The organism is Kribbella sp. NPDC031520 (genome assembly GCF_055580825.1).
In genome coordinates, this window is sequence record NZ_JBVIKS010000004.1 from 1 (window position 1) to 56,795 (window position 56,795).

Annotated in this window: 48 protein-coding genes (1 of these 48 running past the window's edge); 26 read left to right on the plus strand and 22 right to left on the minus strand. The window is 68.4% G+C overall.

Annotated elements, in window-relative coordinates; translation table 11 throughout:
- Positions 1-1,303 precede the first annotated feature (1,303 nt).
- From ACZ5BU_RS20690 to ACZ5BU_RS20710, 5 genes are all read right to left on the minus strand, one after another.
- The gene (locus tag ACZ5BU_RS20690; RefSeq protein ID WP_465701096.1) at positions 1,304-1,954 is read right to left on the minus strand and encodes a hypothetical protein; all 651 of its coding nucleotides are present in this window, start codon (positions 1,952-1,954) and stop codon (positions 1,304-1,306) included.
- Positions 1,955-2,196: 242 nt separating this feature from the next.
- Positions 2,197-5,307, minus strand: coding sequence for a coiled-coil domain-containing protein (locus ACZ5BU_RS20695; protein ID WP_465701097.1), 3,111 nt, complete (start codon positions 5,305-5,307; stop codon positions 2,197-2,199).
- Positions 5,304-5,960, minus strand: coding sequence for a hypothetical protein (locus ACZ5BU_RS20700; protein WP_465701098.1), 657 nt, complete (start codon positions 5,958-5,960; stop codon positions 5,304-5,306). Before ACZ5BU_RS20700 ends, ACZ5BU_RS20695 begins: the two co-directional genes overlap by 4 nt.
- On the minus strand, positions 5,953-6,630 hold the full coding sequence (locus ACZ5BU_RS20705) for a hypothetical protein (protein ID WP_465701100.1): 678 nt from the start codon (positions 6,628-6,630) through the stop codon (positions 5,953-5,955). Before ACZ5BU_RS20705 ends, ACZ5BU_RS20700 begins: the two co-directional genes overlap by 8 nt.
- A complete protein-coding gene (locus ACZ5BU_RS20710) occupies positions 6,627-7,817 on the minus strand; it encodes a hypothetical protein (protein WP_465701102.1) in 1,191 nt (396 codons plus the stop codon). Before ACZ5BU_RS20710 ends, ACZ5BU_RS20705 begins: the two co-directional genes overlap by 4 nt.
- 253 nt (positions 7,818-8,070) lie before the next feature.
- Here ACZ5BU_RS20710 and ACZ5BU_RS20715 point away from each other — a divergent pair, with 253 nt between their 5' ends.
- The 3 genes from ACZ5BU_RS20715 to ACZ5BU_RS20725 are packed head-to-tail and all read left to right on the plus strand — an operon-like array spanning position 8,071 to position 10,220.
- Positions 8,071-8,865, plus strand: coding sequence for a TrmH family RNA methyltransferase (locus ACZ5BU_RS20715; protein WP_465701103.1), 795 nt, complete (start codon positions 8,071-8,073; stop codon positions 8,863-8,865).
- Between the two features lie 43 nt (positions 8,866-8,908).
- The gene (locus ACZ5BU_RS20720) at positions 8,909-9,892 is read left to right on the plus strand and encodes an SGNH/GDSL hydrolase family protein (RefSeq protein ID WP_465701105.1); all 984 of its coding nucleotides are present in this window, start codon (positions 8,909-8,911) and stop codon (positions 9,890-9,892) included.
- A 4-nt stretch (positions 9,893-9,896) separates the two neighbouring features.
- Positions 9,897-10,220: an iron chaperone gene (locus ACZ5BU_RS20725; protein WP_465701107.1), complete on the plus strand. Its 324-nt coding sequence runs from the start codon at positions 9,897-9,899 to the stop codon at positions 10,218-10,220.
- Here the strand turns inward: ACZ5BU_RS20725 and ACZ5BU_RS20730 are convergent.
- The gene (locus tag ACZ5BU_RS20730) at positions 10,217-11,452 is read right to left on the minus strand and encodes an SWIM zinc finger family protein (protein WP_465701108.1); all 1,236 of its coding nucleotides are present in this window, start codon (positions 11,450-11,452) and stop codon (positions 10,217-10,219) included. The genes ACZ5BU_RS20725 and ACZ5BU_RS20730 overlap by 4 nt on opposite strands.
- Positions 11,445-14,327 (minus strand): DEAD/DEAH box helicase, encoded by a 2,883-nt coding sequence (locus ACZ5BU_RS20735; RefSeq protein ID WP_465701110.1) that lies wholly within the window; start codon positions 14,325-14,327, stop codon positions 11,445-11,447. Before ACZ5BU_RS20735 ends, ACZ5BU_RS20730 begins: the two co-directional genes overlap by 8 nt.
- Positions 14,328-14,419: 92 nt before the next feature.
- On the opposite strand from ACZ5BU_RS20735, the gene ACZ5BU_RS20740 reads away from it, so the two are divergent.
- Complete coding sequence (locus tag ACZ5BU_RS20740) at positions 14,420-15,388, plus strand: zinc-binding dehydrogenase (protein ID WP_465701112.1); 969 nt, start codon at positions 14,420-14,422, stop codon at positions 15,386-15,388.
- Positions 15,389-15,391: 3 nt separating this feature from the next.
- Here ACZ5BU_RS20740 and ACZ5BU_RS20745 read toward each other — a convergent pair whose 3' ends face one another.
- Positions 15,392-16,717, minus strand: coding sequence for a GGDEF domain-containing protein (locus ACZ5BU_RS20745; protein ID WP_465701114.1), 1,326 nt, complete (start codon positions 16,715-16,717; stop codon positions 15,392-15,394).
- A 120-nt stretch (positions 16,718-16,837) separates the two neighbouring features.
- On the opposite strand from ACZ5BU_RS20745, the gene ACZ5BU_RS20750 reads away from it, so the two are divergent.
- Positions 16,838-16,981 carry a hypothetical protein gene (locus tag ACZ5BU_RS20750; RefSeq protein ID WP_465701116.1) on the plus strand — a complete coding sequence of 48 codons (144 nt, stop codon included), beginning with the start codon at positions 16,838-16,840 and terminating at the stop codon, positions 16,979-16,981.
- Between the two features lie 67 nt (positions 16,982-17,048).
- Here the strand turns inward: ACZ5BU_RS20750 and ACZ5BU_RS20755 are convergent, their stop codons facing one another.
- Positions 17,049-18,293: an MFS transporter gene (locus tag ACZ5BU_RS20755; RefSeq protein ID WP_465701118.1), complete on the minus strand. Its 1,245-nt coding sequence runs from the start codon at positions 18,291-18,293 to the stop codon at positions 17,049-17,051.
- Between the two features lie 365 nt (positions 18,294-18,658).
- Here ACZ5BU_RS20755 and ACZ5BU_RS20760 point away from each other — a divergent pair, with 365 nt between their 5' ends.
- Entirely contained in the window at positions 18,659-21,217 is a 2,559-nt protein-coding gene (locus ACZ5BU_RS20760; protein WP_465701119.1) for an MXAN_6230/SCO0854 family RING domain-containing protein, read from the plus strand.
- A gap of 125 nt (positions 21,218-21,342) precedes the next feature.
- On the plus strand, positions 21,343-21,888 hold the full coding sequence (locus ACZ5BU_RS20765; protein ID WP_465701121.1) for a hypothetical protein: 546 nt from the start codon (positions 21,343-21,345) through the stop codon (positions 21,886-21,888).
- Here ACZ5BU_RS20765 and ACZ5BU_RS20770 read toward each other — a convergent pair whose 3' ends face one another.
- The 3 genes from ACZ5BU_RS20770 to ACZ5BU_RS20780 are packed head-to-tail and all read right to left on the minus strand — an operon-like array spanning position 21,889 to position 25,731.
- On the minus strand, positions 21,889-23,271 hold the full coding sequence (locus tag ACZ5BU_RS20770) for a sensor histidine kinase (RefSeq protein WP_465701123.1): 1,383 nt from the start codon (positions 23,269-23,271) through the stop codon (positions 21,889-21,891). It lies immediately after the preceding gene.
- Positions 23,271-24,920 carry an FAD-dependent oxidoreductase gene (locus ACZ5BU_RS20775; RefSeq protein WP_465701125.1) on the minus strand — a complete coding sequence of 550 codons (1,650 nt, stop codon included), beginning with the start codon at positions 24,918-24,920 and terminating at the stop codon, positions 23,271-23,273. The genes ACZ5BU_RS20770 and ACZ5BU_RS20775 overlap by 1 nt, the downstream gene beginning before the upstream one ends.
- A 52-nt stretch (positions 24,921-24,972) precedes the next feature.
- Positions 24,973-25,731, minus strand: a complete 759-nt coding sequence (locus tag ACZ5BU_RS20780) for a FadR/GntR family transcriptional regulator (protein WP_465701127.1) — start codon at positions 25,729-25,731, stop codon at positions 24,973-24,975.
- Between the two features lie 190 nt (positions 25,732-25,921).
- Here ACZ5BU_RS20780 and ACZ5BU_RS20785 point away from each other — a divergent pair, with 190 nt between their 5' ends.
- From ACZ5BU_RS20785 to ACZ5BU_RS20820, 8 genes are read left to right on the plus strand one after another with little or no spacing between them, the layout of a single operon-like run.
- Positions 25,922-27,424 carry an ABC transporter substrate-binding protein gene (locus ACZ5BU_RS20785; RefSeq protein WP_465701129.1) on the plus strand — a complete coding sequence of 501 codons (1,503 nt, stop codon included), beginning with the start codon at positions 25,922-25,924 and terminating at the stop codon, positions 27,422-27,424.
- Complete coding sequence (locus ACZ5BU_RS20790; RefSeq protein WP_465701131.1) at positions 27,421-28,368, plus strand: ABC transporter permease; 948 nt, start codon at positions 27,421-27,423, stop codon at positions 28,366-28,368. Before ACZ5BU_RS20785 ends, ACZ5BU_RS20790 begins: the two co-directional genes overlap by 4 nt.
- Complete coding sequence (locus ACZ5BU_RS20795; protein ID WP_465701132.1) at positions 28,365-29,183, plus strand: ABC transporter permease; 819 nt, start codon at positions 28,365-28,367, stop codon at positions 29,181-29,183. Before ACZ5BU_RS20790 ends, ACZ5BU_RS20795 begins: the two co-directional genes overlap by 4 nt.
- Positions 29,180-30,133 (plus strand): ABC transporter ATP-binding protein, encoded by a 954-nt coding sequence (locus ACZ5BU_RS20800; protein WP_465701134.1) that lies wholly within the window; start codon positions 29,180-29,182, stop codon positions 30,131-30,133. Before ACZ5BU_RS20795 ends, ACZ5BU_RS20800 begins: the two co-directional genes overlap by 4 nt.
- Complete coding sequence (locus tag ACZ5BU_RS20805) at positions 30,126-30,995, plus strand: ATP-binding cassette domain-containing protein (RefSeq protein ID WP_465701136.1); 870 nt, start codon at positions 30,126-30,128, stop codon at positions 30,993-30,995. Before ACZ5BU_RS20800 ends, ACZ5BU_RS20805 begins: the two co-directional genes overlap by 8 nt.
- On the plus strand, positions 30,992-32,425 hold the full coding sequence (locus ACZ5BU_RS20810; RefSeq protein WP_465701138.1) for an aldehyde dehydrogenase family protein: 1,434 nt from the start codon (positions 30,992-30,994) through the stop codon (positions 32,423-32,425). Before ACZ5BU_RS20805 ends, ACZ5BU_RS20810 begins: the two co-directional genes overlap by 4 nt.
- An 11-nt stretch (positions 32,426-32,436) precedes the next feature.
- Positions 32,437-33,216 carry an SDR family NAD(P)-dependent oxidoreductase gene (locus ACZ5BU_RS20815; protein ID WP_465701140.1) on the plus strand — a complete coding sequence of 260 codons (780 nt, stop codon included), beginning with the start codon at positions 32,437-32,439 and terminating at the stop codon, positions 33,214-33,216.
- 16 nt (positions 33,217-33,232) lie between these two features.
- Positions 33,233-34,603: an amidase gene (locus ACZ5BU_RS20820; protein WP_465701142.1), complete on the plus strand. Its 1,371-nt coding sequence runs from the start codon at positions 33,233-33,235 to the stop codon at positions 34,601-34,603.
- Here ACZ5BU_RS20820 and ACZ5BU_RS20825 read toward each other — a convergent pair.
- Positions 34,555-35,760, minus strand: coding sequence for an MFS transporter (locus tag ACZ5BU_RS20825; RefSeq protein ID WP_465701144.1), 1,206 nt, complete (start codon positions 35,758-35,760; stop codon positions 34,555-34,557). The genes ACZ5BU_RS20820 and ACZ5BU_RS20825 overlap by 49 nt on opposite strands.
- Before the next feature lie 73 nt (positions 35,761-35,833).
- Here ACZ5BU_RS20825 and ACZ5BU_RS20830 point away from each other — a divergent pair, with 73 nt between their 5' ends.
- From ACZ5BU_RS20830 to ACZ5BU_RS20840, 3 genes are all read left to right on the plus strand, one after another.
- Entirely contained in the window at positions 35,834-36,406 is a 573-nt protein-coding gene (locus tag ACZ5BU_RS20830) for a CGNR zinc finger domain-containing protein (RefSeq protein ID WP_465701146.1), read from the plus strand.
- 43 nt (positions 36,407-36,449) lie between these two features.
- The gene (locus ACZ5BU_RS20835; protein ID WP_465701148.1) at positions 36,450-36,611 is read left to right on the plus strand and encodes a hypothetical protein; all 162 of its coding nucleotides are present in this window, start codon (positions 36,450-36,452) and stop codon (positions 36,609-36,611) included.
- Positions 36,612-36,687: 76 nt separating this feature from the next.
- On the plus strand, positions 36,688-37,857 hold the full coding sequence (locus ACZ5BU_RS20840; protein ID WP_465701149.1) for a hypothetical protein: 1,170 nt from the start codon (positions 36,688-36,690) through the stop codon (positions 37,855-37,857).
- On the opposite strand, the gene ACZ5BU_RS20845 is transcribed toward ACZ5BU_RS20840, so the two are convergent.
- The gene (locus ACZ5BU_RS20845; RefSeq protein WP_465701151.1) at positions 37,854-38,861 is read right to left on the minus strand and encodes a LacI family DNA-binding transcriptional regulator; all 1,008 of its coding nucleotides are present in this window, start codon (positions 38,859-38,861) and stop codon (positions 37,854-37,856) included. The two genes, ACZ5BU_RS20840 and ACZ5BU_RS20845, sit on opposite strands and share 4 nt — an antisense overlap.
- Positions 38,862-38,986: 125 nt before the next feature.
- On the opposite strand from ACZ5BU_RS20845, the gene ACZ5BU_RS20850 reads away from it, so the two are divergent.
- The 5 genes from ACZ5BU_RS20850 to ACZ5BU_RS20870 all read left to right on the plus strand — a co-directional run bounded on the left by ACZ5BU_RS20850 (position 38,987) and on the right by ACZ5BU_RS20870 (position 46,322).
- Positions 38,987-40,333 carry an ABC transporter substrate-binding protein gene (locus ACZ5BU_RS20850; RefSeq protein ID WP_465701153.1) on the plus strand — a complete coding sequence of 449 codons (1,347 nt, stop codon included), beginning with the start codon at positions 38,987-38,989 and terminating at the stop codon, positions 40,331-40,333.
- Positions 40,334-41,245: a carbohydrate ABC transporter permease gene (locus ACZ5BU_RS20855; RefSeq protein WP_465701155.1), complete on the plus strand. Its 912-nt coding sequence runs from the start codon at positions 40,334-40,336 to the stop codon at positions 41,243-41,245. It abuts the gene before it with no gap.
- A complete protein-coding gene (locus tag ACZ5BU_RS20860; RefSeq protein WP_465701156.1) occupies positions 41,242-42,111 on the plus strand; it encodes a carbohydrate ABC transporter permease in 870 nt (289 codons plus the stop codon). Before ACZ5BU_RS20855 ends, ACZ5BU_RS20860 begins: the two co-directional genes overlap by 4 nt.
- A 15-nt stretch (positions 42,112-42,126) precedes the next feature.
- On the plus strand, positions 42,127-44,046 hold the full coding sequence (locus tag ACZ5BU_RS20865) for a glycoside hydrolase family 2 protein (RefSeq protein WP_465701158.1): 1,920 nt from the start codon (positions 42,127-42,129) through the stop codon (positions 44,044-44,046).
- A 239-nt stretch (positions 44,047-44,285) separates the two neighbouring features.
- Positions 44,286-46,322 (plus strand): ricin-type beta-trefoil lectin domain protein, encoded by a 2,037-nt coding sequence (locus ACZ5BU_RS20870; RefSeq protein WP_465701160.1) that lies wholly within the window; start codon positions 44,286-44,288, stop codon positions 46,320-46,322.
- A gap of 53 nt (positions 46,323-46,375) precedes the next feature.
- On the opposite strand, the gene ACZ5BU_RS20875 is transcribed toward ACZ5BU_RS20870, so the two are convergent.
- The 3 genes from ACZ5BU_RS20875 to ACZ5BU_RS20885 form a co-directional block, all read right to left on the minus strand.
- The gene (locus ACZ5BU_RS20875) at positions 46,376-47,251 is read right to left on the minus strand and encodes a hypothetical protein (protein ID WP_465701161.1); all 876 of its coding nucleotides are present in this window, start codon (positions 47,249-47,251) and stop codon (positions 46,376-46,378) included.
- Between the two features lie 320 nt (positions 47,252-47,571).
- Positions 47,572-48,333 carry a L,D-transpeptidase family protein gene (locus tag ACZ5BU_RS20880; protein ID WP_465701163.1) on the minus strand — a complete coding sequence of 254 codons (762 nt, stop codon included), beginning with the start codon at positions 48,331-48,333 and terminating at the stop codon, positions 47,572-47,574.
- A 100-nt stretch (positions 48,334-48,433) separates the two neighbouring features.
- The gene (locus ACZ5BU_RS20885) at positions 48,434-48,976 is read right to left on the minus strand and encodes a GNAT family N-acetyltransferase (protein WP_465701165.1); all 543 of its coding nucleotides are present in this window, start codon (positions 48,974-48,976) and stop codon (positions 48,434-48,436) included.
- Between the two features lie 18 nt (positions 48,977-48,994).
- Here ACZ5BU_RS20885 and ACZ5BU_RS20890 point away from each other — a divergent pair, with 18 nt between their 5' ends.
- Positions 48,995-49,906 carry a phosphotransferase family protein gene (locus ACZ5BU_RS20890; RefSeq protein WP_465701166.1) on the plus strand — a complete coding sequence of 304 codons (912 nt, stop codon included), beginning with the start codon at positions 48,995-48,997 and terminating at the stop codon, positions 49,904-49,906.
- Positions 49,907-49,910: 4 nt separating this feature from the next.
- Here ACZ5BU_RS20890 and ACZ5BU_RS20895 read toward each other — a convergent pair whose 3' ends face one another.
- Together ACZ5BU_RS20895 and ACZ5BU_RS20900 are read right to left on the minus strand one after the other, a co-directional pair.
- Positions 49,911-50,327 (minus strand): hypothetical protein, encoded by a 417-nt coding sequence (locus ACZ5BU_RS20895; protein ID WP_465701168.1) that lies wholly within the window; start codon positions 50,325-50,327, stop codon positions 49,911-49,913.
- A 10-nt stretch (positions 50,328-50,337) separates the two neighbouring features.
- Positions 50,338-51,213: an SEC-C metal-binding domain-containing protein gene (locus ACZ5BU_RS20900; protein ID WP_465701169.1), complete on the minus strand. Its 876-nt coding sequence runs from the start codon at positions 51,211-51,213 to the stop codon at positions 50,338-50,340.
- 382 nt (positions 51,214-51,595) lie between these two features.
- Here ACZ5BU_RS20900 and ACZ5BU_RS20905 point away from each other — a divergent pair, with 382 nt between their 5' ends.
- Positions 51,596-52,483 carry a LysR family transcriptional regulator gene (locus ACZ5BU_RS20905; RefSeq protein WP_465701171.1) on the plus strand — a complete coding sequence of 296 codons (888 nt, stop codon included), beginning with the start codon at positions 51,596-51,598 and terminating at the stop codon, positions 52,481-52,483.
- Positions 52,484-52,908: 425 nt separating this feature from the next.
- Here the strand turns inward: ACZ5BU_RS20905 and ACZ5BU_RS20910 are convergent, their stop codons facing one another.
- The 3 genes from ACZ5BU_RS20910 to ACZ5BU_RS20920 all read right to left on the minus strand — a co-directional run bounded on the left by ACZ5BU_RS20910 (position 52,909) and on the right by ACZ5BU_RS20920 (position 54,728).
- Complete coding sequence (locus ACZ5BU_RS20910) at positions 52,909-53,208, minus strand: hypothetical protein (RefSeq protein ID WP_465701173.1); 300 nt, start codon at positions 53,206-53,208, stop codon at positions 52,909-52,911.
- Between the two features lie 135 nt (positions 53,209-53,343).
- Positions 53,344-54,318, minus strand: a complete 975-nt coding sequence (locus ACZ5BU_RS20915; protein ID WP_465701175.1) for an aldo/keto reductase — start codon at positions 54,316-54,318, stop codon at positions 53,344-53,346.
- Between the two features lie 59 nt (positions 54,319-54,377).
- Positions 54,378-54,728, minus strand: a complete 351-nt coding sequence (locus ACZ5BU_RS20920; protein ID WP_465701177.1) for a hypothetical protein — start codon at positions 54,726-54,728, stop codon at positions 54,378-54,380.
- Between the two features lie 694 nt (positions 54,729-55,422).
- On the opposite strand from ACZ5BU_RS20920, the gene ACZ5BU_RS20925 reads away from it, so the two are divergent.
- On the plus strand, positions 55,423-56,795 hold the 5' portion of the coding sequence (locus tag ACZ5BU_RS20925; RefSeq protein ID WP_465701178.1) for a GmrSD restriction endonuclease domain-containing protein. 472 nt of this gene lie beyond the right edge of the window; 1,373 of the gene's 1,845 nt are visible here — the first part of the coding sequence; the start codon lies at positions 55,423-55,425; its stop codon lies beyond the right edge, outside the window.

Here is a 56,795-nt window from a genome sequence, read left to right on the forward strand (position 1 = left end):
CGGGGGTGGCCCTTAACATTTCCAGGCCGAATTTCTCCCGGCCCGACGTCGACGCCGGCCAACACCTCACGCCGGCACCACAACGGCCCGGCACACCACAACGGCCCGGCACGCCACCCCGCCCCGGCACACCACGTCGACGCGGTGCCACGCACCGATCGGCGCCGGCTCTTCGCGGCGCGCCATGCGCCGGCCAGCGCCAGTATCGGGCGCCAGGTGCTGGGCGCCACGTACCCAACCAGCGCGACTACCGGGCGCCATGCGCCCGGCGCGACATGCGGACCGGCGCGACATGCGGGTCAGCCCCACGTGCGGATCAAAGCCACGTACTAGGCGCGCAGGTGTTTGCCGGCGCCACGTTTGCCCGGATGGCTCCTTTGCGTAGGCGGCATCGTGCCAGGTGGCACGTTCCCGAGGTCCATCCGAGGCGCATGTCGCGCGGGTGGCACGCTGCCCGTTGGAGGTTGCGCAGGTGCCGGTTGCGCAGGTGCCGGTTACGCGGGTGGGACGGTGCCGGGTGCAGGTTGGCGGCTGCGGGTTGCGCCGGTGGGACGGTGCCGAGTGGACGTTGTTCAGGTGCGGCGCCGAGGGTGCATGTCGCGGAGATGCGGGTACCGAAGTGCGGGCGCCGAGGTGCGCGTGCATGTTGCTCAGGTGCGCGTGGGGTGGGTCGCGGGTTGTGTGGGTGGCACGTTGCGCGGGCGCGGTGTTCGGTGGCCTTGCGTCGGGGTGTAGATCCACCAGGTGCGGGTGGGTTGCCGTTGGCTTGGTTTGCGGCGGACGTGAGGGTGTCGAGGAGGCGCGGTCGGGGCGGAGGGCGTCGTGCTCGCAGATTGGTTCGTAGATCTCTGGCGGATCGCGGACGGTGAGTTGTTCGGTGCGGTTGATGTTTGCGCGGGCCAGGTTGCCGGCTACCGCTTGGACTCTGTTCAGGAGGCTTGTTAGGTCGGTCAGGTGGTCGGGTCGCGCTCCGGACGGTGGGTCTTGGACGGGGCGGACGGCCTCGCGGCGACGTCACCTCAAGCTCTGGGGATGGCCGGGGGTCGGAAAGCCCTTTGTGGGCTCGGCGGCTTGGAGGGCGAGCTGTTCCGGACCCGACGGCGGGCACTCGGCGCGAGGCTGAGAGTGTCGTACTCGATCTGCGGTGGAGAGGTTGTGGGGGCGGCTGGAGCGGCGGAGTTCGGAGTTGCTGGCCGTGCGACGTTCTCCGGCAGTCGGGAGCTGGAGGAGTGGGCTGGCGGCTTCCACGTGCTCAGCGCGGGTGCTGCGGCGGTGGGAGCGAGGGATTGTTGTGGAGGAGTGGCTACTCTTCGGGGGCGATGCCGACGAGGGCGGCGGCGGCGCAGATGTGTACGGGGGTTAGGTCGATGGGGGAGACCGGGGCCTGGAGGAGGGTGCCGCGTTCGTACGGGGTGAGGGTGATGTCGATGCCCGGGGCGCCGGCGACCATTCCGCGGACGTACGTGAGCCAGCCCATCATCGGGATGCCGCGACGGAAGACGCCCGCCGCGGCGGCGAGTTCCGTGTCGGCGATGCTCGCCCACTGAGGCTCCCAGATCGTCACGACCGCGCGAAGGATCTGAGCGAAGCGCTCCGACTGCTGCAGGGCGTCCTCGTCGCTCCAGTGCAGTGTGAGCTGGTCGGAGATGGTCGTCATCGTGCCGCCCATGGACAGGTCGAACAGCCAGGGCAGCTCGCCGGTGCTCTGCAGGTGCAGCCGCGTGGTGCTCGTACCGTTCGCGAGGACCTTTGTGGTGGCCTCGACCATCTCCTGGAGCGGCGTGGAGCCGTCGGCTTCGAGCACGTGGTAGCCCCAGCGCTCGTCCTGGGTCCAGTTGTGGACGTCGGGGAACGCGACCGCCACGGCTGTCAGGGTGCGGCCGACGCGGAGCGCGCGGTGCTCGACGGACTCGTCACGGTGTGACCATTGGGCGCGGAGTAGCCAGGATGCCATTCACGCCCTCCGATCATGAGGCGGCCGGTTCGGCGGAGGTGCCGTTGTGTCAGTGGGTGACATGCCGGATGCAGGTGACGGTACGCCGTCATACGACTGCTTGACCAGGGTTCCGGTCCCTCGCTGTGAGCGGGTACTGCGGCTCTCCGGAAAAGTCACCGCACCATACTGCTGCACCGTCGGGTCCTAGGTCTGCACCGGGGTCCGCTTTTGGTAACAACGTGTCGAAATCTGGACAAGTGTCAAGTGAGGGTCGGCGACGCCAGCTCGAGGGTCGGGGTGGAACCGCGGTACGACGTCATCCAGTCACGCAGCAGCTCGACCCGGGCCGCGTTGTCCTCGTTGCCCTTCACCACGGGGGCCTGGTTGTACGGCATCGTGTCGGAGCTCCGGCGGAGCTTGACGTACAACCGGGAGGAGGCGAGGGCGTACCGCTCCATGTCGTCCTGGAGCGCGCCGATCACGGTGATGTTCCGGTCGCGGCCGATCTGTTCGAACAGGGCCACGGCCTCGCGGCGGTGCTGCGAGCCCAGGTTTCGCCCGAGCTCGTCGAGGATCAGCAGCAGCGGCCGGTCCGAACCCCCGGCGAGCGCGGCCGCGCACACCAGCTTCACGGCCTTCTCGTCCATCTGGGCGGTGTTGCCCTTTACGTTGAACGCGGAGAACGGGCCGCCCTCGGACCGCCGCCACTTCGGCGTGACCGTCCAGCGCCACGGCTTGTCGGGCTCGGAGGGCGGATCCGGCTCGGGGAACTCGAGTTTCGCGCCGTAGCCGCCGTACTGCTGGTCGAGGCGGTCGAACTCCTGCGAGACGAGCCGCAGCCGCGCCTTGATGCCGTCGGCGAGGGACGCGCGGTGCGCGCGGGCGGTGCTCTCCGCCTCGTCGAGGCCCTCGCGGGCACGTTCGAGGGCGGCGTTGCGCTCGGCGCGCTGGCTGGCGATCTGCTGTTGCTGCAGGCTGTCGAACGTCTCGTGCTGGGCGAGGTGGCTGCTCAGCGTCCGGTGCAGCGCCGGGACCAGGCCGACGCGGTCGCCGAGTGTGCCGTTCGTCCAGCCGTCGGGACCGTTCAGGATCTCCCACAGCTCGGCTGGGATCTCTTCCCGCGAACGCGCGCTCGGGAAGCAGCGGCGGATGACGTCGTCGAGTTGGGTGCAGGCCTGGTGGTTCCAGTCGGCGGTCGTACGGCGCTGGGCGTCGTCGGGGAGTGCGAGCAGGAACTCCTCCGCCTCCGAAGGCGTGCCGCCCCAGGTCGTCGTCCGCGTGGTGAGGTCGAGCGCGCTCTGTTCCTCCCGCAGCGCCAGCCGCCGGCCAGTCAGCTCGTCCAGGATGCGGTTGTGGTCGCGGCGGGTCGCCTCGAGGTTCTTCAGGCGTTCGTCGCGGACGAGTTGCTGTCCGGCGGCCGCCTCGGCGGACTCCTTCGCGGCCTGCAGTTGCGGCGCGAGCGAGTCGCGATCGGACTCGTGCCGGTCGACGGTCTCGCGGAGCGCCAGGATCTGCTCCTGCACCGCCTCCGCATCGGCCAGTGCGCGAGCGGCCGCCGTACGGCGCTCCGCCTGCTCGACCCGGGACCGGGCCTGTTCCAGCGCGGCAGACGCCTGAGTACGCGCCTCGACCGCGGCCTCGAGCCGGCGCCGGGCCGCCTCGATCCGCGCCGTACGGCCGGTGATCGGCTCGTCGAACTGCCCGACCGCGACCACGCCCGCCGCGTCGTCGATGTTGTCCTTGGTCGCCCGCTCACCGATCGCGGCGAAGAACGCGTCCAGTACGAACCGCTTGTCCGCCGACTTCGGCCCGCCCTTCCGGGAGGCCGCGGCGCCGGGCCGATTCGCCAGCACCAGGAGGAAGCCGGCGTATCCCGCGTCGGTCAAGGCGGAAGCTGCCACGGTCGCGTCGCCGAAGTCGATGACGACGGCCTCGCGGTACGGCGCCAGCCGCGGCTCCCACTCCGGCCGGTCGGACGCAGGCAGCTCGGTGATGTCCGTCAGCGCGCCGCACTCGATGCCGGCGTTCTCCAGGACCTGCTGCTGCGGCGCAGACACTGTCTGGCCGCTTTCGGCTTCACGCAGCTCGGCCGTCGCGTAGTCGACCGCCGAGCGGGCGGCGTGGTCGCGGCCGATGTGCTCCTCGAGCACGGCACGCGCCTCGTCCTGTTCCTCGGCGGCCGCGGCCAGGTCGCGGCCGTCCGCCGATCGACCGACGTCCAGCAGCCGCCGGTGCTCCTGACCGAGTCGCTCCAGTTGCTCCCGCACCGAACGCTGCGCGAGATCCAGTTCGCGGTCGCGGGCGTCCAGCCTGTCCCGCTCCTGACGGGTCAGCTGCACGTCCCGGAGCAGGTTCTCCTCGTTGCCGAAGGCATCGATCTCGGCAGCGATCGCTTCCTTGCGGGCCTCCTGCTCGGCGACGCGCTCGTCGAGCGTGGCGAGCTCGTGGACGATCTCGGCGTTCCGCGCGGCGCCGTCGATCAGGTGCCGGGCGGAGCGTGCCTGCCAGGACTCCTTCGCCGCGGCCAGGGCCTCGCGGGCGGCGGCACGCTGCATGATGCCGGCCTCGACGGTCGCCATCTCCTGCTCCCAGCGCTGCAGGTCGGTCGTCGCCTGCTTGGTCGCCTCGCGCTGCGTGTGCTCGGCCGAGCGGTGCGCCTGCTCCTGCTCGAGCTCGTGGTCGAGGCCGGTCAGGGTCGCGATCGCGTTGAAGATTCGGGCCGGGCCGAGCTCGTTCAGCGGCTCGGCGAGCAGGTTCGCGGTCGGGCTCGAACGTACTGACGTCGACAGGAACGAGACGCACCGGACCTGTCCGCCGTACAGCACCTGGGAGAGCTTGTTGGCGTGGAAGTCGGTACGGCCGTTCGAATGCGGGAGGGCGGCCCACAGCGCGTCGGCGCCGGCGGCGCGCTCGGCCTCGGTCGCGCCGTACGGGATGTGGAGGCCGTGTTTCCAGCGCAGGTCGATGTACGACGCCTTGCGGTTGATGCGGATCCAGACCGTGACTGCGGCGGCCTCGATCTCGTCGAGGTCGGTCAGGTCCGGATCGGAGAACACGCCGACGATGTAGCCGCGGTCGACGTTCGACCAGTTGCCCTCCTGGCCCGCGGCCTCGGCGGTGAACAGCAGCTCGGCCGCGCCTGGTGCACCGCTGGTCAGCCGCCATTGGTCGTCCGCGTGCAGGAGGCTGAGCGCCGCGATCCACGACGACTTACCGGCGCCGTTGGAGTCGGTGGGGCCCTGACCGGCGACCGTGATCAGGCCGCGGCCGATCATCGGGATCGGGTGCGTCGACAGCCGGGACAGGTCCACGACCTGCACGCCCAGCAGCACCTTCGACCCCAGGATGTCGAACGGCCCGTCCTCAGTCATGCTTCTTCTCCCACTTCGACAGGGACCCCGTGACGGGCGCGGATGGCTTCGGCGATCGGGCTGGCCGGGGCGGCGGCGAGGATGAGCTGGTCCTGCAGGCGACGGCGAGCGGCCGGTGTCAGGCGCTGCAGCTGCGGACCCGGGATGTACGACGGCCCGCCCGAGTGATCGCCCGACAGCTGGATCAACCCGGCGGCACGCAACCGCTGCAGCGCGAGCCGACGCTCCTCGCCGCTGATCTTGGTCGTCCGCAGTTCGTCGACCGTGGTCGGCCGGGCGGACTTCCAGCTGTCGCTGGTCAGGATGCCTTCGCTGCGGGGGATCGCGACCGAGTGGATCAGTACCAGCACGAGCACCGCGCGGTCGATGACCGACAACGGCTGCCAGCCCTGCGCGGCGAGGCTTGCCGCGATGTCGTCGTCGTACCCGGCGGTCCAGTGGGTGCCGTCGACGTGGACGAGCGTACGGCCGATCAGCTTGAGCATCCGCTGCACCTGGCGGCGGAGCGTGACGTCGCGCAGACCTGCGAGCTGTACTTCGGCGACCGGGTGTGCGGCGTACTGCACCGCGCTGAACGCGGCGAGCACCTCGTCGCGCGAGCGGTCGCTGAGGTCCTGCAGCAACGGGTCGAACAACGCATGCTGGTCAGTCATCCGCCACCTCCGGACCAGGCTCGGCGGCGGCGTCGGACGGGAGCGCATCGTCCGGACCAGGCTCGGCGGCCGTGTCGGACGGGAGGGCATCGTCAGGCGCCGGCTCGGCGGGTGGTGGCCCGGGGGACAGTACGGCCGGGGGCGGATCGGGGAGGTGGCGGCACAGGTCGCGGAGCGTCGAGAGGTCGGTCGCCGTCCAGGTGATGACGCGCGGGCCGACACGGACCTCGGCGGACTTCTCGTCCCACAGCAGCCAGTGGGTCGCGTGCAGGCGGCGCAGGCTGCCGATGATCAGGGTCAGGTCGCTCGGCTGTTCGGGCCGGCCGCGCATCCCGGCGTACGCGGACCTGATCTGCGCGAGCGTCCCGGGCGTACCAGGCCAGGCCGGTGCGCTGCGGTCCGTCCAGCAGCAGGCGACACAGATCGCGAGCAGGCGAGCCGTCTCGTTGGGCAGCTCGACCGGGACCGGGGGAGCGCCGAGCTCTTCGAGCACGCTGTGCCCGGCACCCGACGGCAGCGTCGGCACGAGCCAGACCGTGTCGCCCGACGTGGCCCTGGTCAGGCCCGCGACGGCAGGCGTGTCCGGATCGACGACGATCGGCCCGGCGGACTGCACCTTCGCCCACCAGAGCGCGTTGTACAGCCGCCGCTCGACGGCCTCCGTACTCACGAGACCACCCGGCGGAACACGCCCTCGGTGGCCCACGGCGTACCCGCGGAAGGGTCGATGCGCATGCCGTCCGACCAGACGAGCTCGTACTCCAGCTCGTCGTGCAGGTGTGCCGCGGTCAGCTCGGCGAGGACGCGCCGGGCGGTGATCCAGTCGCCCGCCTCGTCCACCACCTCGACGATGTCGACCGACGTACGTCCGGCCAGCACCCGCTCCGCCTCGCGGCGCAGGTCCTCGCGGTCAGTCGCCGCGGCCGATTCCGGCGCGTCCTGGTCCGCGGTCGGGCGCGGCGGCGCCATCCGGGCCGTCCCGCTCCGGCGGCCCGTTTCCACCGCCTCGACCATCGTCTGCGCCGAGAAGTCGGGCGCTGCGGCGTCGAACAGGAGACCGTCGAGTACGGCGGCCAAGGTCTCCGGCTCGCTGCCCCGCGTGAAGGTCAGCCAGGTTTCGATCGGCAGCAGTCCGAGCGCCCGCGTCGTCCCGGCGCGCTCCACCAGTCGGCCGGCTGCAAGCTGGACGGCGTCGGCGTACGCGGCCAGGGCCATGCGCAGCGACGTACAGTCCCGATGCAGTGTCGGCCACCGGTCCAGGACAAGGCGGTGCACCTTCTCGGCCTGCTCGATCAGGCGCTCGTTGCCCCACGCGAGCTGGGCGTTCTCCCGCAGCTGTGCCGTCGTGCTCGTCGACACCAGGATCGCCAGTTCGTTGCCGAGCAGCCGGAACACCTTCGTCAGCCGCTCGACGGACGCCTTGCCGTCGTCGGCCGTCGCCTGCGGGTCGCTGACGCTGTGCGCCTCGAGCGTGAGCAGCTGGTGCAGCTCTGCCTGACCGCCCTGGACGGACATCCGGCGCAGGAACATCAGCATCACGTACGGCGCGAAGGCGGCGCGGTGGCGCAGCTCGTTCGGCCGGTCGACGAGTTTGGTGATCGCGCCGTACTGCCGGAGGACGTCGAAGCGGCGGACGATCACGTCGTGCGGATACGCCCGGCAGGCGAGCGTCGCCTGCTCAACGGTCAGTCCGTCGCTGCCGGCCTCCGCGAACGCGTCCAGGATCGCCTGATCGACGTCCAGCAGTTCGGGGTCGACGATCATCGCGCCCGACTCGCGAGCCAGCACCGCGAAGACCTGACGGTAGACGCGCAGCACGGCTGCCTCGGCCTCGGCATCGAGCAATGTCGCGTCCATCCGCACTCCCTCCCGTGAGAAAAGGACTCTAACCACCCGCACCGACAGACCAAAACCCACCCGCCAGCCGCCTGTGGAAAACCGGATGACGGCGGCCGGACGGCTGCCTACGATCCGGAGTGTGATGAGAATCCTTGGCTGACGCGGTCGGGAAGGCCGCGTCAGTACCACGGCACCTGCGGGTGTCGCCCCGCCGGAGTGGACCGTCGTGTCCCCGGCGCGCTTGCTGATTCTCTCCGTACGGAGCCTGCACATGACTGTGCATCCTTCTGCTCGCCCCGTCGGCGCGCAGCACCCCCGTGTCCGTGACCTGCTCGCCCTGCGCAAGGACGGCTCGCCCGGCCGGATCATGGTCGAAGGAACGTGGGAACACGACCGCCTGCTGACCACGTCTGCCACCATCGAGGCGCTCTTCTGGTGCCCGGAAACCGGACCGGCCGACGTCACGAAAGTCGCCGAGCGGGCCGAGGAGGTGTACCGCGTCTCGGCGAAGCTGCTCGCCCGGATGGCCCGCAGGACCCGTCCCGAGGGCCCGATCTCGATCGCCCGGCTGCCCGAATGGCGGCCGCAGGCGTTCCGCTTCACGGACCGGTCCCTCGTCCTGGTCGCCGACGGTGTCGAGTACGCCGGCAACCTCGGAACGCTGATCCGTACGGCCGACGCCGCGAACGCCGACTGCCTCGTGCTGACCAGTCGCCGCGCCCGCCCGACCCATCCGGCGGTGTACTCCGCGAGCCGCGGCACCGTCCTGTCGACGCCGATCGTCGAGTTCGACGACATCCCGGCCGCGGCGGCGTGGTTGCGCAGCCACGCGTTCCGCGTCCACCTCGCCGACCCGGCGGCCACCGGGACGTACCGCGTTCCGCAGTACGACGGTCCGACCGCGTTCGTGGTCGGGTCGGAGGGCTCGGGGCTGTCGCGGGCGTGGCACGACGAGGGCTTCGACGCGGTGTCGATCCCGATGCTCGGGCAGGCGGACTCGCTGAACGTCGCGTTGTCCGCCGGGATCCTGTTGTTCGAGGCGCGGGCTCGGAAGGAGGGATGGTGACGCGTTCGGCACAATAGGTTCGCCGACAACAGAAGGAGTGCCCGTGACGTTCGAGCCTGGCCAGGTCGTCGCCCCGTCCGACCCGCGCATCGTCCTGGAAGGCCAGTGGGGCCACCAGCCCGGGGTCGCGATCACGGTCAACTCCGGTTCGCGGATCTCGTTCTGGTACGCCGGTGAGCGGTTGCAGTTGCTCTTCGACACCGACGGGCTGACGGTCGCTCCGCACCTGTGGATCACGGTCGACGGCGAACCGTCGCTGCACGTGCTCGACGGGCCGGTCATCGAGCTGTCGGAGCCCGAGGGCCAGCACCGGGTGACTGTGGTGGTGAAGGACGTGAACGAACACGTCAACCGGTGGAACCCGCCGTTCGAGTGCGCGGTCGTGTTCGCCGGCCTCGTGCTGGACGCCCGGTCGGTACTGCGGCTCAGCGGCCGGCCGAGTGGCCCGCGGCTGGAGTTCTACGGCGACTCGATCACGCAGGGCGTCCGGGCGCTGAGCGAGCACCCCGCGTCGGAGGGTGCGGACGGTACGACGTCGTACGCGTACCTGACCGCGCGGGCGTTCGGCGCCACGTCGTGCCAGGTCGGCTTCGGCAGTCAGGGGATCAGCAAGCCGGGGAACGGCGAGGTGCCGTCGGGGCTCGAGTCGTTCGGGTGGAACTTCGCGGGGTCGCCGGCCGAGCGGGTCGAGGCGCCGGACGTCGTGGTGATCAACCTCGGGGTGAACGACCCGACGCTGGACGTCGAGGAGTACACGGAGTACGTACGGCGGGTGCGGGCGGCGTACCCGGCCACGACGATCGTGTCGCTCACGCCGTTCAGCGGGAAGCACGCGGAGACGATCCAGGCCGCCGCGAAGACCCTCGACGACCCGAACGTGGTCAGCGTCGACTCGACCGGCTGGATCACCGAGGACGACTGCACCGACGACGTCCATCCCACCGTCGCCGGCCACGCCAAGATCGCCGAACACCTGATCGCGGCCCTCGAGGAGCACACGTCTTTGCGCCGTCCTGCCGCAGGATAGTCAGATGGAGACCGTGGACGAGTACATCGCGTCGTTCCCTCCCGAGGTGCGCGCTGCGTTGGAAGAAGTACGCCGTACGATCCACGCCGCCGTCCCCGGTGCGGGCGAGAAGATCAGCTATCAGATCCCGGCCATCACACTCGACGGAACCGCTCTGCTCTACTTCTCCGGCTGGAAGTCGCACATCTCGCTCTACCCGATCCCGCCCATCGACGAGGACCTCACCCAGTACCGGTCCGGCAAAGGCACGCTCAAGTTCCCGCTCGACAAGCCGATCCCGTACGACCTGATCACCCGGATAGCGCAGGCATTCGTCGCCGCCCGTTAGAGGAGGTCCTTCGGGTCGGTTGCTGGCGGGCGGGTGAGGGTCCAGTCGTTGAAGTGGTTGTCGAAGCGGTACCAGAGGTTGTCTTTGCCCAGGCGGAGTTGGAGTTTGCCGGCAGTTACGCGGTTGGCTTCGGTGGTGGAGTTCGGGAGGGCGGCTTGGGCTTCGGTCAGGGCGTCCGGGGTGGGGTCGTACGGGGGTTCGACGGTGACGGCGAGGCCGCCGGGGCCGGCCTGGTGCCAGGCGGTGGCCCAAGTGGTGAGTTGGCGGGCGGAGATGTTGGCGCGGTGGGCCAGGTCGGCGAGTTGCGGCGTACCTAGGAGGGCGGCGGCTCGGCGGGCGAGGTCCTGTTCGTAGGTCAGCGGCAGGTTGGTGTCGCCGGAGGCCAGTTCCCAGGCGCGGCGGGCGGCGTCGGTGGCGAGCGCGATCAGGTCGCGTACGTCGATCCCGGACGAGCGCGGCGGGTCCAGCACCTTCACAGCGGCCGGTACGCCGGGAGCCGCCAACGGACGCGGCGGCACCGGAATCGGCACGACAGACGGGGCGGGGGACATATGGCGGGCGAAGGCGGCGATGGCTGGGATGCCTTTCGGCGCGGGGGTTCGTGGGGGAGCGGGTACAGGTCCCGTACCACCTCGGCGGGCTCGGAGGGCCGCGAGTAGTTCGTCTCTGCGGCGGCCTCGGAGGAGCAGCAATGCGAACGGGTCGTCGTCCAGGGCGTCGGCGACCAGGTAGCAGACAGCTGCCGAATGCTTGCACGGTACGGCGAAGTCGGGGCAGCTGCAGTTCGTCAGGACCTCGCCGGCGCCGGGCAGCAGGTCCAGCCCGGTCGCGCGTACGTCGTCGACGACCTCCGGCGGCAGCTCGCCGTCGAGGAGCGCCGCGACCCGCCCGATCTGCGCCGACACGACGTCGAGTACGGCGTTCCATTCGTCCGCCGAGAACGCGCGGATCCGGACGGTCACCTGGTACGGCGTGACACGACTGCCCTGCACCACCGCCTCGACCTCACCAGGGCTGACCGTCAGCTCCAGCACGCTTCCGCGCCGCGCGTACGACCGCCCGCGGGACAATCGCCCCGGGTCCAGCCGGGCCCGATGCTCCAGCGCCTCCAGCCACGCGCGCCCCCACCAGGTCGCGCCGAACGTACGCCGACTACCCGGCCCCCGCGCCGCCGGCAGCCCCGCCTCCTCGTCCTTCGACCGCCACCACGGCCGCCGATCATCCTCAGCCATCCGCCGCACCCTCTGAGTCGTCCTCCGCGTCCGCCGGGCTGTGCGCCGCACCCGCGGAGCCGTCCGCCCGACCCGCCGGGGCGACGGTTGTGGATTTGCCAACAGCTGAAGGGTTGTACGCGCTCGCCGAGCCCGACTTCGCCGGGCGGGTCGACAGTTCGACGAGTTCGGTCAGTTCGGTGTCGGACAGCTCGCTCAGCCACGCCTCGCCCGAGCCGACGACGGCGTCCGCGAGGTCGCGCTTGGCGTTGATGACCGTCGCGATCCGATCCTCCAGCGTGTTCTCGGTGACGAGCCGATGCACCTGCACCGGCTGGTCCTGCCCGATCCGGTACGCCCGGTCCGTCGCCTGATCCTCGACCGCCGGATTCCACCAGCGGTCGTAGTGCACGACATGGGTGGCTCGCGTCAGCGTCAGCCCGACCCCACCCGCCTTCAATGACAGCAGGAACACCGGCGCTGCGCCCGCCTGGAACTGGTCGACCATCTCCGAGCGTTTCCGCACCCCGATGCCACCGTGCAGGAACAACGTACGCACCTGCCGCGCCGCCAGGTGCGCCTCGATCAGCCGGCACATCTCGACGTACTGACTGAAGATCAGCACCGACTCGCCCTCGGCCAGGATCACGTCGAGCAGCTCGTCCAGCGCGGCGAGCTTCCCGGACCGCCGTTCCAGCGGACCCGGCTCGTGCAGGAACTGCGCCGGATGGTTGCACACCTGCTTCAACTGCGTCAGCAGACTGAGCACCAGCCCGCGCCGTGCGATCCCCGACGCCTCCTCGATCTTGGCGAGCGCCTCCTTCGCGACGGCCTGATATAAGGTGGCCTGCTCGGTGGTCAGCGGTACGACAACGTCGTGCTCGGTCTTCTGCGGCAGCTCCGGCGCGATCCCGGGATCGCTCTTCCGCCGGCGCAACAGGAACGGCCGGGTCACCCGAGCCAGCCGCGCCGTCGCCTCCTCGTCGTGGAAACGTTCGACCGGTACGGCGACGTCGTGGCGGAACCGGTCCAGCGTGCCGAGCAACCCGGGCGCCGACCAGTCGAGGATCGACCACAGCTCGGAGAGCCGGTTCTCGACGGGTGTCCCGGTCAGCGCGATCCTGGTTGCCGACGGCAACGTCCTCAGTGCACGGGCGGTACGTGACAACGGGTTCTTCGCGTGCTGGGCCTCGTCCGCGACGGCCAGCCCCCACGCGACTTCCCCGAGCTGGTGGTGATCCTGGCGGACCACGCCGTAGGTCGTGAGCACGACCTCGTCCGCCGCGAGATCGCTCAGGCTACGACCGGCGCCGTGATAGCGACGGGTCGGTACGTCGGGCGCGAACCGCGAGAACTCGCGCTCCCAGTTGCCGAGCAGCGTCGACGGACAGACGACGAGCGTCGGGCCGCGCCCCTTCAGCTGCAGGTGGAGCGCGATGACCTGGATCGTCTTGCCGAGACCCATGTCGTCGGCGAGACAACCGCCGAGGCCGAGGTTGGCGAGCTGCGCCATCCACGCGACACCGCGGCGCTGGTAGTCGCGCAGCGTCGCGCGCAAGCCGGCAGGTTCGACGTACGGAGCCGGCTCGTCGGCGGTACGCAGCCGGGTCAGCATCTGCGCGAGCGAGCCGTCGGCGTCGAACGGTACGAGCTCGCCGTCGACGTCGATCGTCCCGGTCAGCGCGGCCCCGAGCGCCTCGGCGCCGGTCAGCGTGCGGGTGGATCCGTTGCTGCGCAGATGCCGGACGAGATCGTGGTCGACGCGGATCCAGCGGCCGCGCATCCGGATCATCGGACGCTTGGCCTCCGCGAGCGCGGCGACCTCGGCCTCGGTGAGGTCCTGGTCGTCGAGCGTCGGACGCCAGCGGAACGCGACGAGATCGTTCAGGCTGAAGTCCGGCCCGGTGACGGCGCCGGGCGTCGGCGTCCCGACCGTGGCGCGGAGCGCGAGCCGGCCGGCGAACAGTTCGGTCGGCCAGAGCACCTCGATGCCGGCGCCCTCGAGTTCCGGGCTGCCCTCGGCGAGTTCCTCGAGCGCGGCGTCGTCGATCGGCACCTCTTCCGGCGCGGCGTCCTGCAGCGCGGAACCCAGCGGCGGCCAGACGCGGGCACCTCGCCGGAGCGCGAGGAGCAGGTCGGTCTCGGCACGCTCCCCGAGGGCGGTCAGTACGGCGGCGGGCGCGTTCCACATGTCCGCGACATCGACGAGCAGACTCGGATCCAGCCCGCTCCGCAGCTGCAGCACCGCCCGGAAGTCGTCGTCGGACTCCGGAGGCTCGACCCGGAGCACCAGACGCGTGCCTGCCTGCTCGGCCAAGGCGGTTTCGTCCAACCACTCTGACGGGCCGGGGACCGGAGCAGGTTCAAGCGCGGCGAATGGTGCCGCGCTGGGACGGGTCGCCACCGCGGCGGCCGGTGTCCGGACCAGGGTGTCCGCGAGCGCATCCCAGAACGCGCGGATCAGGTGCTCAGGCTCGATCAGGCGCACCGGACGCGTGTTCTCCAGCGGGAGCGCATGCCCGTACGCAGGCATGGCGGCGCCGAGGTTCCGCAGCCAGGCGTGGTCGATCGGATCGAGCGGAGCCACCCGCCACGCGCCGTACCCTTCCGCGCTCCGGTCCGGCACCAGCCGCCCGCGGCCGATCAGCACCAACCCGGCCAGCCCGGCCGCCCGCCACGCCGCCCAACTGCCGGGCTCGGGCTCGTCCGGCTCGGTCAGCCGTACGAGGACTTCTTCCATCGTGAGAAGCCGCGCGGGGACGGTCGTACGGCGTACCGACGTGCCGCGGGGGAGGACCAGGCCGACCGTGCCGTCAGGTTCCTCGGCGAGGTCGCCGTACAACGCCAACCGGCCCGCACGAGGCGGGTCGGCGGGGACGAAGACGGCGTCGAACATGCCCCGCAGAGTACGCCGCGCCGCCGACAGAAATTTGACCTGAACCAACGTTGAGGTTGCACGCTCGAACTTCCCGATCAGAAGGAACAGACATGCGTGCAGCAGTAGTGACCGCGTTCGGCGGTCCGGAAGTGATCGAGACCCGTGACGTACCGGACCCGGTGCCGGCCGCGGGCCAGGTGCTGGTCGAGGTGCACACGGCCGACGTGATCTTCGTCGAGACAGCGATCCGCCGCGGCGGCCACGGGAAGTTCTTCGACGTCGAACCGCCGTACATCCCGGGCAGCAACGTCGGCGGCCGGGTCCGCGCCGTCGGCCCCGGCGTCTCCACCGACTGGATCGGCAAGACCGTCGTCGGCCGCCCTCCGAACTTCGGCGGTCATGCCGAACTGGCCGTGCTCGCCCCCGGCGTCGAGGTCCCGCCGGAACTCGACCTGCAGACCGCGGTCGCGGTGTACGGCGACGGCTTCACCGCCCTGATGCTCGAAGAACTCGCCCCCTCGATGACCGGTCAGAACGTACTGATCACCGCCTCCGCGGGTGGCATGGGCCTACTGCTGATCCAGCTCGCCCACCAGGCCGGCGCGCACGTGATCGCCGCTGCCCGTGGCGAGGAGAAGCTTGCCCTGAGCAAGGCTCAGGGGGCCGACGTACTGATCGACTACAGCAAACCGTCCTGGGAAAAACTGGTGCTTGAGGCAACGAACAACCAGGGCGCGGACATCGTCTTCGAAGGGGCCGGCGGCGAACTCGGCGGCACCGCGTTCACCGTCACCAAGGACGGCGGCTGGTTCTCCGCGCACGGCGCCCCGTCCGGCAACTTCGCCCCCGTCGACCCGGCCGAAGCCGGCCGCCGCAACATCACGGTCAAGGGCATCATGGACCTGCGCGCCGACTCGACCACTACCAACGTCAGCGCCGCCGACGTCCTGACCCGAACGGCCGCCGGCGACCTCAGACCCGTTGTGGACCAGCTCTACGACCTCGACCACGTGGCCGATGCCCACCGAGCCCTGGAGAACCGAACCCTCCGCGGCAAGGCGCTGATCCGGATCGCCTAGGACCTAGTCGGAGATTGGTTCGTCTGCACGGTCGGTGAAGCCGGGTGGGGTGGGGCGGGCGGCGACGATGCGGTTGCGTCCGTCGCGTTTCGCGCTGAGCAGGGCGTCGTCGGCGGCGAGGATCAACTGGTCCATGGTGTCGGCGACGTCGGGGTAGACCGCGGCGCCGATCGAGGCCGGTACGCCCGCGATCACGGCGTTCTTGGCGTGGCTCGTCTCCACCGCAACGCTCAGCCCGCTCAGCCGGTCCCGGATCCGTCCGGCCACCTCGAGCAGTTCGCTCTCGGAGGCACCAGGTAGCAGTACGGCGAGCTCGTCGCCGCCGACCCGCGCGACCAGGTCGCCCTGGCGAACCTCCGCGCGGATCGTCTCGCCGACCGCACGCAGCGCCTGATCACCGGCCGGGTGACCGTACGTGTCGTTGATTTCTTTGAACTTGTCGAGATCCAGCATCAGTAGTCCGACGCTGCTTCGCAGGGTCTGCGCGCGGGCCAGCTCCGCGGGCACGGCATTGGCCCAGTACGCCGGGGTCGCCAGGCCGGTCTTGACGTCGGTCCCGGCCGCGCGCTGGAACTGGGGCAGCAGCAGGTCCCGGTGCAGGGTGAGAACCGTGACCATCAGGATCGGCACGACCCATGGGTACGACGCCTGGAGTGCCGCGACCGCGACGCCGAGGCCGAGGCCCGCGACCACCACGAGCTGGTCCGCCAGATCGCCCAGCGCACTCCGCGCGGTGGTGTCCGGCGAGGACAGCAGGATCGCGCCGATCACCAGCGCGAAGTTCACCAGCCACCACGTCGTCGTGGCGCCCAGCACCACCACGAGCTCCCACGGACCGGTCGGCACGCGCGGCTCGGTCAGCAGGCCGCCGGCCCGCAGAGCGGCCGCGGCGGCGGCGCTGGCCAGGATGAACGTACCGGCCGAGAACACCTTGCGGTGCGCGATCGTCCGTCCGTAGACCCGGATCCAGGAGTAGCTGTACGAGATCGCGATCAGCGCGACCACCAGGCTGAGCGGGAGGAGCAGCAGGCCGGCGAAGACCCAGAGGCTTTTCAGGTTCGTGTACGGCGAGGTGTTCGCGGCCATCTCGCGTCGGCGCTCGATTCCGCGGGCAGACTCCAGATGCAGGATCGACGCGGCGGTCAGTACCCCGAAGGCGAGCCACTCGGTGTGACTGACCCCGCCCGAGATCGTCGAACCGACCGACAGGGCGGTGATCAAGAGCGCGACAGCATCGACCCCGAGCACGTACAACAGCGCGGGGCGAGGCAGCGACCAGAGCTTCCACCGGCGGGGTGGCACCCAATTGCTCCGACCGATCAGAATCATTGTGGCCTCACCAGGATAGACCTGAACGGTTATCTCTGAATAGTAACTGCCCGGACACGCGAGGTCAGCACCGGCCCGCGTTTTGTTCCATCCATCGGGATGGCGAAGGAAGGAAGCACCATGGCGAAGATCAACACCGGCAACGAGTGGTTCACCGGCACCGGGAACGAGTGGTTCCACGGCGGCAACGAGTGGTTCACCGGTGGTAACGAGTGGTTCCGCGGGACCGGCAACGAATGGCTGGTCAGCGGCAACGAGTGGTAATACCGGAATTTCTTTACCAGCATTTTACGGAGCCGATCGGGAGGTATTTGCGCGGATCTCCGGCGGCTCATCCGGCGCTTGTTTCGGCCGCGCCGGTCCCGGCCCGGCGGGCACGTGCCCAGGCACTGCCCGCCAGGAGGGCGACGCAGGTACCGGCGGCCCCCATCGTGCCCAGCGCGACGGTCGGGGACCAACGGTCGGCAAGGAGTCCGGCGAGCAGGATCCCGATGCCCTGACTGCCTTTCAGCGCGGTACTGGCGACCCCGAAAGCCTGGCCGCGGCGGCCGTCCGGGACCGCCTGGACGAACGCCGCACTTGTCGGCAGGTGGTACGCCGACGCCAGTCCGGACAACGCCCACAGCGCCACGGTGATCGGGAGGTTCGGCCCGCTGAAGCTGAAGACCAGTGGTACGCACGCCAGGATCGCCAGCGGCCCGAGCAGGCGTAGCCGCTGTTCGGGTTCCCACTTGGTGATGAGCCACATGCCGAGGACGGCGCCGGCCGGGCTGGCGGCGAGCAGGAGGCCCGCGGCGCTGGTGCCGTGGCCGATCTCGTGTGCGTACGGAACGGCGAGACCCTCGACGGTCACGTAGAAGCCGGCGACCGTCGCGAGCAGTACGAGCGTCCGGAGTTTCGGCGTCCGGGCGACCAGGGACACGCCGTCGGCGAGATCGCGGAAGTAGTTCGAGGGTGGCGAATCCGTGCCAGCGCCCGGCGCAGGCCTGCGTTCCACGCCGAAGGCGACCAGAGCGGCTGACAGCAGGAACGTGACCGCGTCCAGCAGGAGGCCGCCCGACGTACCGACGGCGACCACGACCGCGCCACCGAAACCGAAGCCCAAGACCTGGCTGAACTGGACGACCATGTCGTTCGCGGCCTTGCCGAGCACGTAGTGATCACCCGGGAGTACGGCGGGCAGGGTTGCTGCCCGTGCCGCGTTGAACGGCGAACCGAATGCCTGGAGTGCCAGCAGCAGCACGATCACGACGATCAGCGGAAGCGCGTGAATCGCCATGCAGGCAACGAGAATGGCTCGGGCGACGTCCGTGACGATCATCACAGTGCGGCGCGGGTGACGGTCGGCGATGCCGGCCAGCAACGGGCCGAAGAGGAGGTCGGGGATGTAGGTGAGCGCGTAGGTCAACGCGGTCAGTCCGGCCGAGGTGGTGCGGTCGAAGACCAGGACCGACAGCGCTACGCGGGCGATCTGGTCGCCTGCCACCGAGAGCAACCCGGCCAGGAACAACGCCCTGAACTCGGCATGCCCGAACACCTCACGCCAGCGCGCACGCTGGACCACCCCACTGCCCATACCTCGAACGTTAACCACAATCCGTGGTCCGACACCTCCTGAACGTGATCAAATCCATGATTCAAGGGTTTGCCTGCGGCGCATCAGTGCCAAATCTCGGCCAGATCGGGACCCGGTGGCGCGAGATTTGGATGAACGTTCTACTCTGGTGTTCTCCGGTGGCGGGGTCTGGGCGGGGCGGCCCCGACCCTGCCACCGGAGCTCTTCTTTGTCAGCCAGGTCCCCGGAAACTGTCGGCGGCGACCGGTAGCGTTCTCAGTGCCAGGGGCGGCTCCTGGACGTGCTTCCTTCTCCTTCACCATGCAAGTAGCGCGTCCGCTCTCCGCCCCTGGCGCCTTCATCCTGAACGCTCACGGGAGACGCCCATGCCGGATCCAACAGCGGCCGTGCTGCTGCGTCGCCGGCGGCTGGTCGACGCCGCGGCGCTGACTCCTCCGGTCCGGCGCTCCGCGTGGCAATGGCTGCGTCGTCCGTTGACGATCCAGGCGGGTCTGTCCGCCTTGCAGGCCGACCTGATCCAACGGGGCCTCCTGCTCTCGGTCGGCCTTTACCGGCACTGCGCTTCGCTGTCGGCTCCTGCCCTGGCCGGATTCGGCCAAGCGCTGCTGGACCTGCTGGACGCGGAGTCCGGTTTCGACGTCAAGCACACGCCGCTGTTCCGTGGCTTCCCGGAGAGCGTGCCTCGCGATACTGAGACCTTCTACGTGAACAGGGTCTTCGCACGGCTGCTGCAGGAGCCTGAGCAGCCCTGTGTGCTCTGTGGTGACACGGCCTCCGTCCACGCGGTGTCGCCGTGTGCGCACCTGGTTTGTCGTACCTGTTGGGACGGCTCCGACTTCAGCGCGTGTCCGCTGTGCCTGCAGCGCATCGACCCCGACGACCCGTTCCTGAAGCCGTCCTTACAAGAGGACCAGCCTGCCCACGTTCGCTCGGAGCGGCTGCGTCTGCTCGCGTTGGCCACCGCCGACTCAGTACGTCAGACGATCGAGTCGCTGCTGTTCCGCCGCGCCCCGTTGTCCGCGAAGGATCGTGCGGATCTGAAGATCCTGCTCACCAGCGCGAGCTCCGCCTGGCTGCCCGACGACATCCCGGTACGCGAGACCAAGGCGCTCGTCCTCGCATACTTCCTGGCCGACGACCCGGACCTGATCGACCGCGCCGAGACCGCGACCGACGTACTGCGGCTGATCTACGCGCTGATGGACGCCGACCCGGGGCTGCGTATGCCGCCCGCGCGCCGGAAGTCGTTGCCCCGGGCAACTCGACGGTTGCTGCTGCGGCGGCTGGACCGGATGCCCGTGGAGTTGTTGGTCGAGGACCTGTTCCGGCACGAGCGGGCCTGGAAGCGGATCGCGGAGAACCTGCACCCGTTCGAGTTCGCGTCGAGATTCCCGGTCGCCGCGCTGGCATTCGCGATCCTGCGCCGTACGGAGCTCGACCTCGGCACCGCGGCCGGGCGTGCGGTGGCGGGGGAGGTGTCGCGGCATCCGTTGGTGCGGCTCGACCACGGGCGACCGGTGCTCACCACGTACGGGTCGCGCGTCGAAAGCTCTTTCGCACAAGGCCGTCCGGACCAGGCGCTCGACCTGCTGCGCCAGCGTCCAGGCGAGCTGGTACGGCGCCTGGTGCAACTGGCCCGGGCGCTCGAGCCGGACCACCACGCGGCGCTCGTCGACGCGTTGACGACTGCCGTCTCGGATGTGTCGCCGGCCGTCATCACCGCGGCGCTAGGGCAAGTCCGCACGCCGCCGGGCGATCTGCGCCTGTTCTTCCCGCGCGGCGGGACGGCCCGGATCTGGACGTCGGTCGACGACCGCGAACCGTTACCTGCCGCGCTCGCCGCCGAACTGTCCGCCGTGCTCACCGGTGAAATGTTGCGTAGGGCAACGGGATTGCCGCGGTGGCGGCGGGCCTTCCTGGACGAGGAACTGGTCCGGCTGGCCGCGCCCGGTTCGGAGCGGAATGCGTCCGCGAGCCTGTTGCGGATGACCCGGGGGAGCGCGGCATCGATCCCGCAGGACGACCTGCTGCGGTTGTTCCTGCACTGGGTGCAGCCGGGTGAGCGGCGGATCGATCTGGATTTGTCGGTAGCGGTGTTCGACGAGGAATGGGCCTTCGTCGGATTGTGCGACTACACCCGGCTGCGGTTCGACGAGGACGCGCTGGTGCACTCCGGCGACCTCACGTCCGCGCCGGCGCCCGGCGGTTCGACGGAGTTCGTGGACATCGACCTGCGGGCGGTGCGCCGGGTCGGCGGGCGGTACCTGTTGCCGGTGGTGTTCAGCTACAACGACGTACCGTTCGACGAGCTCGAGCGTGGATTCGTCGGGGTGCTGCGGCAACCGTCGGGGCTGTTCGACCCGGCCGCCGTGGAGGACCGGTTCGACCTGGCCGGTCCGGCGAAGATCTTGCTGCCGTTCGGCGTCGACCTACACACCAAGGAACTCCGCTGGTACGACGTGAACCTCGGCGCCGCGGGGTACGGCCACAGCATCCGGCGGTACGCCGGTCAGCTCGGGCTGATGTCCGCGACGCTGGAGGAGGTCCACGGATCGGGCGACCGCGCGAGCCTGTGGGAGATCTGCTGCTGGCATGCCGCGGCCCGCACCGACGAGATCGCGGTCCGCTGCGCGGACGGATCCGTGGTCGGCTACCGGCGCGGCGCGGGCGAGGAGCTCGCGGCGCACGCGCGCCGGGTGACCGCGCGACTGGAACCGGACCGGAGTTGGGACTCCGACGCGGCGGCCGGTGCGGATTTCGTTGCCGTGCTCTCCGGAGACGTCGCGACCCGGCCGGGTGCCGAAGTGTACGCCTTGCATCCACGTCTGCTGGACGGTGCGAGTGTCGCGTTGATCGATGCGCCGCACCTGCTTGCGGTGCTTGCCCCCGACACCCGGGCGCGGGCGGGCCTGCGCGTGTCCTGACCCTTCGTTCGGGCGTGTCTGGCAGGAGCCTGAAAGGTTTTTGACAATTCCGTGACGGACGCGCGCCCGGTGCTTTGGTGCGCTCCCGGCCAGGAGTACAACGGAATTGGCGAAGGGAGCCACGAATGACGTACGACGTGGTGGTGCTCATCGAGCGCGAGATGAGCGAGGGCGACGCGCGCCGCGTTGCCGCCCTGCACTCGAAGCGCGAGGAAGCCGTCGACTACCACCTGCTGGTCTCCAGTCATCCGGAGAGCGGGCTGGGCGGTCCGATGGCGTTGCTCGGCTCGACGTTCGAGGACGTGGCCGGTCTGACTGCTTCGGCGTCGGTGACCGGTTCCGCGACGGCACCGTCGGCGCGGGTCGGTCCACCGTTGGCAAGTCGAACGCCGACGGCAACACTCGCCGATCCCGCGGTCGATCTGGCTTCCGTGATCGAGCACAGCTCACGTCGGCTCCGGGTTGCCAGCGGCTACCAGGTCCACGTCTCCATCACGCACGGTGAGGTGTTGCTGGCGCTGATGCAGATGGTGAAGTCCACCGGCAGTCAGGAGGTCGTGGTGGTCGCCTGGCCGGAGACCGCGGCCGCGTTCGTCTGCTCCGACTGGACCGCGAAGGCCCGCAAACTGCTCAAGGTCTCGCGGGTCCGCGTCCTCGAGCACGACACCTGATCAGCCGGCCGGTTGCCGCGGCAGCCGGACCTGGAGCGTGGTTTCGCCCGGGCGGGACGTGATGCCGATCGTCCCGCCGTGGTGTTCGGCGACGATCCGTAGCGCGATGTCGAGACCGAGTCCGGTGCCCTTGCCGACGTCCTTGGTCGTGTAGAACGGCTCGAACGCGCGGCCCGCGACCTCCGGCGGCATTCCGGCGCCGGAGTCGGTGAATTCGACGACGATCCGGTCGCCGTCGGTGCGGGTGCTGATCCGGAGCGTGCCAGCGCCGTCCATGGCGTCGACCGCGTTGTCGATCAGGTTCGTCCAGACCTGATTCAGTTCGCCTGCGTACGCGTCGATGCGCGGTACGTCACCGTACGCGCGGACCACCTCGACGCCGTCGCGGAGCTTGTGCCCGAGCATCACGAGCGTGCTCTCGATGCCCTCGGTGACGTCGATCGTCTGGATCGAACCGCGGTCCAGCTGCGAGTACGAGCGGACCGCGGCCACCAGTTCGGAGATCCGGCGGGTCGACTCCTTGACCTCGCCGATCAGCGTCGCCGCGGCGATCGTGCTGGCCACCCACTCCAGTCCGGAGCCGAGCGCGGTTCCGAGGACGACGGCGACCCGCTCGCACCACTTCACGTCGGCACCGGCCGCCGCGAGCGGCGGTGCGATGAACCAGGACCGTTCGACTTCGTGGTCGTCGAGCCAGTCCGCGATCGTGTTCTCGTGGTCGGCGAGGTCGACGGGATCCGGTGCCGCCGTACTCCGGCCGAGCTCGAGCCGCAGTTCGTCGAGCACACTGAACTGGGCGGCCGACACGTCGCCCTCCGCGAGCCCGCGCAACGCCGACAGCAGCGTGACGCACGCGCCGTCGAGCGCACTGACCGAACGGGTCGCGGCCGCGGCGGGGTTGTTGATCTCGTGCGCGAGCCCGGCCGCCAGCGTGCCGAGCGTGATCAGCGATTCGCGCTGCCGGGTGGTCGACTCGATCGCCCGCGCGGTCCCGTACACGCCCTTGATCAGGTGGCCCGCGAGCGGGAACCAGTCGTCGATCCGGTCCCGCAGTACGTCGGCCGGTACCCGCAGTACCCGTCCGGCGGCGAGGCCGCGGCCGCTGGCGAGGTACAACCCGTGCTCGTCCCACGCCCGGAACCCGCCGGCCCAGCGGCCCGGGACGTCCATCTTGCCCATCACGGTGTCCTCGCGGCCGATCTTGCGGTGCAGCGTGATCGCCCCGTCGACGAGGACCCACCAGAAGTCGGCCGGTTCGCCTTCGTGGAACAGGTCGGCGCCGGGCTCGATCGGCACCTCGCTGCTGCCCGCGATCAGCTCCTCCAGTTGCGCGTCGGTCACCCCGGCGAACAACGGAATCTCGCGCAGGTCGGCGGCGTCCATCAGACGGTCGCAAGGTAGCGGTGGACGAGATAGATCGACATGGCGCCCTCACCGACCGCGGAGGCGACGCGTTTCATCGAGTCCAGCCGTACGTCGCCGGCCGCGAACACACCCGGCACGCTGGTCTCCAGCGCGTACGGCGGCCGGGGCAGCGGCCAGCGTTGCTGGGCGACCAGGTCCGGCCCGGTCACCACGAAACCCAGCGTGTCCCGTACGACGGAGTCGCCGAGCCACTCGGTCCGCGGGATCGCGCCGGCGAAGACGAACAGCCAACTGGCGAGCACCTCCTCGACCTGGCCAGACGTGCGGTCGGCCAGCGTCAGGGCCTCGAGATGCCCGTCGCCGCGGCAGCCGACCACCTCGGTGCGGCACCGCACCTCGATATTGGCGGCTGAGCTGATCTTGTCGACGAGGTACCGCGACATCGAGTTCTCCAGCCGTTCGCCGCGGACGAGCAGGACGACGCGTTTCGCGTACCGGGCCAGGTTGAGGGCCGCCTGGCCGGCCGAGTTGGCGGCGCCGACGATGTACACCTCGTCGTCCTGCACCTGACTGGCCTCGCTGGCGGTGGCGCCGTAGTACACGCCGCGGCCGGTGAGGCCGGCAAGTCCTTCGACGTCGAGGCTGCGGTACGAGACGCCGGTCGCGACGATCAGTGCCCGCGCCTCGATCTCACCGGATCCCTCCAGCAGTACGGCGTGTACGGGGCCGCGCGACTCGAGCCCGACGACCGAGCGCGCGAGCACCATCTCGGCGCCGAACCGGGACGCCTGGGCGACGGCGCGCTGCGCGAGGTCCGAACCGGTCAGACCACGCGGGAAGCCGAGGTAGTTCTCGATCGCGGCGCTCAGCCCGGCCTGACCTCCGGGGGCCTCGCGTTCGACGATCACGGTGCTGAGGCCTTCGGACGCGGCGTAGACGCCGGCGGCCAGGCCGGCCGGACCGCCGCCGACGATGCACACGTCGTACAACGGCTGCTCGGCCCGCGTACGCAGCCCGAGGGCGGAGGCGAGGTCGAGGGCGGTGGGGGAGCGGAGCGTGTCGCCGTCCGGGACCAGTACCAGCGGGAGATCGTTGTCGGAGGCCTCGGCGAGTTCCTGGAGGCGCAGCCCTTCGGCGTCGCGCTCGACGTCGTACCAGCGGTACGGAACGTGGTTGCGGGCCAGGAACGTCTTGATCTCGTGGGCGCGGTCGGACCAGCGGTTGCCGACGATCCGGACGTCGGAGCTGTGTTCGGGGTTGGCGTGCTGCCAGTCCTCGAGCAGGTCGTCGACGACCGGGAACAGCTGGTCTTCGGGCGGGTCCCACGGTTTGAGCAGGTAGTAGTCGAGGCCGATCTCGTTGATCGCGCGGATCGCGACGTCGGTGTCGGCGTACGCGGTCAGCAGCAGGTACTTCGCACCACCGGCGTGTTCGCGGGCGCGTTCGAGCAGCTCGATCCCGGTCATCCCGGGCATCCGCTGGTCGGTCGCGATCAGCGCGATCGGCTGGTTGCGCAGGGCGAGTTTGGTCAGCGCGGCGAGCGCCTGGGCACCCGAGGTGGCGCGGACCACCAGGTAGTCGTCGCCGTAGCGGCGGCGCAGGTCGCGCGAGATCGCCGCCGAGACCATCGGGTCGTCGTCGACCGTGACAATCGCAGGTTTGCTCACGCGGTGCCCCCCACCCCAGTGAACCGATCCCGTCAGAATGCCACGGGATTCCTCAGTCCTCTACGAGTGCGCGCAGGGTTTCCTGTTCGGAGTCGGGCACGTACCCGGCGTAGTAGTCGAACATGTTCTGCCGGGCGATCCGGGCCGCGGCGTGGCCGTTGCCTGCCCGGATCGCGTCGACCACCTCGGCGTGATGGTGCAGGGACTCGAGCATCAGTGCCCGGCTGTTCGGGGCGTGCGCGATCTTGTCCGAGATCAGGCTGAGGACGACGCCGCGGACAACCTCGTTGCAGGTCTGGATCAGCGAGTTCCGGCTGATCCGCGCGATCAGCTCGTGGAAGGCCAGGTCGGCCTCGCTGAACGCGTCGAAGTCGATCTCGATCGCGTCCCGCATCGCGACCAGCGTCGCCTCGAGCTCGTCCAGCTCCTCGGGGGTGCGCAGCCGGGACGCGACCTGGATCGCGGCGCCGTCCATGATCATCCGGAACCCGATCAGCTCGCCCAGGCCGAGCTCGTCGACGCGGGCCAGCCGGGCGACCTGCTTGCGCAGGGCGGACGACGAGTACGGCAGGATCTCCGGGCCGTTCGGGTCACCGGGCCGGGACCGGACCACGCCGTTGCTCTCCAGCACTCGCAGCGCCTCGCGCACGGTCGACCGGCTGACCGCGAACTGGGCGACCAGTTCCCGCTCGCTCGGCAGCCGCTGCCCGGGCGCCAGGTCGCCGCGCGCCAGCGCGTCCTCGACCTGCTCGACGATCCGCTGGTAGGCGCGCACGGGTTGCACCGGCTGGAACTGCGGGCTCTTTGCCATCTCATGCACCCCAATCGCCTTGACAGAGCGGTGTGCTGCGACAAACCTAGTGGACCACTGATACCTAGTCCACTGGTCTGACCAGTCACAGCCGGACGGCGAAGTCTGCCGTACCGGCGTGGCCGGAGGCGGGCTCGGACGTGTAGGCGGTCAGAATGCGGCGACAGCTCGAGGCACTGGAGGAGTTCTCGTGAAGGTTTCCATCCGTGCGGTCGCAGTCGCCGCTGCAGCAGTCCTGGCGCTCACCGCGTGCTCGGCCGGATCCAGTACGTCGTCCGGCAGCTCGCCGGGTGGTGAACAGAAGCTGGCGATCGGACTGGTCGCGGAGCCGGCCAGCCTGGACTTCACCACCACCGACGGGGCCGCGATCCCGCAGGCGTTGCTCGGCAACGTCTACGAGACGCTGGTCAAACAGGACGACTCCGGCAAGATCGTGCCGTCCCTGGCGAAGTCGTGGAAGGTGTCGCCGGACCACAAGACGTACACGTTCGACCTGGTCGACAACGCGAAGTTCACCAACGGCAAGCAGTTCACCGCGAGCGACGCGGTGTTCAGCGTCAACCGCGTCAAGACTGCCTGGACGATCTCGCTGAAGGGCGCGATGGACGTGGTCGCCGACGCCAAGGCGCTGTCGCCGACGCAGTTGCAGGTCACGCTGGCCAGGCCCAGTGACGACTGGCTGTTCCGGATGACCACGCGGATCGGCGCGATGTTCTCCGAGAGCGGCGTCAGCGCGCTCGCCACCGACCCGGTCGGCACCGGCCCGTTCAAGTTCTCGAAGTGGAACCGCGGCGACTCGATCGTCCTGGTCCGCAACGACAACTACTGGGGTTCGAAGCCGTTCTTCCAGCAGATCACGCTGAAGTACTTCAAGGACGCGACCGCGCTGAACAACGCCTTGCTCACCGGCACGATCAACGTGGTCGGTACGGTGCAGGCACCCGAGGCGCTGAGCCAGTTCACCAGCAACTCGAAGTACCAGGTGATCGAGGGGACGACCAACGGCGAGGTGCTGCTGTCGTTCAACAACTCGCGGCCCGTGTTCAAGGACCTCCGGACCCGGCAGGCGATCCGGATGGCGATCGACCACAAGGCGCTGCTCGACACCTGCTGGGCCGGCCGCGGCAAGCTGATCGGCAGCATGGTCCCGCCGACCGACCCGTGGTACGAGGACCTGACCGGCGTCGCGCCGTACGACCTGGCCAAGGCGAAGTCGTTGCTGCAGGCATCCGGTGCGGCGGGCAAGACGCTCCGGCTCCGGCTCCCGACGTTGCCGTACGCAACCTCTTGCGGCCAGGTGGTGAAGAGCGACCTGGAGCAGGCCGGGCTGAAGGTGCAGATCGACCAGCTCGAGTTCCCGGCGGCCTGGCTGACGACGGTGTTCAAGAACGCCGACTACGACATGTCGATCATCGCGCACGTCGAGCCGCGCGACCTGGGTGCGGTCTTCAACCCGAAGTACTACACCCGGTACGACGACCCGACGCTGCAGGCCGACCTGGCCGCGGCCGACGCGGGCGACGAGGCCACGCAGATCGCGGACATGAAGAAGGCGGCGCGGCGGATCTCCGAGCAGGCCGCGGGCGACTGGCTGTTCCTGCTGCCGAACCTGATGGTCGCGGACAAGGACATCAAGGGGCTGCCGACCAACGCGATCACCGAGGCCTTCGACCTGTCCCAGCTGAGCCGATGATCCTCCGCCTGATCGAGCGCACCGCCGTGTTCTTGGTCAGCCTCGCGGTGAGCACGGTGCTCGTCTTCGCGTTCATGGTGATCCTGCCCGGCGACCCGGCCCGGGTGGCCCTGGGCGTGAACGCCTCCGACCAGGCGGTGGCCGAGCTGCGGCGGCAGTTCGGCCTCGACCGCCCGCTGCCGACGCAGTACTTCGACTGGGTCGGCGGACTGCTGCGCGGCGACCTCGGCACGTCGTACGTGTCGAAGGTCGCGATCGGGCCGCAGGTGTTCGACCGGCTCCAGGTCACGCTGTGGCTGGTCGTCGCCGGCATGATCGTCGCGCTGCTCGTCGCAGCCCCGGCCGGGACGGTGATGGCGGCGCGCCACCGTCAGGTCTCCGGGCTGGCGTTGTCGGCGTTCTCGCAGCTCGGCGTCGCGGTCCCGGCGTTCCTCGCGGGCATCCTGCTGATCGTGGTGTTCGCGGTCAAACTCGGCTGGCTCCCCGCGAACGGCTGGACCCCACCCGCCCAGGACCCGGCGATGTTCGTCAAACAGCTGATCCTCCCCGCGCTGTCCCTCGGTCTGGTCCAAGGCGCTGTCCTCACCCGCTACGTCCGCAGCGCCGTACTGGATGTGTTGCGCGAGGACTACCTCCGCACCGCCCGCGCGAAAGGCCTTCGCCCCTTCCAAGCCCTGTGGAAACACGGTCTACGCAACGCCGCTGTGCCGGTGGTCACGGTGCTGGGGTTGCAGTTGGCCACGCTGCTGATCGGTGCGGTCGTCGTCGAACGCGTCTTCGTGATCCCCGGCCTGGGCAGCCTGCTCCTGGACGGCGTGTCCAACCGCGACCTGCTCCTGGTCCAAGACGTCGTGATGGTCCTGGTGCTGGCAGTTCTGCTCGTCAACTTCCTGGTCGACGTCCTGTACGTCGCCCTCGACCCGCGGCTGCGGACGGCAGCATGAGGCGCCGCAACCCGAGCCTGATCGTCGGCGCCGTGATCGTCGGCGTGATCGTGCTGATGGCGCTGATCTCGTTCGTCTGGACGCCGTACGACGCCACCCTCGTCACCCCGGCATCGCGGCTGCTGAAGCCGTCCTGGTCGCACTGGTTCGGCACCGACAAGTTCGGCCGGGACGTGCTCAGCCAGATCATGGTCGGTTCCCGTACGACGTTGTTCGTCGGCGTCGTCGCGGTCGGCGTCGCCGCCGTCATCGGCGTACCGCTCGGGATCCTGGCCGCGATGACGCGGCGGTGGGCCTCGGAGCTCGTGATGCGCGGCAACGATCTGCTGCTCGCGTTCCCGGCGTTGCTGCTGGCAATCATGTTCGGCGCGGTGTTCGGCGCCAGCACGCTGACCGCGATGGTTGCCATCGGCATCGCTTCGGTGCCGAGCTTCGCGCGGGTGATCCGCAGCGGGGCGCTGCAGGTGATGCGGACCGAGTACATCCTCGCGGCCCGTGCGGCGGGGCGCCGGCCGTGGCCGATCGCCGTACGGCATGTGTTGCCGAACGTGACAAGTCTGATCACCGTGCAGGCGTCGGTGTCGTTCGCGATCGCGGTACTGGCAGAGGCCGCGCTGTCGTTCCTCGGGTACGGCACTCCGCCGCCGACGCCGTCGTGGGGGCGGATGCTGCAGGAGAGCCAGGAGTTCCTGTTCAGTGCTCCGCGGCTGGCGATCTTCCCCGGCGTGGCGATCGCGATCGCCGTGCTCGGGTTCAACCTGTTGGGCGACGGTCTGCGCGACCGCTTCGATCCGAAGCTGGAGGACCGGCGGTGAACGACGTACTGACCGTGCGCGGGTTGTCGGTCTCGGTGCGGGACACGACCCTGGTGTCGGACGTGGACCTGACGGTCGGCGCGGGGGAGCGGGTCGGGCTGATCGGGGAGTCGGGGTCGGGCAAGTCGCTGACCGCGCTGAGCATTCTCGGACTCCTGCCGGAGGACGTCCGGGCGGGCGGATCGGTACGCCTCCACGGTGTCGACCACGAACTGGTCGGTGCGGACGAACGACGGATGTCGCGCGTCCGCGGTCGCGACATCGCGATGGTCTTCCAGGAGCCGATGACCGCGCTGAACCCGACGATGCGGATCGGCGACCAGCTGACCGAGGCGATGCTGATCCACAAGACGTTGGCCAAACCAGCGGCTCGTACGGCGGCCGCCCAACTGCTGGAACGGATGCAGTTGCCCGCGGAAACGCTCCGCGCGTACCCGCACCAGCTGTCCGGTGGCCAACGGCAACGAGTCGTACTTTCCCTTGCCCTCGCCAACGATCCCGCGTTGCTGATCTGCGACGAACCGACGACCGCGCTCGACGTCACGGTCCAGGCGCTCGTCCTCGACCTGATCGTGCGCGGCGTGGTCGATCGTTCGTCCGCGCTGCTCTTCATCACCCACGACCTCGCGGTGGTCGCCACCGTTTGTGAGCGCGTGCTGGTGATGTACGGCGGACGCGTCGTGGAGGCGGGTCCTGTCGCCGAGGTGTTCACGCGGCCGCGGCACCGGTACACGCAAGGTCTCCTCGCCGCCTCGGACCTGGATACGGCCGCACGTCGACTGACCACGATCCCGGGCAACGTCCCGTCCGCGGGCACGTTCCCGTCCGGCTGCGTGTTCCGTACCCGCTGCGCGTACGCGACCGCGCTGTGCGAGGAGACACCGGCGTGGACCGGGGCGGAGACGCGCGGGTTCGCCTGTCACCACCCGGTGGAGGTCGCTGATGCCTGAGCACGTCCCGACGACGCACGAGCTGGAGACCCCGACTGCGATCCAGGTGGTGGACCTCTTCCGCGACTACCCGCGCCCGCGGACGTCACTGGTCAGACCAGCTCCCGTGGTGCACGCGCTCCGCGGCGTCAGCCTCGAGGTCAAGCAGGGCGAGCGGTTCGGCATCGTCGGCGAATCGGGCTGCGGAAAGTCCACCCTGCTCCGCATCATCGCCGCCCTCGACCGGGCCACCTCGGGACACGTGATCGTCGAAGGCACCGACATCACCCACCTCCCGGAACGCCGCCTGCGACCCCTCCGGGAGAACCTGCAGCTCGTCTTCCAGGACCCGATGAGCTCACTTGACCCACGGATGCGGGTCCGCGACATCATCGCCGAACCCCTCGTAGTACAAGGACATCCGGCCTCCGGCCAGCGCGTCCGTGAACTTCTCGAAGCCGTCGGCCTCGCCGCGGACGCCGGTGACCGCTACCCGCACCAGTTCTCCGGCGGACAGCGGCAGCGCATCTCGATCGCCCGCGCGCTCGCCCCACGCCCGCGGATCCTGATCGCCGACGAACCGGTCAGCGCGCTCGACGTCTCGGTCCGCGCCCAGGTCCTGAACCTGATCTCCGACCTGGTCGACGAACTCGACCTGACACTGGTGTTCGTCTCCCACGACCTGTCCGTCGTCAAGCACGTCTGCGACCGCGTCGCCGTGATGAACGCCGGCGAGATCGTCGAGACCGGCTACACCGGCGACGTGTACGCCGCCCCGCAGCATCCGTACACGCAGCGCCTGGTGTCGGCGATCCCGACCCTGCAGCGCGCGCTGTCCGGCGCGACCACGTCCGACCTGCTCGCGAAGGGAGATCCCGCATGAAGTTCCCAGCCGGCCTGCCGATCGGCGAGTCGTGGATCGAGCCGGCGGCCACGGCACCGGTGATCTTCCCGTACGACGGTACGCCGGTCGCCGATGCACCGGTCGGGGATGCCGCGATCGCGCGGACGGCCCTCGACAGCGCGCTCGCCGTACGGGAAACGGTCGGGCGGCTTCCGTCGTACGTACGCCGGAAAGTCTTGCAGGACGTGCATTCGGCCGTCCTGGCCGAGCGGGACGCGTTCGTGGATCTGCTGGTGCTGGAGACCGGGAAGCCGCTGGTCGACTGCCGGGTGGAGATCGACCGGACCTTGCTCACGCTGCAGACGTCGGCGGAGGAGGTCGCGCGGCTGCACGGCGAGACAGTGCCGCTCGATCTGTTGCCCAGTGGTGAAGGTTTGCAGGGTTTCTGGGTCCGGAAGCCGATCGGCGTCGTGGTCGGGATCACCGGGTTCAACTACCCGTTGTTGCTGGCGGCCCATAAAATCGCGCCGGCGTTCGCGGCCGGTTGTCCGATCATCGTGAAGCCAGCGCCTCAGACGCCGCTTGCGACCCTGTGGCTCGCGCACGTGATGCGGTCGGCGTTGGCCGACGCGGGTGCACCTTCGAGCGCGTTGCAGGTGGTGACGGGCGGGCCGGAGGTGGGTGCCGCGTTGACCACGGACCCGCGGATCGGTGCGGTGTCGTTCACCGGATCGGCTGCCGTCGGGCATCGGATCGCGCGGGACGCGGCACCGACGAAGGTACTGCTCGAGCTCGGGTCGAACTCGGCGCTGGTCGTTGCCGAGGACGCCGATCTGGATGCGGCCGCGGACGCGATCGTACGCGGCGGGTACTACGCGTCCGGTCAGGCCTGCATCTCGGTACAACGCGTGATCGCTGTCTCGTCGGTTCGAGATGTCCTGCTGGAGAAGCTGGTTGCGCGGCTTCCTGGCGTGGTGGTCGGTGATCCGCGGGATCCGGAGACGCGGGTGTCCGCGTTGATCAACCCGGCCTCGACGGACCGGGTCCGCAATTGGGTCGGGGACGCGGTACGTGCAGGCGGATCGATCGCGTACGAGGCTCCTGGTGATGTGCTCGGTCCGATCGTGCTGACCGACGTACCGGACGGCCTGCCGGCGTGGGACGAGGAGATCTTCGGGCCGGTGATCGCCGTACGGTCGGTGCCCGACGTGGACAGTGCGCTGCAGGCCGTGAACGAGACGCGGTACGGGCTGCACGCGAGCGTGTTCACGTCGTCGCTCGACACCGCGTTCGCCGCGATCGACCGGCTCGACGTCGGGGGAGTGGTGATCAACGACGTACCCGGGTTCCGGTCCGACGTGATGCCGTACGGCGGCGTGAAGGACTCCGGTACCGGCCGCGAAGGCCCACGCTTCGCCATCGAGGAACTCACGACGACCCGGATGGCCATCATCCGCCCGCGCCCGTGAAAGGTGAACCGATGGACTACGCGAAGCTCTTCCGCCTCGACGGGAAGCACGTGCTGGTGATCGGCGCGGGCAGCGGCATCGGTCGCGAGAGCGCCCTCGCCCTCGCCGCCCACGGCGCCCGAGTAACCTGCGCCGACCGCGACCTGACTACCGCCCAGCAAACAGCCGCCGTCGCCTCTGTCTCTGATGGTGGGATGACGGCGTACGAGCTGGATGTGCTCGACGACGTGGCGATCGAACGTGCTGTGGCGGACCTGGATCCTGTGGATGTGCTCGTGTTCACCGCGGCGACGAACGTACGGAAGCGGATCCTGGACTACACGGGCGAGGAGTTCGACCGGGTGGTGGCGCTGAACCTGCGGGCCTCGTTCCAGCTGATCCGCGCGTTCGGGAAGGGCATGGCGGAGCGGGGGAGCGGCAGCATCATCGGCTTCAGCTCGATCCGCGGTACGACGGTCGAGCCGGGGCAATCGGTGTACGCGGCAACAAAAGCCGGACTCGTCCAGCTGCTCCGGACCGCCGCCGCCGAACTCGGGCCGTCCGGCGTCCGCGCGAACGCGATCGCGCCGGGCGTCGTCGAGACCCCGCTGACCGCACAGATCAAAGCCGATCCGGCCTGGTACGAGGCGTACGCGCAGAAGGGCGCGCTCGGTCGCTGGGCCCAGCCTTCCGAACTCGCCGGGGCGGTCGTGTACCTGGCGTCGGACGCGGCGAGCTTCGTGACCGGCAGTGTCCTCGCGGTCGACGGCGGCTGGACCGCGGTCGACGGCCGCTTCGAACCACCGAACTGACCGGATGGAGCCGTAGATGAGTCTCGCCGATCTGACCGCAACCGAACTGCTGACGAAGTACCGCGACGGCTCGGTGTCACCCGTCGAGGTCATCTCCGACGTCCTCGACCGGGTGGCCGCGCTCGAACCTCACCTGTGCGCGCTGTACGCGTTGGACCCCGACGGCGCACGGGCGGCGGCGCACGAGTCGGAGCAACGGTGGCGGGACGGTACGGCGGGTGCGCTGGACGGCGTACCGGTAACGATCAAGGAGAACATCGCGACACGCGGAACGCCCGTACCGCAAGGAACCGCGGCCACCACGCTCGTACCCGCCGCCGAGGACGCACCCGCAGCGGCACGGTTGCGGGCGGCCGGAGCGGTGATCTTCAGCAAGACGACGATGCCGGAGTACGGGATGTTGTCGTCCGGGGTGTCGACGTTCCACCGCTTGACCCGCAATCCGTGGGACCTGTCGAAGACGGCCGGCGGATCGAGCGCGGGCGCTTCCGCCGCGGCCGCCGCCGGGTACGGGCCGATCCACGTCGGCACGGACATCGGCGGGTCGATCCGCCTGCCCGCCGGGTGGTGCGGCCTGGTCGGCCTCAAACCCACGCACGGCCGGATCGCCGTCGGCAACCCGTACGCCGGTCGCGCGATCGGCCCCCTCACCCGTACGGCGGGCGACGCTGCGCTGGCGTTGACGGTCATGCAGGGTTACGACCCGCGCGACTACACGTCTTTGCCTTTGGCCTCGGACGTGTTCGACGTACAGCTGAAAGGCCTCCGGGTCGCGCTGCTGCTCGACGCCGGTGTAGGTCTCCCGATCGACCCCGACGTCACCGCAGCCGTCTCGTCCGCGGCCGCACTCCTCGAGCAGGCGGGCGCGATCGTCGACCCGATCCCGCCGATCATCACCCGCGAAATGCTCGACGGCCTCGACCGCTTCTGGCGCATCCGCTCCGCCACCGACATCGCCGCCCTCCCCGAAGAACGCCGTGCCAAGGTCCTGCCCCAGATCCGCCAATGGGTCTCCACCGCGACCGACCTCACCGCATCCGACGTCTTCCACGGCTACACCCAAATGGGCGCGATGGCGGCCGCCGTCACCCAGGTCTTCACGCAGTACGACGTCATCCTGTCGCCAGTAGCCCCCATCACAGCCTTCCCCGCCGAACTCGCCTACCCCACCGACAACCCGTCAAAGCCCTTCGAACACATAGCCTTCACCGTCCCCTACAACATGTCCCACCACCCCGCAACGACCGTAAACGTCGGATTGTCAACAACAGGACTACCCATCGGCGCCCAACTCGCCGTACCCCACCACCAGGACCTGACCGCACTGGCGCTGGCGGCCTATCTCGACAGTCGGCGCGCGGAGAACCTCGACTGGCCGACGGGGTGACGCTCGCGTCCAGGCTTGATGCGCGTCAGTGCGGCGAGGGCTAGTACGGCGATGAGAGTGGGGATGCTTAGCCATCCGAATCGGAGGTATGCGCGGACTCCGACCCAGGAGCCGATTGTGCCGCCGAGGAACGCCACGGTCATGTACGCAGTGTTCAGCCGGCTGCGCATCTCGGGGCGCAGGGCGAAGATCCGCGTCTGGTTCGCGACCTGGCCGGTCTGAACGGCGACGTCGAGCAGAAGCATGCCTAGGGCAACGGCAACCAGGCCGACGACTCCACGTGCCGTGGCGGCGGTCAGCACCGCGGCGGCAACAAGTGCTCCGAGGAAGCTGACGACATTGACCACATCAGGCCCGCGGCGGTCAGCCTGCCGACCGGCCCAGGCCGTGGCGAATGCGCTCGCGGCGCCGACCAACGCGATCAACCCGACGACGCTCGCGCTCAGTTCGTACGTCGGCCCCGTGATCAACAACGCAAGGCTCGTCCAGGCGGCAGTGAACCCGCCGAACATCAACCCCTGGTACAGGCACGACCTCCGCAGCTCCGGCTCCCTCAGGAACAGCCGTACCGGCCAGCCGAGCAACGCCAGGTAGCTGTCCCGCGAAGACGGTGTCGTTGCCGGCAGCATCCTGGCAAGGATCACGGCCAGCGTCGCAGCCAGTACCGAGCTCACCAGGTACGGCGCTCGCCACCCAAGCCAGTCCCCAAGCAGCCCACCGAACGCCCGAGCCAGCAGGATTCCCGCGAGCAGTCCCGACAACAGCAACCCGGTCACCGCGCCACGACGCTCCGGCGCGACAAGCGTCGCCGCGAACGGGAGTAGCACCTGCGGTACGACGGTGGCCATCCCGACGACGACCGCAGCGCCAAGGAGCACCGGCAGACCCGGCGCCGAACCGGCGACGACCAGAGCGACAGTCGTGACAGCAAACAGCCCGGCCACGAAACGCCGATGGACGAGCCGGTCGCCGAGCGGCACAAGCAAGGCGATGCCGACGGCGTACCCGAACTGTGTTGCCGTTGGCACCAATGCGGCCGTCGCCGCGCCGACGTTCAGGCCGCGCGCGATCAGCGGCGTGATGGCCTGCGGGAAATACACGTTCGCGACGCCGGCACCGCATGCGGTCGCGAGGAGTACGAGCAGGGACCTTCGCATGACATCTCCCTGGAACCGGTTTGACTGGTTCCCGACGGTACCAGTCAAACCGGTTCTCGGATAGAGTGGGCTCATGGAGCAACGATTCCGCCAGGGTGCCGGACGGCTGTGCCTCGACTTCGTCCGTACCTTGCGGCTGCGTGGTACGCCGGAGGTTGCGGAGGAGTTGCCTGACGGAGTGGCGCTGGCCGCCTGGGTGAGGCAACTCGGATCGGTGGCGCCGAAGGCCGGCGACGTACCGACGCAGGCGCAGGTTGGTCAGGCGCAGGCGTTGCGCGAGAGCATCTACGAACTGCTCGCCGCGGCTCGAGCGACGGATGGTGTTGCGAGCGCTTCCCGGGCTGCCCGCAACCGGGTCAACCGCGCGGCGGCCGAGCCGGTGCCGCAGCCTCGGCTGGACTCGGTGGGTGAACTGCAGTGGCAGGCTGACGATCCGGTGACCGCCGTCCTCGCCCTGGCCGCCCGGGATGTCCTGGATCTGGTCACGTCCCCGGCCGCGCTCGACCGGATCCGCGACTGCGCGAACCCCGACTGCGGCGCGATCTTCCTCGACAACTCCCGCCCCGGAACCCGCCGCTGGTGCTCGATGGACACCTGCGGCAACCTGTCGAAAAAGGCCACCTTCCGCACCCGCCATCCGAAGTAGCCGCGTCATCCCGATCAGTTGGCTTGGGATCGATGTCGACCCGGTGCCCAACGTCTGGCTGCGCGACCTGCGCACCGGAGTACTGCGGCTGGTGTCGCCCGACGATCTCGGTCACCCGTCGTCTGCGGTCGGCCCGGTGTTCCGCGCCTGGATCATCCGCGCCCAGGACCTCTCCGGTGGCTATATCGGCTGGATCCAGCCATGACGACCGAATCGCCTTCCGCGGTGGACCCGGGTGCTGCAACAATCTGCGGCTGTGTCCGCTGGTGTGAGGAGTCCGGGTGCTCGAGCTGGTTGAGCGTGTTGCGGTTGATGCGGGGTTGACGGTTCGGGAGCGGGACACGCGGATCACGGCACTGCTGACGGAACGTGGGCCGGGCGCGGCGGTCGAGTGTTTGGTTGCGACGGACGATCGGGCGATCGCGGAATACGTCGCCTCGTACCTCCAGCGGATCCCAGGTGCGGAGGCGGAGAAGACGCGCGCAGCGGAACGGTTGCTGGAGGTGCCTGACCTTGCGCCTGCTGCCGCGCGGTTGGTGCCCTGGTTGCCGGGAGAGCTGGTGGATCGGATCGTTCGCGATCATCACGCTGAGCTTGGCGAGAGTACGCCGTACTCCTCGGTGCTCTTCGCCATCGCGACGTACTTTCCCGACCGGCTTCGACCGTTCGAGGAGACGACCGATGACGCACTGATCAGGCAGGCCACGTTGTCCGGTGCCGGTGACGACGTTGCGGATGCGCTGCTGGATCAGTGGAAGAACGAGCGGGACATCGCCGATTTGTGGAAGCTCGCCCTGATTCGCACCGATCACGCCGCGGACCTCATCGCGTCCGTTCGGGACGACGTGGTGGACCCCGAGCACTGGGAGTGGCTGATGCCGCTGGCCGGGCGGATGCCGGACAGCGACCGTCCGGCCGGATCCCGACCGGCGTTCATGGGGTTCGTGGCGGGCAAGGGCGCGAGCAACCACCTGATCGGCGGGACGTATCCGGGCGAGGCGCCCCTGTGTGTCGACTGCGGTACGCCGGCCACGCGCGTCCTCACGTTGTCCGCCGAAGACCTGCCGTACGACCTGAGCCACGATCCGTCCTTCTTCTGGTTCGCGTGTGAATGCGACGAGGTCGACGTCATCGTGACGCGCTTCACCGATGCGGGTACGACGGTCTACTTCAACCCGCAAGGCCCAGCGACCTCCACCGACGAACGCTCCATGGTGCTGACGCTGCACCCGAACCAGACCGGCGTCACGATGCCCGCCGTACCCACGACGGATCACCACCAGATCGGCGGCCTCCCGCGCTGGCCGATGCCGGAGACCCACCCGATCTGCCCGGAGTGCGGCCGCTTCATGCCCTTCCTGGCCGCGACCACCGTTGGTCTGTCCAACATCCTCGTCTTCGGCTTCTGGTGCGACCCCTGCGCCGTCTCCACGACCCGCCTCCAGGCCTAGCCGGTGGTGCTTTCGCGGATCTCGAGGGTGTAGTCGGCGGGGAGTTCGGTGGGGTCGGAGCGGTCGCCGTCGAGTCGGTTGAGGAGCAGACGTACGGCGTTCCTGGCGATCTGGGTCTTGTCCGGGCTGATCGTGGTGAGGCTCGGGGTGCTGTAGCGGCCGTCCTCGATGTCGTCGAAGCCGACCAGCGCGATGTCGTCGGGGACCCGGAGGCCGTGGCTGAGGATGGTACGGAGCGCGCCGAGCGCGAGCAGGTCGTTGTAGCAGAAGACCGCGTCGGGCGGCTGGGGGAGGGCGAGCAGGTCGGACATCGCGGACGCGCCGTCGGCGCGGTGGAAGAACTCGGTGGGGCGGACCAACTCCGGGACGACCTCGCGTCCGGCCGCCTGCAGCGCCGCGCGGTACCCCTGTGTCCGCAGCCGGCCGGTCTGCCGGGTCTCGTCGAACTGGTCGCCGATCGCGGCGATCCGCTGCCGGCCGAGCTCGATCAGATGACGGGTCGCTAGCTCGGCGGCGCCGACGTTGTCGATCATGATGTGATCGAGCCCGCCCTCGAGGACGCGTTCACCGAGCAGGACGACCGGTGCGGACGACGGCCGGTTGCGCAGGTCGGCGCCGCCGAGGGCGAGCGGGTTGAAGATCAGCCCGTCGAACATCGCCGCCCGGTTGCCCCGCATCACCAGCTCCCGCTCGCGGACCGGGTCGCCGTCGGTCTGGTCGACGACGACCGTGTACCCGGCGGCCGCCGCCTGCTCGATCACGGCCCGGGTGAGCTCGGCGAAGTACGGTACGTCGAGCTCGGGCAGGACCAGGGCGATCAGGCCGGAGCGGCCGTTCCTCAGGGTCCGGGCGACCGCGTTCGGCTGGTACCCGAGCTCGTCGAGTACGCGCTGGACCCGGGCCCTGGTCTCCGGCGCGACCTGCGGGAAGTCGTTGACGACGTTCGACACCGTCCGGACCGAGACGCCGGCCCGCTCGGCGACCTCGCGGAGTGTGGCGGCCACCCTGCACCTCGTTCCCATGGACGGCGACTGATGTGAAGTCTTGACACTTGCAACGTTGCAAGCTTAGCGTCTCCAACACCACTTGCAACGTTGCAAGCATCGCGGAAGTCATGAGGGAACACAACATGACCAATCTCCTTTCACGCCGCAGCCTGTTCCGTGGCGCCGGCGCCGCGCTGGTCGCCGGAGGTCTCGGCGCGTGCGCGCCGGGCAGTACCACCGGGAGCAAGTCGCTGCCGAGCAGCAGCGTGACCAAACCACCGTCCGGCGAGATCACCATCTGGGATCGCACCGGCGACCTCTACAAGGTGTTCGACAAGGCGATCGCGTCGTTCACGGCGAAGTACCCGCAGGTGAAGGTCAACCATGTGGCGGTCGACGTCAACGCCAAGCTCCCGGCGACCTTGATCAGCGGTGCCGGCGTGCCGGACGGCGCGTTCTACGACGACGCATTGCTCACCGGCGTCGCACCGCACCTGTACGACCTCAGCGGGCTGATCGAGCAGTACAGGCCGGACATCGCGCCGTACAAGCTCGGTGTGGTGACCGTCGACGGGAAGATCGTCGCGGTGCCGTGGGACCTGGACCCCGGCCTGCTGTTCTACCGCGAGGACATCGTCACCCAGGCGGGTGTCGATCCTGCCGGATTGTTGACATTCGACAATCTGCTCGACGCCGCCCGTACCGTCCGGGAGAAGTTCCCGCAGGCGAAGCCGATCCACCTCGAGAATGACCAGTTCCTCGGGCAGCTGTGGATCGACATGTTCGCGAACCAGCAGGGCGGTGCGATGGTCGATGCCGACGGCAAGCTCACCATCGACTCCGACCCGTACCGGAACGCGCTGACCTGGCTGGACAAGGTGCGGTCCGGGCAGTTGGGCACGCTCGCGAAGTACACCCAGCCGACGGATCTGCAGACGCAGGACAACGGCACCCAGGTGTTCGTACCGTGGGCGCAGTGGTTCGTGTTCGCACCGCAGCAGTTGCTGAAGGCAAGCAAGGGTAAATGGCGCGCGATGGCGCTTCCCGCGTGGCAGGCCGGCGGTGCACGGGCGGGGGTGATGGGCGGCTCGTCGTTCGTCATCCCGGCCAAGGCGAAGAACCCCGAGCTGGCCTGGCGGTTGTACGAGCATCTGGTCTTCAGCAAATCCGGCTACACCACGGTCTACGGGCCGAACTCGGTGTATCCGGGCGGGCTGAATACCTCGATCCCGTCGTACCTGCCGGCGCTCGATCCTGCCGCCCCGCTGTTCAAGCCGCTCGAGGCGCTCGGTGGTCAGGACCTGTGGAAGGTTGCCGTCGAGGCGGGTAAGCAGGTACCAGGCGGGTACACGATTCCCACCTGGTGGGGGAAAGCCGTCGACTACTTCGGCGTGAACGTACAGAAGTTGCTCGCCGGCCAGATGAGTCCCGACGAGGTGCTCAAGACCTCGGCGACGCAGATCCAGAAGAACCTGATGGGTCCCAGCTGAATGGCGACTCTCACCGAAGCGACGACGGCCCGGCGGGCCGCTCAGCGGGTACGGCGGCGTCGGGTCCCGGTCGCGCCGTACCTGTTCGTCGCGCCGTTCGTCCTCGTCTTCGCCGCGTTCAGCGCTTATCCGATCTTCTTCGCCCTGCAGTTGAGCTTCACCAACTGGCACGGCGCCGGAGCGCTGAAGATCATCGGGCTCGCCAACTACCGGTATCTGCTGACCAGCCCGGACTTCTGGCAGTCGATGGCGACGTCGGGTGTGCTCTGGCTTCTCGTCGTACCGGCGCAGGTGCTGCTCGCACTGACGATCGCGGTCGCGTTGCGCAAGGCAAGGTTCCGTGGCGTCTTCAGCGCCGCGCTGATCGCGCCGTTCGTGACGCCGCTGGTAGCGATGGCGCAGGTGTGGATCATCCTGTTCGACAAGGACTTCGGTGCGGTGAACCACGGATTGTCGGCAATCGGATTGCCTGCAATCGGCTGGTTGACAACCTCCGCCGGCGCCAAGGTCACGGTCGCCCTGCTCGTGCTGTGGCGAACAACCGGGTACGCCGTGATCTTGCTGATGGCCGGATTGTCGACAATCCCCTCGGAGGTCTACGAGGCCGCGACGATCGACGGCGCCGGCGCCTGGCACCAGTTCTGGTCGATCACCGTGCCGCTGGTGACGCGCACGCTGAGCTTCGTCGTCGTGATCGGCACGCTGACCGTCTTCCAGTTGTTCGCGGAGCCGTACGTCGTGACCGGCGGTGGACCGTTCAACGCGACCAGGACCGCGGGGCTTTATCTCTACAAGCACATCACGAACTCCGACCTCGGACTCGGGGCCGCGAACTCGATGCTGCTCGTGGTCATGGTGCTCGCGCTGTCACTCGCGTCAATCCGGCTACTGCGCTCGAGGGAGGACTCATGAAACAACCTGCGCGGTCGGGCGGGGCGCGGCTCGGGGAGGTGGGGCGGTACGGGCTGCTGACGTTGGCAGGCGTCGTCAGTCTTGCGCCGCTGCTCTGGATGGCGGTCTCGTCGCTGAAGCCCGGCGCGGACATCATCTCGAGCCCGTTCAGCTTCGATCCGGGTCAGCTGACGCTGGCGAACTTCCGTTCGATGCTGGACACGATCCCGATCGGCACCGGCTTCCGGAACACCGCGATCGTCGTCCTGGTCAAGGGCGCCCTGACGATGCTGTTCTGCCCGATGGCGGGATTCGCGTTCGCGAAGTACGTGTTCCCGGGCAAGCGGCTGCTCTTCGCCACCGTACTGACCACGCTCATGCTGCCGACGCTCGTACTGCTGATCCCGCTGCTGCTGGAGATGAGCCAGCTCGGCTGGGTGAGCACGTTCCAGGCGCTGATCCTGCCCGGTGCGATCGACGCGTTCGGGGTGTTCTGGATGCGGCAGGTGATCCTGGCGATCCCGGACGAACTGCTCGACGCGGCCCGCGTCGACGGCGCCGGTGAGCTGCGGATCTTCACCAGCATCGTGCTGCCGGTGATCCGCCCGGGCCTGGCGGCGCTCGGCGTACTGACCTTCATCAACATCTACAACGACTTCGTCTGGCCGGTGGTCGCGGTGAACGACGAGCAGCACCAGACCCTGCAGGTGATGCTCTCGGCGCTGGCCCAGAACATCCGCTCGGGCCAGCTCGGCGCGGACTGGACCAGCGTCTGGGGCCAGTTGCTCGCGGCAAGCACCGTGGCGGCGATCCCGGTCCTGATCGTGTTCGTCGTCCTGCAACGTCATCTGATCAAAGGCGTCATGGCCGGCAGTTTGAAGGGCTGACCTATGGAGAAGACTGTGAACACACCACGTCCTGAGTACCCTCGGCCGCACTTCGACCGTTCGTCTCGCTGGCTGAACCTCAACGGCGAGTGGGAATTCGCCCGCGAGCCCGACCGATTCACCGAGACCGTCGTCGTACCGTTCCCGTGGGAGCATCCCGACTCCGGAGTGGTCGCGCACTGGCTGCCGACGGCCTGGTACCGACGGCAGATCGCGCGCCCGGACGACTGGGCGTCGGAGCGGACCATTCTGCACTTCGGTGCCGTTCACCATCAGGCGACGGTCTGGGTGAACGGTGTACTCGCCGTCGAGCACACCGGTGGGTACCTGCCGTTCGAGGCCGACATCACCGACCTGCTGGACCGGACCGGCGCCGGCGAGCTGGTCGTACGGGTCGATGCGCCGACCGACAAGCGGTTCATCCCGCACGGCAAGCAACGCAGCATGCCGGCCGACGACTACGACGGCTGCGCCTTCACCCCGTCGAGCGGGATCTGGCAGACCGTCTGGCTCGAGCCGCGGCCGGCCGAGTACATCTCGAAGCTCGAACTCCGTCCGACTGCCGACAGTATCGAGATCACGATGGCCGGCCCGTCGCCGGTGCGCATCGAGATCCCGGGCGTGCTGATCCGCGAGTACGAGGAATGGCCGGGGACCGTGACACTGCCGATCGACGAGCCGCGATTGTGGACTGTTGACAATCCTCATCTGTACGACGTGATCGTGACCGCCGGCGCTGACACGGTTCGCGGGTACACCGGCCTGCGGACGATCGAGTGGCAGGGCAGCACACTCGTGCTGAACGGCGTACCGACGTACGTCCGGGGCGTTCTCGACCAGGGGTTCTGGCCGACGGGTGGGCACGCGGCACCGAGCGACGAGGCCTTGCGCCGGGACCTGGAGCTCGCGCGGGCGGCCGGGTTCAATCTGGTACGCAAGCACATCAAGCTCGAGGACCCGCGCTGGCTGTACTGGGCCGACCGGCTCGGCATGCTCGTGTGGGCGGAGCCGCCGTCGACCGGGCGGTTCCGGGCCGATGCCGTCGCGGCGTTCGAGGAGGTCGCGGCCGGGATGGTCGCGCGGGACGGCAACCATCCGAGCATCGTGATCTGGGGTGGGTACAACGAGGAGTGGGGCCTGGACTGGGACGTCCCGGGTGATCCGGCCAAGCAGGACGCGGTACGGCGGACGTACCGGATCATCAAGGACGCGGATCCGACTCGTCCGATTGTCGACAACTCGGGGTGGGCGCACGTCGAGACCGATCTGGTCGACTGGCACTACTACGACGAGAACGTCGGATCGTGGGCCGCGATCGTCGACCGGCTGGTCAACACGTCGGACGGCCGGTTCCCGGTTCGCCTCGGGCCGGAGTTCGTCGCGGAGAAGGCGATTGCGGCACCTGGGTTCGACGGTACGGACAAGGTGCAGCTGAACGGCGAGTACGGCGGCGGGTCGACGAGTGTGGAGCGCGGGTGGCACCTGCGTTGGCAGACCCAGGAGCTTCGCCGGCACCCGCGGAACGCCGGCTACATCTACACCGAGCTGTACGACATCGAGCACGAAACCGTCGGCATCTACACCTACGACCGCCGGACCAAGGACCTCGGCGGTGTGATCCCGTCCGACGTCCACGCCGAGACCGTCCTGATCGTCGACATAACCCCGGAAAGACCCGGCCGGGACCTCGTACTCGCTGATGACTCGGCGTCGATCCCGGTCCGCGTCTCGCACCACGGCGCCGAACCACTGCTCGGCACCTTGCACTGGTCTTCAGGATCGGCACCCGTGGACGCCAAGCCGTTCACCGTGACCGACCCGATCGAGATCACCGGGCTGCAACCCGGTCGCCTGAACCTCTGGATCACCGACCCGGCCGGCACCGTCGTCGCTCGCACGTTTGTCGACATCACGATTGCCGACGATCCATCCTGACCTACCCCTCCGATACCGACCTGCACCTGCCGGTGTCGATCCGCATCTCTGGTACTGATCCGGGGCTGCGGTGCCGAGCCGGAGCTCTGGTAGCGACCGGGAGCTCTGGTACTGATCCAGAGCTCCAGTACCGACCCAGAGCTCCGGTACCGACCCAGGGCTCCAAGTACCGACCCGGGCCTGCGTTCCTGCGCTGCCCAGCACTTCTCGAACTCCCGCCTTTCGTCCGAGGAGGTTCCATGTCCATCCGCAGATTGTTGACAATCTTCAGTCTGATCGTCGCCGCGCTGATCGTTGCCCCGGGCTCCGTTCCGGCGACCGCCGCACCGCCGGGCAACCTGCTCTACAGCCCGAACCTGTCCACCTATCCCAACGCCGACGCCAGCTACCCGCGCGCGATCCGTCTCGACCACGACGGCAACGCCGGCCACACGGTCCTCGCCACCTTTGCCCGGCGCAACGAATCCGGACCGAGCAGCTTCCCGGTGTTCCGCAGTACCGACGGCGGCGCGACCTTCGGCGCGAACCCGATCAGCACGATCACCTCGCACACGAGCGGCTGGGGCCTCGGCGCGCCGGTGATCTACGAGGTTCCGCGGACCGCGAACGGCCTGAACGCGGGCGACCTGCTCGCCGCCGGCACCGCCTGGGTGGAGGGCAACTTCACCGCGCAGAAGATCGAGGTGTTCAAGAGCACCGACCACGGTGCCAGCTGGCAGTACCTGTCCAACTGCACTCAGACCAGCGGTCTCCCGAACACCATCGGCGCCGGCATCTGGGAGCCGTGGTTCCTGCTCGCGCCGAACAACACCCTGGCCTGTTTCATCTCCGACGAGCGCCCGGCCGGCTCGCCCACCAACAACCAGATCATCGGCCACTACACCTCGACCGACGGTGGCGCGACCTGGAGTGCGAACATCACCCCGGACGTCGCGTTCCCGGCCGATAACCTCGCACGCCCCGGAATGTCGATCGTCACCGCCCTGCCCAACGGTCAGTTCGTCATGTCGTACGAGCTGTGCCGCGACGCGACCGACGCCGACCACGCCTGCGAGGTCTACCTCAAGACCAGTCCGGACGGCCTCAACTGGTCACCGACCGACAGCCCCGGCACACTCGCCCAGACCAGCGACGGCCGGCACCTGCTGCATACTCCGTACGTTGCCTGGATCCCTGGCGGCGGACCGAACGGCACGTTGCTGCTGTCCGGGCAACGCGTGGTCACCGGTCCGACCGGAAACAAGGCGGTGATGGCCGAATCCGGATCGGTGCTGTTGGCAAACACCTCGCTCGGCTCCGGAAGCTGGACGGAGCTGGAGGCACCCGTCAACGTCAACCCGACGGGCGGTTACGCGTCCGGTGTTCCGAGCTGCCCGGGGTACAGTTCGCCGATCGTTCCGTCGATCGACGGCACGTCGTTCCTCTATCTCGCGGCGACGTGGCTCGGTACCGGGAACCAGTGCCAGGTGCGCTTCGGCACCGGCGTCGTCGGCGGCCCGACCGGCGCGATCACCGGCCCCGCGGCCGCCGGCAAGTGCCTTGACGTCGACCACAACACGGCGGTCAACGGCAACGCGGCTCAGTTGTACACCTGCAGCGGCGTACCTGGTCAACAGTGGACGATCATGGCTGACGGAACGGTCCGAGCGTTCGGCAAGTGCCTCGACATCGTCGGAAACGGTACGGCGAACCTCACCAAGGTCCAGCTCTGGGACTGCGGTCCCGCTGGCGGTCAGCAATGGCGTCCACAAGCCAATGGCTCGCTCCTCAACCCGCAGTCCGGCCGCTGCCTCGACAGCCCCGGCGGCGCGACCGCCGACGGGACCAAGCTGCAGATCTACGACTGCAACGGCCTCGATCCGCAGAAGTGGAATCTGCCGGGCGCACCGACCGGACCGATCACGGGACCGGCCGCGGCGGGCAAATGCGTGGACGTCGACACCAACAGGCCGACGAGTGGGAACGCCGTACAGCTGTGGACCTGCAACGGCGTACCCGGGCAGCAGTGGTCGATGTCGACCGATGGCAAGATCCGTGCCTTCGGCAAGTGCCTGGACATCGTCGGCAACGGTACGGCGAACTTCACCAAGGTCCAGCTCTGGGACTGCGGCTCCGCCGGCGGGCAGATCTGGCAGCCCCAGCCGAACGGTTCCCTGCTGAACCCACAGTCCGGCCGCTGCCTCGACAGTCCCAGCGGCGCGACCGCAGACGGAACCAAGTTGCAGATCTACGACTGCAACGGCCTCGATCCCCAGAAGTGGAAGATCCCCGTCTAGGGCAGCTCGAACGTCGAGCCGGTCTCGCCCAGGAGACCGGCTCGACGTTCCGCTTACTCGCCGAAGAGCGGTGGGACGTTGTCGGTTGTGTAGAGGGAATAGACCGGGTCGTTGAACGTGGCGGGCAGTTTGCCGAGGCCGTTGATGACAGTGGTGGCGCCGGTTGCGTGGCTGACGGCGTACAGGTAAGCCGTTCTGGTGTCCTTGTCGATGGCTGTGAGCAGAGTGCTCTGCGTCCCGCATCGCTCCGCGACCAGAGTCTCGAAACCCTGCCAGGTTGACGTGCGGACCTTCTTGACGATCGGCTTCATCGGAGCGGTTGCCGGGATGCGGATCGTGTACAGCGCGCCGCCGTGCGTTGTCGCGAGGAAGGTGTCGTACGTCTTCGTCTCGCTGATCAGCGTCATCGCCTTGACCGACGCGAAGCCGGGCGCTGAGGCGACGGTCCGCCAGCCGTTGGTCCAGCGGAACAGTACGCCGTCGTTGCGCAGGCCGTACTGCGCCGAACGGGCCGTGGGCGCGGTGCCGTAGTACGACTGCTCGACGTACGTGAACCTGTCCCAGCCGCCACCGACCTTGTCGAGGCTCAGCGTCTCCTGATGGGTCTCCTCGCTGTACAGCCAGGTCGACAGGTACAGCGTCGAGCCGAGTACGACGTACGCCGTCCTGGCCGATCCGCTCGGCGTCGGTCCCCAGAGCCAACTGGAGCTCAACCGCGCGGCACCGGCGGTGAACTGGTGCATGACATCGGCGTACTTCGCCGCTGGCGGCGTCGAGGCGGTGATGTTCGTCGCCGCGAAGTCACCGGCACTCGTGATCGATCCGGTCGCCATCGTGCACGGTCCGGCCGCGTGGGCGGGCGCCGAGGTCGCCGTCAGGGACAAGCCCGCGACCAGCAGTGCGGCCGCGCTCAGGGATTTGGTCTTCACGCCAACCTTGATACAACCGCCACCCGGAAAGTTGCCGGCGATGATAGGCATATGACATGAACCAACCCGCTTCGACCCTGCCTCCCTGCGAGAACTGCGGCGGCCGGCAAGTAGGCAACCTGGATGTCGTGAGCCAATATGCGGTAGGCATCCACCCCACCGACCGAGCCGTCTGGACCCACCCACTCTCACGCTTGGCCGCCGTCGTCTGCCTCAACTGTGGCCTCACCAAACTCTTCGCAACCGACCTGCACGCCATCAGGACCGAATCCGAAAAGAAGCCCGAAGACTTCACCTGGTAGCCGCTACGAGCGTCGTACCTAGTACTCGCCGTAGATCTGGACCTTCGTCCCGATCGGGGTGTCTTCGAAGATCTGGTGGATTTCGGGACGCATGACGCGGACGCAGCGGTGGCTGTCCGGGTACGGCTTCACGAGGGAGTTCACGCGGGACCCGTGCAGCGCGATCCCGGGCCGGTCCCTCAGGAAGTAGAGCGAGTCGTACATGTACGCGTCCTCGTACAGGCTGCTCTCATGCGCGCCGGCCCACTTGCGCCAGACTTTCCCGATCCGGTTCGGCGTCTCGTGGCCGGGGCCGCCGGTCGAGATCCAGACGATCCGCTTGTAGGTCTTGCCAACGATTTGGTAGAGGATCTGGCAGGTCTTGTTCACGTAGATCCCGGGCTCGCGGGTCGGCGCGGGGCGACTCGTTGCGTTGAGAACCGAGTACGCGTCGTTCAGCGTCAGGCCCACCCGGCTGACCGGCATCCCGTGGGTCTCGCGCCACGCGCACAACGCCTGCTTGGCGCGCGCCGTGATGTCGCCGTCGATGTCGCCGACCGGGTACCCGAGCTTGTCGAGCTGCCGTTCGACCCGGAACGCGTAGTACTCCGGCTTCTGCTTCACCTTGGGCTTCGGCTTCACCGTGGGCGTCGGCTTCGGGGTTGCCGTCGTGGCCGGAGGTGTGCTGCTCTTCGCCTGCGTGGGGGAGGGCGTCGTCTCACTCGCGGCCACGTCCGAGCAGCCGGCCAGGACGAACGACAGTACGACCGCGGCGGCAACGAGACCACGTCGACGAGACACGGATTCCCCTCTCCTCAGCTTTTTCAGCGTCGCAGAACCACGCCCGGTAAGCGCGCAGCGACCCGCCGAGACTAATCCGCAATGGTTCCTCCGCCGGGTCTTAACTGCTCTCCGTCACCGAACCGTTGCCGAGTTCGGGTTCCGGATCGGCGCGCAGCCGGCTGTACAGGTATCCGTCGCGGAGCTGCCCGGCCCGGAACTCGCACCCGCGGATCACGCCTTCGAGCCGGAAACCCGCCTTTTCCAAGGCTTTCTGCTCCGCGATGTTCTCCGGATGTGTCGCGGCCTGGATCCGCTGCACCGGCGTGTGCTCGAACAGGTACGTCGTCAGCATCGCCTGCGCCCGCCACCCGATCCCGCGCCCGCGGTACTCCGGCAGCAGCGCGATCCCGATCTCCCAGTACGGCGTCCGCCCGTCGAACGTCCCGGACCGCCAGCTGACGAACCCCGCCGTCTCGGAGCTGGTACTCACGATCAGCCGCCCGTCGTCCTTCCCGAGGAACCCGTCCTCGGCGTACCGCCGTACGGGCGCCTGCGGGTCGCGGTACCCGTTCCAGTCCAGCCCGATCAGCCATGGCTCGACCGCGAACCGCTGGAGCAGCGGCAGGTCGTCCTCCATCACGGGCCTCAACGCGACATCCATGCCTGCCAGACTAGGCACATGCGGTGGCTAGACGAGTATTCGCCGGCAGCGATCGCCGAGGCAGTACGTCGGGTCGCACCCGAGCTGAGCGATCTTCCGATCGTCGCCCGCGAACTGGTCAACAAGGACGAGCCGATGTGGTGGTCCTCCAGCGCGCTCCTCGGCAACCGGTACTTCGTCAAGTTCGCCTGGTCCCGCCCCGCGGCGCTCCGGCTCGCGCACGAGATCGACGTACTCGAGGCGCTGAGCCGCGAACCGGCGGTACCGTTCCTGCCGACACTGGTTGCGAGCAGCACCGATCCGGTCTTGCTGGTGACCGAGCTCGTTCCGGGCAGGACGCTGTTCGAGGTAGTCGACTCGATCGACCGGGACCGGGCCGGTCGTCAGCTCGCGCAGTTCCTCGGGTCGCTGCACCGGTCGCTCGACCGAGTGGGCGACGTACCGCCGGCGCCTCTCCAGCCCGCGACGACCGACACGTTGCGCGAGCGGTTCGGTGTCTGGGCCCGGCCGGCGCAGCGCGCCACGGTGCTCCGCTGGTGCGACTGGACCGACGAGGTGCTGTCAACGCCGCGCCCGCCGGTACTCGTCCACGCTGACCTGCACGGCGGGAACCAGATCTGGTACGGCGACGAGCTCCGCGCGGTCGTCGACCTCGAAACGGCAGGCCTCGCCGACCCGGAGTACGATCTCCGCGCGCTCCCCGGAACGGGCCCCTGCGTCGAGCTCGTCACGGCGACCATGCACCACTACGGTGAGTACACCGGCCACACGCTGGATCCCGAACGCGTAATGGCGTGGCACCTACGCACCGCCCTGGGCGACGCTCTCTGGCGCAGCGAAGCCGGCGTCCCACTACCCGACCACCGAACCCCACCCGAATGGATCGAAGACCTCTCCGCCCGCTTCACCGCCCTGAAGATCGCGAGCTGACGATCTAAAGGCCGAGGTCCCGGAGGAATTCGGGCTTGTAGGCTTGCAGTACGACATACCGCGGGTCCGGAACCTCCATGTCCGCGTTCTTGGCAGCGTCCCCAGCCGCGTCGTGCGGGCCGACCGGAACACTCGGGTCGGTCCAGTCCTGCTCGGCAGCATTCCAACGCGTAATGGTCGACGTCGCCTCGAGCCGCTCGGCGGCAACCAGCTCCTTGGCCGTACGCTCCGCCTCCTGGGCGTCCTCGAGCGTGTGCGTGTACATCAGCATCCGATCCCCGTCGCGGGTAACCGTCACCTGACTCCCAAGCCGCTTCTGCGCATCGTCATCCAGATCCAACGCCCGCAACCGATCCCAGAACGTGAGCCGATGCCCCTCGTCCCTCAGTACGACCTCAACCCGAAACTCCTCATCCGCCATGCGCGACACCCTACCCAGTGGAATCCCCAGGTGCCGGTACGGGCTCGACTGCCGGCAGCGCTCCGCCGCAGCACTTCTTGTACTTGACGCCGGATCCGCACCAGCACGGCTCGTTACGCGAAGGCGGCCAGCCAACTCGTCTGCCGTCAGGGACCGACAGGCCGTCGAATCGTTCGTCTTCAAGACAGTTCAGCACGCCTCCGTACGTCCAGGTAGCGATCGTTGCCCGCTGGTCCTCCACACGGAGCACCCGCTCAGCCCTTCGGTAGTACGCATCGGGGTCGTTGCCGATGAAGCGATTGCGCCACGGCACGTTCGTATCGAACTCGCTGCGTTCCCACACCTGCAACTGCCCGTCGATGACTACTGGATCTCGCAGCAGCTCACGCAGCTCGGACTCTCGGTCCCAAGCCTCGTCGCCGCCCATCGCTCCCAGCAGATCGATGTAGTCGAGAGGCATCCCCAGCGCCCACTTCACCCGCCGCCGGCCGGTCGCCAACTGCTGCAGCCTCCGGGAGCGGGAGGCCTCTTCAGCAGTCATGCGGTCGGTAGCCACGTCGTACCAGTAAAGCGCCTCTTCCTCCTGTCCCACCTCTTCGAGAAGCTCGGCAGCACGGAGCCACTCCAAGCTGTAGAAGCGTTTGTTGGCCATGACCGCGGCCAGTTCGGCTCTCGCCTCATCGTCGTGGCCCTCGCCGAACAGACACGCGGCGACTTCGACACGTGCCAGATCGTCAGCGTTTCCGGCTTCGTTGAAGCTCCGCTGCCACGGCGCGACAACCTGCTGGTGACGGCGCGGCACGCCGAGTTCGTTGGCAGTGAGGTGCAGCGCCATGTTGGTCTCTGCCCGGGGATCGCGGACCTTGTCCGCCAAGGGATCTTTCATGCCGGGGAAAGTATTCGTTCGACGACGCAGCGAACACACCTCTTTGAACCTGTGGATATCGACCCAAGCCTCATCGAACCCGGTCCCGGACACCCACCACTCACTAACCCAAACCTCTTTGCGCTCCTATCGGCTGGCTGAGCGTGGCGACCGGGTGAACCGCGGAGTCTGATCCGACTTACTGAGTGGTGCAGGTCCGCGGCCCAACCGAAGGCGGACGGCCACGCCATCACAATCGCCCGGCCGGCGCCGTTCGCCGCCTGAACCGCGTGCCGCAGGGCGCATTGAGATGGCCGGGCGGTCCGCTCCGACGGGCTACCTGTCTGCGCCAACATGCAGGGCCGCAGAATCGGTGTGGTTCGATCGACTACAGTTCTTAGTCATGGAGCTGAGGCACTTGGAGCACTTCGTCGCGGTCGCTGAGCAGAAGCACTTCACGCGGGCGGCCGAGGCGATGTCGATCTCACAGTCGGGCTTGTCCGCCTCGATCCGGGCGCTGGAGCGGGAGCTGCGGGCATCTCTGTTCGTACGGAACACCCGGAGCGTGGAGCTCACCGAGGCGGGGCGCGCCCTGCTCTGCGAGGGTCGCCGTACGCTCGCCGCCGCCGAAGCCGCCAAGGACGCGGTCGCCGCCGTACAGGGCCTGCTTCGCGGTCACCTCACCGTCGGGCTGGAGCAATGCCTCGGCGTGGTCGACGTCCCGGCGCTGCTCGCCAAGTTCCGTTCGGCGTATCCAGGAGTCGAGATCGAGGTCCGCCAGGCGGGCTCCACTCCGATGCTCGACGAACTCGCCTCGGGCCGCCTCGACGTCGCGTTCGTCGCGACCGCCGGCGACCCGGTCGACGGACTCGACCTGCGCCCGCTGTCCCGCGAGTCGATGGTCCTCGTCTGCTCACCCGACCACCGCCTGGCGAAGGCGTCCGCCGTCACGCTCGACGACCTGGCGGGGGAGTCGTTCGTCGACTTCGACCCGACCTGGGGCGCCCGCTCGATCTCCGACAGCGCCTTCGCCACGGCCGGCGTCGCACACCCGGTCACGATCGAGGTGAACGACGTACACACCCTCCTCGCACTCGTCGCCCACGACCTAGGCGTCGCCCTGGTCCCCGAACGCATCGCCGCCAAACGAGGCGACCACATCACCGTCCCGCTAGCCCCCGGCACAGCCTCCGACTGGCAGGTCTCAGTAGCCGTCCCCACAGGCCCCGCCGCCTCCCTAGCCGCCGACGCCCTAATAGGCATGCTCCCAACAACAGCCGTGCACGCGTAGCTAGCCGAATCAGGCGGGCCCCTCGCGTCGCCTTGGGCCCTGTCACCGAAGCTCGTGCTCGGCTCGCCGCGTTCCGACACCAGCCAAGCCTCAACGCCCGCACCGCGAAGGCTTGCCTCGATCTCACCGAGGATCGAGCGGTACCGCGGATAGTCCGGTACCGCGACCACAACGCGGGCATCTGTGTCCGCGCCACGCATCCGCATCGCCTTGAGCAGCGCGGACGCAAGCCAATGTGAAGCCTGCAAGGTCGGTGGCGTCGGCTTAGGCTGGCCGGCTTTGGCTCCTCGGGCGTACGTCGTCCCCGGATACCCCTTCACCTCGACCAGTAGCCGAGTCCCGTTTCGTTCAGCGATGACATCTGTCCCTCGCTCCTGGGTCTCGGTGTCGGCAACACGCAGGATGCGCCAACCGTCCCGAGCGAGTCAGCCAACGAGGGCGCCTTGGACAGCGGACTCATGCGGCCATCCGCGTTCAGGACCGCTCGTTTGCCCGATCGAGGGCTGCGGTGCGTGTTGAACCGGCGCTGCTGGATCGGCGCTGCTGAGCCGGTTGACGATTACCTCCCCGAAGGTGTCGCGCACGATCAGTCCCTCCGTCGCCATCTGCCGGCAGCGCGAGTTGATCTGCTGGTGCAGCTTGCCAAGCCGCGCGGCGAGCTGTGCGTCCGTCATCCCGTCTTCATTGCTGTGAAGTAGCTCGAGAACGTCATCGCGGATCGTCATTGGTCGCCACCTCGGGCTTCAGAGCACCTGACCGACAGCACTCACGACGATACGGGGGATAGCTGCCGAGGACAGCAGCTCACATAAAGCCGCCGCCGCACCCGGAGGGTACGGCGGCGGGAGTCTTGATGGGTCTTACCAGGCGTAGTCCTCGGGGGAGGTCTTGTAGCCGGGGAAGATCTCGTCCAGGCGCGCCAGTGCCTTCTCGTCGAGCTTGATGTCTACGGCACGAACGGCGGACTCCAGCTGCTCCATGGTCCGCGGACCGACGATCGGACCGGTCACGGCCGGCTGGTGCAGGAGCCACGCGAGCGCGAGCTCACCCGGCTCGTGCCCGAGCTCGTCCGCAAACGCCTCGTACTGCTCGATCTGCGGCCGCAAACGCTCCAGCGTCTCCTTCGAGCGCCCCTCCAGCCGCCGTACGCCCTCGTTCTCCTTACGGATCACGCCGCCGAGCAGACCACCTTGCAGCGGCGACCAGGGGATCACGCCGAGACCGTAGTACTGCGCAGCCGGCAGCACCTCGCGCTCCACGTCCCGTACCAGCAGGTTGTAGATGGACTGCTCGCTGACCAGCCCGATGTAGTTCCGCCGCGCCGCCGCCTCCTGCGCCTGCGCGATGTGCCAGCCGGCGAAGTTGCTGGACCCGGCGTACAGGATCTTCCCCTGCTGGATCGCAACGTCGATCGCCTGCCAGATCTCCTCCCACGGCGTGGCGCGATCCACGTGGTGGAACTGGTACAGATCGACGTAGTCCGTCTGCAACCGCTTCAACGAAGCATCAAGCGCCCGCCGAATGTTCAGCGCGGACAGCTTCCCCTCGTTCGGCCAGCCATCGCCCATGTCCCCGTAAACCTTGGTAGCCAGCACGGTCTTGTGCCGGTTCCCCGGGTCCTTCGCGAACCACTCGCCAATGATCTCCTCGGTCCGCCCCGGGTAGATCGCCCGCCCGTACCCGTTCGCAGTATCGAAGAAGTTGATCCCCTTCTCATGCGCCGCATCCATGATCGCGTGCGCATCCCCCACTTCGGTGTGAGGCCCAAAGTTCATAGTCCCCAACACAATCCGACTAACCGACAACCCAGTACGCCCAAGATGAGTGAAGTCCATGCCACCCACCCTCGCGCTCCGGCGACCACACTTCAAACAAAAGAATCAGGACAAAGCCATCACCTGAGCTTCTGAGTCAATCGGTCCCGAACTGCGTCGCTGGGTTCTGCGCCTCCCTCGGCGATCGCATCCAGGAGCACGCCGACGAGCGCGGCGGCCCGGGTATGCCGAAGGTCGAGGTCGAGACCGCGGCGCTCGGCGGTCTCACACAGAGCGGTGTACAGAGGTGCGTCCGGTTCTCTGACGAGGCCACCGCCGGCGACCATCGTGACAGGTTCGGTCAATCCGCAGGTACGAGCGAGGCTGAGGGCGTAGTCGGTGATCCGGTCCGCCTGCGTGCGGACGAGCTCGGCGACAACCGGGTCGTCATCTACGAGCGGGAGTACGTACGGAGCGTGGACGGCCTGCATCGCAAAGGTGAAGGCGCTGACCCGTTGAGGTCATGACCTCAAGCACTCCTCAGCCGTTGAAACCCGAAGAGCGGTGGCAGGTCGGCGGACAGCTTCGTCGGCTTGTCCAGCCGAGCTGAGCGAGGTACATCGCGCAGAAGGCCTCGCTCAGCAGACCGGATGCGCGGAGCAGATGCTGACGCCAGCACGACAGCGCCCATCTCCTTCAACGGTCCGCCAGCGGTCAGTGCGGCCCCGTACCCAGGACGACCGAGATCCCCTGCCCGTCGAGCCGTCGCACCGGATCAGGGCGAAGCCTCGTTCCTGATGCTGAGGCTGCTGAACAGCGACTGCAGCGCCGCGTTCCAGAACTGCTCGTCGGCGGGCCAGTCGACACCCGCCAAACGGAACGCCCGTGCCGTACGTCCAAAGGCCGCAGGCCCGCGGACGCAAGTACGTCGCCAACCAGGCCGAAGACGACTACCGAGGCGACGCCTACCAATTCACCGCCGACCTAACCCGCTAAACGGCCGCCGGCAACGGGTGATCCTCGGGTTACCTCGAATAGGTGCTATGCCTGCTGTGGCGTGTGTGCAGTTTGATGAACACGGGATGCAGACTCTCGGTCGCTGCGAGTAGCTTGGTGCCTAGCGGCCGGCAGCGGACGCAGGGTCAGGGATACACCCTGGACAATCGGCCGTGGAGGGATTCAGCGATGGGGTTTCAGACGCCGCTCTATGAGCTCAGCGACTATCTGAAGTGGACCGCCAGCGGGAAGATCCAGCTGCCGGACTTCCAGCGAGACTTCAAATGGGCTGATGAGCGGGTCCGGTCTCTGCTCGTCACGATCCTTCGTGGCCACCCGCTTGGCGTAGTCATGCTGTTGAAGACTGGGAGCGATCAGGTCAGGTTCAAGCCCAAGCCGCTGGAGGGCACGAATCCCGGCGTTGGCTGTGCGCCGGAGCTGCTCCTGCTGGACGGACAACAGCGGCTCACCTCACTGACTCAAGCCCTCACTGGGGATGGGGTTGTCTCGACGAAGGACAGTCGGGGAATGTTGTTTGAACGCTGCTACTACGTTGACATCGGCCTTGCTCTTCAAGGTGAGGACAGAATCGACGAAGCTGTCATCTCCGTGCCGGCTGACAGGGTCGTTCGCACCAATTTCGGCAAGGATGTTGTTCTCGATCTTTCCGATCCGGATAAGGAGCGCGAGGCTGGCTATTTTCCGCTCCGATTGCTGTACAGTAGCGCCCAGGCGATGAGGTGGATGCTGCGCCTCAAAAACCATGACGCGGCAGACTTTCAAGAAGCTGTTCTCGCGCCGGCTAATACCTACAACATCCCGGCCATCGAGCTGGACAACTCCACGAGCAAGTCGGCCGTTGCGACAGTCTTCGAGAAGGTCAACACAGGCGGTCTCACGCTCACCGTCTTTGAGTTGCTGACCGCAACGTTCGCCGGGGACAAGGATTACTTTGATGAACATGGCACCGACTTCCGGCTAAATGACGACTGGATGGAGACCCAAGCCAAGTTCGAGTCATACCCAGTCCTTTCAGGCTTGGAGAATACGGACTTCCTGCAGGCTGTCACTCTGCTGTCGACCCTCAAGCGGAACCAAGCCGACTTCAGTGCTCGTCCGCCGGCCGTGTCCGCGAAGCGGGAAGACGTTCTCAAGCTGACGTTGCCCGAATATCTCGAGTGGGTCGGACCGTTACGAGAGGCGTTCATCTGGGCGTCGAACTTCCTGGCTGATCGACACATCTTCGATGTCAAGTTCCTGCCGTATCCAAAGCAGCTTGTGCCGCTCGCAGTCATCAAAGTTGTGATGGGTAAAGAGGCCGATCTGATCGGTCCGCGCCAACGCATTGTTCGATGGTTCTGGTGCGGCATCCTGGGTGAGCTGTACGGCGCTGCTATCGAGACCAGGTTCGTCCGCGATCTCGAGCAGGTACCAACGTGGGCTCGCGATTCAGATGCCACACCGGTCCCGAACACTGTTCAGGATGCTACTTTCGTAGAATCTCGGCTTCACTCTTTGCGCACCCGCAACGCTGCGGCGTACAAGGGATTTTATGCCCTTCT

What these genes read in the sequence shown, in the direction of transcription:
- ACZ5BU_RS20690 (WP_465701096.1), bottom strand. Translation starts at nt 1,954, where the DNA reads ATGGCATCCTGGCTACTCCGCGCCCAATGGTCACACCGTGACGAGTCC.
- ACZ5BU_RS20695 (WP_465701097.1), bottom strand. Translation starts at nt 5,307, where the DNA reads ATGACTGAGGACGGGCCGTTCGACATCCTGGGGTCGAAGGTGCTGCTG.
- ACZ5BU_RS20700 (WP_465701098.1), bottom strand. Translation starts at nt 5,960, where the DNA reads ATGACTGACCAGCATGCGTTGTTCGACCCGTTGCTGCAGGACCTCAGC.
- ACZ5BU_RS20710 (WP_465701102.1), bottom strand. Translation starts at nt 7,817, where the DNA reads ATGGACGCGACATTGCTCGATGCCGAGGCCGAGGCAGCCGTGCTGCGC.
- ACZ5BU_RS20715 (WP_465701103.1), top strand. Translation starts at nt 8,071, where the DNA reads ATGACTGTGCATCCTTCTGCTCGCCCCGTCGGCGCGCAGCACCCCCGT.
- ACZ5BU_RS20725 (WP_465701107.1), top strand. Translation starts at nt 9,897, where the DNA reads ATGGAGACCGTGGACGAGTACATCGCGTCGTTCCCTCCCGAGGTGCGC.
- ACZ5BU_RS20730 (WP_465701108.1), bottom strand. Translation starts at nt 11,452, where the DNA reads ATGGCTGAGGATGATCGGCGGCCGTGGTGGCGGTCGAAGGACGAGGAG.
- ACZ5BU_RS20735 (WP_465701110.1), bottom strand. Translation starts at nt 14,327, where the DNA reads ATGTTCGACGCCGTCTTCGTCCCCGCCGACCCGCCTCGTGCGGGCCGG.
- ACZ5BU_RS20740 (WP_465701112.1), top strand. Translation starts at nt 14,420, where the DNA reads ATGCGTGCAGCAGTAGTGACCGCGTTCGGCGGTCCGGAAGTGATCGAG.
- ACZ5BU_RS20745 (WP_465701114.1), bottom strand. Translation starts at nt 16,717, where the DNA reads ATGATTCTGATCGGTCGGAGCAATTGGGTGCCACCCCGCCGGTGGAAG.
- ACZ5BU_RS20750 (WP_465701116.1), top strand. Translation starts at nt 16,838, where the DNA reads ATGGCGAAGATCAACACCGGCAACGAGTGGTTCACCGGCACCGGGAAC.
- ACZ5BU_RS20755 (WP_465701118.1), bottom strand. Translation starts at nt 18,293, where the DNA reads ATGGGCAGTGGGGTGGTCCAGCGTGCGCGCTGGCGTGAGGTGTTCGGG.
- ACZ5BU_RS20760 (WP_465701119.1), top strand. Translation starts at nt 18,659, where the DNA reads ATGCCGGATCCAACAGCGGCCGTGCTGCTGCGTCGCCGGCGGCTGGTC.
- ACZ5BU_RS20765 (WP_465701121.1), top strand. Translation starts at nt 21,343, where the DNA reads ATGACGTACGACGTGGTGGTGCTCATCGAGCGCGAGATGAGCGAGGGC.
- ACZ5BU_RS20770 (WP_465701123.1), bottom strand. Translation starts at nt 23,271, where the DNA reads ATGGACGCCGCCGACCTGCGCGAGATTCCGTTGTTCGCCGGGGTGACC.
- ACZ5BU_RS20780 (WP_465701127.1), bottom strand. Translation starts at nt 25,731, where the DNA reads ATGGCAAAGAGCCCGCAGTTCCAGCCGGTGCAACCCGTGCGCGCCTAC.
- ACZ5BU_RS20790 (WP_465701131.1), top strand. Translation starts at nt 27,421, where the DNA reads ATGATCCTCCGCCTGATCGAGCGCACCGCCGTGTTCTTGGTCAGCCTC.
- ACZ5BU_RS20795 (WP_465701132.1), top strand. Translation starts at nt 28,365, where the DNA reads ATGAGGCGCCGCAACCCGAGCCTGATCGTCGGCGCCGTGATCGTCGGC.
- ACZ5BU_RS20805 (WP_465701136.1), top strand. Translation starts at nt 30,126, where the DNA reads ATGCCTGAGCACGTCCCGACGACGCACGAGCTGGAGACCCCGACTGCG.
- ACZ5BU_RS20810 (WP_465701138.1), top strand. Translation starts at nt 30,992, where the DNA reads ATGAAGTTCCCAGCCGGCCTGCCGATCGGCGAGTCGTGGATCGAGCCG.
- ACZ5BU_RS20815 (WP_465701140.1), top strand. Translation starts at nt 32,437, where the DNA reads ATGGACTACGCGAAGCTCTTCCGCCTCGACGGGAAGCACGTGCTGGTG.
- ACZ5BU_RS20820 (WP_465701142.1), top strand. Translation starts at nt 33,233, where the DNA reads ATGAGTCTCGCCGATCTGACCGCAACCGAACTGCTGACGAAGTACCGC.
- ACZ5BU_RS20825 (WP_465701144.1), bottom strand. Translation starts at nt 35,760, where the DNA reads ATGCGAAGGTCCCTGCTCGTACTCCTCGCGACCGCATGCGGTGCCGGC.
- ACZ5BU_RS20830 (WP_465701146.1), top strand. Translation starts at nt 35,834, where the DNA reads ATGGAGCAACGATTCCGCCAGGGTGCCGGACGGCTGTGCCTCGACTTC.
- ACZ5BU_RS20850 (WP_465701153.1), top strand. Translation starts at nt 38,987, where the DNA reads ATGACCAATCTCCTTTCACGCCGCAGCCTGTTCCGTGGCGCCGGCGCC.
- ACZ5BU_RS20855 (WP_465701155.1), top strand. Translation starts at nt 40,334, where the DNA reads ATGGCGACTCTCACCGAAGCGACGACGGCCCGGCGGGCCGCTCAGCGG.
- ACZ5BU_RS20860 (WP_465701156.1), top strand. Translation starts at nt 41,242, where the DNA reads ATGAAACAACCTGCGCGGTCGGGCGGGGCGCGGCTCGGGGAGGTGGGG.
- ACZ5BU_RS20870 (WP_465701160.1), top strand. Translation starts at nt 44,286, where the DNA reads ATGTCCATCCGCAGATTGTTGACAATCTTCAGTCTGATCGTCGCCGCG.
- ACZ5BU_RS20885 (WP_465701165.1), bottom strand. Translation starts at nt 48,976, where the DNA reads ATGGATGTCGCGTTGAGGCCCGTGATGGAGGACGACCTGCCGCTGCTC.
- ACZ5BU_RS20890 (WP_465701166.1), top strand. Translation starts at nt 48,995, where the DNA reads ATGCGGTGGCTAGACGAGTATTCGCCGGCAGCGATCGCCGAGGCAGTA.
- ACZ5BU_RS20895 (WP_465701168.1), bottom strand. Translation starts at nt 50,327, where the DNA reads ATGGCGGATGAGGAGTTTCGGGTTGAGGTCGTACTGAGGGACGAGGGG.
- ACZ5BU_RS20900 (WP_465701169.1), bottom strand. Translation starts at nt 51,213, where the DNA reads ATGAAAGATCCCTTGGCGGACAAGGTCCGCGATCCCCGGGCAGAGACC.
- ACZ5BU_RS20905 (WP_465701171.1), top strand. Translation starts at nt 51,596, where the DNA reads ATGGAGCTGAGGCACTTGGAGCACTTCGTCGCGGTCGCTGAGCAGAAG.
- ACZ5BU_RS20910 (WP_465701173.1), bottom strand. Translation starts at nt 53,208, where the DNA reads ATGACGATCCGCGATGACGTTCTCGAGCTACTTCACAGCAATGAAGAC.
- ACZ5BU_RS20915 (WP_465701175.1), bottom strand. Translation starts at nt 54,318, where the DNA reads ATGGACTTCACTCATCTTGGGCGTACTGGGTTGTCGGTTAGTCGGATT.
- ACZ5BU_RS20920 (WP_465701177.1), bottom strand. Translation starts at nt 54,728, where the DNA reads ATGCAGGCCGTCCACGCTCCGTACGTACTCCCGCTCGTAGATGACGAC.